Origin of the sequence: Micromonospora sp. HK10, from assembly GCF_000982955.1 — a bacterium.
In the GTDB taxonomy this organism is placed as follows: domain Bacteria; phylum Actinomycetota; class Actinomycetes; order Mycobacteriales; family Micromonosporaceae; genus Micromonospora.
The window spans coordinates 1-57,671 of record NZ_KQ058809.1 but is presented as its reverse complement, the minus strand read 5'-3'; the positions used below and the strand labels follow the sequence as shown (position 1 = coordinate 57,671).

The 57,671-nt window shown below is 68.6% G+C and carries 52 protein-coding genes (1 of these 52 running past the window's edge); 27 read left to right on the top strand and 25 right to left on the bottom strand.

The window, feature by feature from the left end; all coding sequences use genetic code 11:
* From LQ51_RS12680 to LQ51_RS12620, 13 genes are all read left to right on the top strand, one after another.
* Window positions 1-330 carry the end of a hypothetical protein gene (locus tag LQ51_RS12680; RefSeq protein ID WP_156313063.1) on the top strand. 1,656 nt of this gene lie to the left of the window's left edge, so only the last 330 of its 1,986 coding nucleotides appear in the window; its start codon lies off the left edge, out of view; the stop codon is at window positions 328-330.
* Between the two features lie 19 nt (window positions 331-349).
* Window positions 350-1,819, top strand: a complete 1,470-nt coding sequence (locus LQ51_RS12675) for an SCO6880 family protein (protein ID WP_046565398.1) — start codon at window positions 350-352, stop codon at window positions 1,817-1,819.
* A 215-nt stretch (window positions 1,820-2,034) separates the two neighbouring features.
* Window positions 2,035-3,396, top strand: a complete 1,362-nt coding sequence (locus tag LQ51_RS12670; protein ID WP_231605725.1) for a hypothetical protein — start codon at window positions 2,035-2,037, stop codon at window positions 3,394-3,396.
* Window positions 3,396-5,246 (top strand): type IV secretory system conjugative DNA transfer family protein, encoded by a 1,851-nt coding sequence (locus LQ51_RS12665; RefSeq protein WP_231605724.1) that lies wholly within the window; start codon window positions 3,396-3,398, stop codon window positions 5,244-5,246. Before LQ51_RS12670 ends, LQ51_RS12665 begins: the two co-directional genes overlap by 1 nt.
* The gene (locus LQ51_RS31235; protein WP_052744855.1) at window positions 5,246-5,848 is read left to right on the top strand and encodes a hypothetical protein; all 603 of its coding nucleotides are present in this window, start codon (window positions 5,246-5,248) and stop codon (window positions 5,846-5,848) included. Before LQ51_RS12665 ends, LQ51_RS31235 begins: the two co-directional genes overlap by 1 nt.
* Window positions 5,845-6,105: a C2 domain-containing protein gene (locus LQ51_RS12655; RefSeq protein ID WP_046565393.1), complete on the top strand. Its 261-nt coding sequence runs from the start codon at window positions 5,845-5,847 to the stop codon at window positions 6,103-6,105. Before LQ51_RS31235 ends, LQ51_RS12655 begins: the two co-directional genes overlap by 4 nt.
* Entirely contained in the window at window positions 6,102-6,341 is a 240-nt protein-coding gene (locus LQ51_RS12650) for a hypothetical protein (protein ID WP_046565391.1), read from the top strand. The genes LQ51_RS12655 and LQ51_RS12650 overlap by 4 nt, the downstream gene beginning before the upstream one ends.
* A gap of 128 nt (window positions 6,342-6,469) precedes the next feature.
* Window positions 6,470-6,829 (top strand): hypothetical protein, encoded by a 360-nt coding sequence (locus LQ51_RS12645; RefSeq protein ID WP_156313062.1) that lies wholly within the window; start codon window positions 6,470-6,472, stop codon window positions 6,827-6,829.
* On the top strand, window positions 6,826-7,905 hold the full coding sequence (locus LQ51_RS12640) for a M23 family metallopeptidase (protein ID WP_046565387.1): 1,080 nt from the start codon (window positions 6,826-6,828) through the stop codon (window positions 7,903-7,905). The genes LQ51_RS12645 and LQ51_RS12640 overlap by 4 nt, the downstream gene beginning before the upstream one ends.
* A gap of 187 nt (window positions 7,906-8,092) precedes the next feature.
* Window positions 8,093-8,617 (top strand): MarR family winged helix-turn-helix transcriptional regulator, encoded by a 525-nt coding sequence (locus tag LQ51_RS12635; protein WP_046565386.1) that lies wholly within the window; start codon window positions 8,093-8,095, stop codon window positions 8,615-8,617.
* The gene (locus tag LQ51_RS12630) at window positions 8,614-9,942 is read left to right on the top strand and encodes an APC family permease (RefSeq protein WP_082159394.1); all 1,329 of its coding nucleotides are present in this window, start codon (window positions 8,614-8,616) and stop codon (window positions 9,940-9,942) included. The genes LQ51_RS12635 and LQ51_RS12630 overlap by 4 nt, the downstream gene beginning before the upstream one ends.
* Window positions 9,939-11,276: an MFS transporter gene (locus LQ51_RS12625; protein ID WP_231605723.1), complete on the top strand. Its 1,338-nt coding sequence runs from the start codon at window positions 9,939-9,941 to the stop codon at window positions 11,274-11,276. Before LQ51_RS12630 ends, LQ51_RS12625 begins: the two co-directional genes overlap by 4 nt.
* Before the next feature lie 262 nt (window positions 11,277-11,538).
* Window positions 11,539-12,450 (top strand): glycosyltransferase family 2 protein, encoded by a 912-nt coding sequence (locus tag LQ51_RS12620; protein ID WP_156313061.1) that lies wholly within the window; start codon window positions 11,539-11,541, stop codon window positions 12,448-12,450.
* Here the strand turns inward: LQ51_RS12620 and LQ51_RS12615 are convergent.
* Entirely contained in the window at window positions 12,421-13,392 is a 972-nt protein-coding gene (locus LQ51_RS12615; protein WP_046565380.1) for a phosphotransferase enzyme family protein, read from the bottom strand. The two genes, LQ51_RS12620 and LQ51_RS12615, sit on opposite strands and share 30 nt — an antisense overlap.
* Before the next feature lie 92 nt (window positions 13,393-13,484).
* Between LQ51_RS12615 and LQ51_RS31230 the strand changes: the two genes are divergently transcribed.
* Complete coding sequence (locus tag LQ51_RS31230) at window positions 13,485-14,105, top strand: SIS domain-containing protein (protein WP_197087679.1); 621 nt, start codon at window positions 13,485-13,487, stop codon at window positions 14,103-14,105.
* Between the two features lie 16 nt (window positions 14,106-14,121).
* The gene (locus LQ51_RS12605; RefSeq protein ID WP_197087677.1) at window positions 14,122-14,847 is read left to right on the top strand and encodes an SDR family oxidoreductase; all 726 of its coding nucleotides are present in this window, start codon (window positions 14,122-14,124) and stop codon (window positions 14,845-14,847) included.
* Here LQ51_RS12605 and LQ51_RS12600 read toward each other — a convergent pair.
* The 4 genes from LQ51_RS12600 to LQ51_RS33900 all read right to left on the bottom strand — a co-directional run bounded on the left by LQ51_RS12600 (window position 14,819) and on the right by LQ51_RS33900 (window position 18,732).
* Window positions 14,819-15,883 (bottom strand): alcohol dehydrogenase catalytic domain-containing protein, encoded by a 1,065-nt coding sequence (locus LQ51_RS12600; protein ID WP_046565378.1) that lies wholly within the window; start codon window positions 15,881-15,883, stop codon window positions 14,819-14,821. The genes LQ51_RS12605 and LQ51_RS12600 overlap by 29 nt on opposite strands.
* Window positions 15,880-17,166 carry an aspartate aminotransferase family protein gene (locus tag LQ51_RS12595; RefSeq protein ID WP_046565426.1) on the bottom strand — a complete coding sequence of 429 codons (1,287 nt, stop codon included), beginning with the start codon at window positions 17,164-17,166 and terminating at the stop codon, window positions 15,880-15,882. The genes LQ51_RS12600 and LQ51_RS12595 overlap by 4 nt, the downstream gene beginning before the upstream one ends.
* 28 nt (window positions 17,167-17,194) lie before the next feature.
* A complete protein-coding gene (locus LQ51_RS12590; RefSeq protein ID WP_197087675.1) occupies window positions 17,195-18,265 on the bottom strand; it encodes a 3-dehydroquinate synthase family protein in 1,071 nt (356 codons plus the stop codon).
* Window positions 18,266-18,390: 125 nt separating this feature from the next.
* On the bottom strand, window positions 18,391-18,732 hold the full coding sequence (locus tag LQ51_RS33900) for a hypothetical protein (protein WP_231605722.1): 342 nt from the start codon (window positions 18,730-18,732) through the stop codon (window positions 18,391-18,393).
* Window positions 18,733-18,754: 22 nt separating this feature from the next.
* Here LQ51_RS33900 and LQ51_RS33895 point away from each other — a divergent pair, with 22 nt between their 5' ends.
* From LQ51_RS33895 to LQ51_RS12575, 3 genes are all read left to right on the top strand, one after another.
* Entirely contained in the window at window positions 18,755-19,090 is a 336-nt protein-coding gene (locus tag LQ51_RS33895; protein ID WP_046565376.1) for a hypothetical protein, read from the top strand.
* Window positions 19,091-19,343: 253 nt separating this feature from the next.
* Window positions 19,344-20,309, top strand: coding sequence for a hypothetical protein (locus LQ51_RS12580; RefSeq protein WP_046565374.1), 966 nt, complete (start codon window positions 19,344-19,346; stop codon window positions 20,307-20,309).
* Window positions 20,310-20,348: 39 nt separating this feature from the next.
* Complete coding sequence (locus LQ51_RS12575; protein WP_082159390.1) at window positions 20,349-21,248, top strand: HNH endonuclease; 900 nt, start codon at window positions 20,349-20,351, stop codon at window positions 21,246-21,248.
* 190 nt (window positions 21,249-21,438) lie between these two features.
* Here LQ51_RS12575 and mobF read toward each other — a convergent pair whose 3' ends face one another.
* A complete protein-coding gene (gene mobF, locus LQ51_RS12570; RefSeq protein WP_082159389.1) occupies window positions 21,439-25,713 on the bottom strand; it encodes a MobF family relaxase in 4,275 nt (1,424 codons plus the stop codon).
* A 216-nt stretch (window positions 25,714-25,929) separates the two neighbouring features.
* On the opposite strand from mobF, the gene LQ51_RS12565 reads away from it, so the two are divergent.
* On the top strand, window positions 25,930-26,355 hold the full coding sequence (locus LQ51_RS12565) for a hypothetical protein (protein ID WP_046565369.1): 426 nt from the start codon (window positions 25,930-25,932) through the stop codon (window positions 26,353-26,355).
* A gap of 128 nt (window positions 26,356-26,483) precedes the next feature.
* Here LQ51_RS12565 and LQ51_RS12560 read toward each other — a convergent pair whose 3' ends face one another.
* From LQ51_RS12560 to LQ51_RS12495, 15 genes are all read right to left on the bottom strand, one after another.
* The gene (locus tag LQ51_RS12560) at window positions 26,484-26,852 is read right to left on the bottom strand and encodes a hypothetical protein (RefSeq protein ID WP_156313060.1); all 369 of its coding nucleotides are present in this window, start codon (window positions 26,850-26,852) and stop codon (window positions 26,484-26,486) included.
* Window positions 26,853-27,047: 195 nt separating this feature from the next.
* Complete coding sequence (locus LQ51_RS12555; RefSeq protein ID WP_052744849.1) at window positions 27,048-27,689, bottom strand: GGDEF domain-containing protein; 642 nt, start codon at window positions 27,687-27,689, stop codon at window positions 27,048-27,050.
* A 238-nt stretch (window positions 27,690-27,927) separates the two neighbouring features.
* Window positions 27,928-29,454 (bottom strand): hypothetical protein, encoded by a 1,527-nt coding sequence (locus LQ51_RS12550; protein ID WP_046565364.1) that lies wholly within the window; start codon window positions 29,452-29,454, stop codon window positions 27,928-27,930.
* A 507-nt stretch (window positions 29,455-29,961) separates the two neighbouring features.
* Window positions 29,962-30,738, bottom strand: coding sequence for a hypothetical protein (locus LQ51_RS31225; protein WP_156313059.1), 777 nt, complete (start codon window positions 30,736-30,738; stop codon window positions 29,962-29,964).
* A gap of 161 nt (window positions 30,739-30,899) precedes the next feature.
* Window positions 30,900-31,319 (bottom strand): hypothetical protein, encoded by a 420-nt coding sequence (locus tag LQ51_RS32720; RefSeq protein ID WP_156313058.1) that lies wholly within the window; start codon window positions 31,317-31,319, stop codon window positions 30,900-30,902.
* 258 nt (window positions 31,320-31,577) lie between these two features.
* Window positions 31,578-33,263, bottom strand: a complete 1,686-nt coding sequence (locus tag LQ51_RS12540; protein ID WP_052744847.1) for a ParB/RepB/Spo0J family partition protein — start codon at window positions 33,261-33,263, stop codon at window positions 31,578-31,580.
* Window positions 33,264-33,427: 164 nt separating this feature from the next.
* Window positions 33,428-33,964, bottom strand: a complete 537-nt coding sequence (locus LQ51_RS12535) for a hypothetical protein (protein ID WP_046565362.1) — start codon at window positions 33,962-33,964, stop codon at window positions 33,428-33,430.
* Window positions 33,965-34,163: 199 nt separating this feature from the next.
* Entirely contained in the window at window positions 34,164-35,303 is a 1,140-nt protein-coding gene (locus LQ51_RS12530; protein ID WP_052744846.1) for a DUF932 domain-containing protein, read from the bottom strand.
* A 590-nt stretch (window positions 35,304-35,893) separates the two neighbouring features.
* Window positions 35,894-36,418, bottom strand: coding sequence for a hypothetical protein (locus LQ51_RS12525; RefSeq protein WP_046565412.1), 525 nt, complete (start codon window positions 36,416-36,418; stop codon window positions 35,894-35,896).
* Between the two features lie 385 nt (window positions 36,419-36,803).
* Entirely contained in the window at window positions 36,804-37,451 is a 648-nt protein-coding gene (locus LQ51_RS12520; RefSeq protein ID WP_231605721.1) for a response regulator transcription factor, read from the bottom strand.
* 182 nt (window positions 37,452-37,633) lie between these two features.
* On the bottom strand, window positions 37,634-38,755 hold the full coding sequence (locus LQ51_RS12515; protein ID WP_046565359.1) for a tetratricopeptide repeat protein: 1,122 nt from the start codon (window positions 38,753-38,755) through the stop codon (window positions 37,634-37,636).
* Window positions 38,756-38,838: 83 nt separating this feature from the next.
* Window positions 38,839-39,477, bottom strand: a complete 639-nt coding sequence (locus LQ51_RS12510) for an N-acetyltransferase (RefSeq protein WP_231605720.1) — start codon at window positions 39,475-39,477, stop codon at window positions 38,839-38,841.
* A gap of 39 nt (window positions 39,478-39,516) precedes the next feature.
* Entirely contained in the window at window positions 39,517-40,191 is a 675-nt protein-coding gene (locus LQ51_RS12505) for a GOLPH3/VPS74 family protein (protein WP_046565356.1), read from the bottom strand.
* A gap of 11 nt (window positions 40,192-40,202) precedes the next feature.
* Entirely contained in the window at window positions 40,203-41,216 is a 1,014-nt protein-coding gene (locus tag LQ51_RS12500; protein ID WP_046565354.1) for an acetamidase/formamidase family protein, read from the bottom strand.
* Window positions 41,213-42,619, bottom strand: coding sequence for an APC family permease (locus LQ51_RS12495; RefSeq protein WP_046565352.1), 1,407 nt, complete (start codon window positions 42,617-42,619; stop codon window positions 41,213-41,215). The genes LQ51_RS12500 and LQ51_RS12495 overlap by 4 nt, the downstream gene beginning before the upstream one ends.
* A 310-nt stretch (window positions 42,620-42,929) precedes the next feature.
* On the opposite strand from LQ51_RS12495, the gene LQ51_RS12490 reads away from it, so the two are divergent.
* The 6 genes from LQ51_RS12490 to LQ51_RS31220 are packed head-to-tail and all read left to right on the top strand — an operon-like array spanning window position 42,930 to window position 48,527.
* Window positions 42,930-43,829: a radical SAM protein gene (locus tag LQ51_RS12490; protein ID WP_046565350.1), complete on the top strand. Its 900-nt coding sequence runs from the start codon at window positions 42,930-42,932 to the stop codon at window positions 43,827-43,829.
* A 20-nt stretch (window positions 43,830-43,849) separates the two neighbouring features.
* Window positions 43,850-45,079: a methionine adenosyltransferase gene (locus tag LQ51_RS12485; RefSeq protein ID WP_046565347.1), complete on the top strand. Its 1,230-nt coding sequence runs from the start codon at window positions 43,850-43,852 to the stop codon at window positions 45,077-45,079.
* Window positions 45,079-45,732, top strand: a complete 654-nt coding sequence (locus tag LQ51_RS12480) for a class I SAM-dependent methyltransferase (protein WP_046565345.1) — start codon at window positions 45,079-45,081, stop codon at window positions 45,730-45,732. Before LQ51_RS12485 ends, LQ51_RS12480 begins: the two co-directional genes overlap by 1 nt.
* Window positions 45,732-46,463 (top strand): phytanoyl-CoA dioxygenase family protein, encoded by a 732-nt coding sequence (locus LQ51_RS12475; RefSeq protein ID WP_046565343.1) that lies wholly within the window; start codon window positions 45,732-45,734, stop codon window positions 46,461-46,463. Before LQ51_RS12480 ends, LQ51_RS12475 begins: the two co-directional genes overlap by 1 nt.
* A complete protein-coding gene (locus tag LQ51_RS12470; protein WP_082159396.1) occupies window positions 46,463-47,164 on the top strand; it encodes an FkbM family methyltransferase in 702 nt (233 codons plus the stop codon). The genes LQ51_RS12475 and LQ51_RS12470 overlap by 1 nt, the downstream gene beginning before the upstream one ends.
* Window positions 47,154-48,527 (top strand): hypothetical protein, encoded by a 1,374-nt coding sequence (locus tag LQ51_RS31220; RefSeq protein ID WP_156313057.1) that lies wholly within the window; start codon window positions 47,154-47,156, stop codon window positions 48,525-48,527. The genes LQ51_RS12470 and LQ51_RS31220 overlap by 11 nt, the downstream gene beginning before the upstream one ends.
* A 9-nt stretch (window positions 48,528-48,536) precedes the next feature.
* Here the strand turns inward: LQ51_RS31220 and gltX are convergent, their stop codons facing one another.
* From gltX to LQ51_RS12450, 3 genes are all read right to left on the bottom strand, one after another.
* Window positions 48,537-49,946, bottom strand: coding sequence for a glutamate--tRNA ligase (gene gltX, locus LQ51_RS12460; protein WP_082159395.1), 1,410 nt, complete (start codon window positions 49,944-49,946; stop codon window positions 48,537-48,539).
* Window positions 49,947-50,054: 108 nt separating this feature from the next.
* On the bottom strand, window positions 50,055-50,936 hold the full coding sequence (locus LQ51_RS12455) for a phosphotransferase (protein WP_046565338.1): 882 nt from the start codon (window positions 50,934-50,936) through the stop codon (window positions 50,055-50,057).
* A 7-nt stretch (window positions 50,937-50,943) separates the two neighbouring features.
* Window positions 50,944-52,317: a hypothetical protein gene (locus LQ51_RS12450; protein WP_046565407.1), complete on the bottom strand. Its 1,374-nt coding sequence runs from the start codon at window positions 52,315-52,317 to the stop codon at window positions 50,944-50,946.
* A gap of 440 nt (window positions 52,318-52,757) precedes the next feature.
* Between LQ51_RS12450 and LQ51_RS12445 the strand changes: the two genes are divergently transcribed.
* Window positions 52,758-53,342, top strand: coding sequence for an AAA family ATPase (locus tag LQ51_RS12445; RefSeq protein ID WP_046565406.1), 585 nt, complete (start codon window positions 52,758-52,760; stop codon window positions 53,340-53,342).
* A gap of 1,081 nt (window positions 53,343-54,423) precedes the next feature.
* Window positions 54,424-56,544 carry an EAL domain-containing protein gene (locus tag LQ51_RS12440; RefSeq protein WP_052744844.1) on the top strand — a complete coding sequence of 707 codons (2,121 nt, stop codon included), beginning with the start codon at window positions 54,424-54,426 and terminating at the stop codon, window positions 56,542-56,544.
* Here the strand turns inward: LQ51_RS12440 and LQ51_RS34520 are convergent.
* Complete coding sequence (locus tag LQ51_RS34520) at window positions 56,482-57,507, bottom strand: DUF6545 domain-containing protein (RefSeq protein ID WP_369799847.1); 1,026 nt, start codon at window positions 57,505-57,507, stop codon at window positions 56,482-56,484. The two genes, LQ51_RS12440 and LQ51_RS34520, sit on opposite strands and share 63 nt — an antisense overlap.
* Window positions 57,508-57,671 lie beyond the last annotated feature (164 nt).

Sequence of the window (57,671 nt, the reverse complement as noted above, 5' to 3'; positions counted from 1 at the left end):
CAGGGCGATGTGGCCCACGGCCAGCTCACGCTGCCCGGCGACGCCACCGGCGAGCAGGGTGCGCTGCCGGTTACCCCGCAGGGGGCGCGCGAGCAGGCAACCGCGTTCACCGGAACTGATGCCCCGGTCGCAGGCAGCCCACCGTCTGTTGGCAGCGGCGCGCCGGGTCTTGGCGGCAGCCCTGAGCTGCCGGTTGACGAGGCCGGTAGCGGAGGCGCGACACCGACGAGCAGTAGCCCGGCTGCCGGCCAGGCGGGCGGGGCGGCGGGCGGGCAGGGCGGTGCCGCCGCTGCCGGTGCAGCCGCCGAGATTCCGATCGTGCCCGTCTAGGCGAGCAGAGGAGTAGGGCGTGACTCAGTTCCACTTTCCTCCGCGGTCCACCCGCGGGTCGATCCTGGGCTTCTCCTGGGGGCAGATCGGCACGGCGGTGGCTGGGGTGATCTGCCTGGTCATCGCCGCGAACATGCTGGCGGTCGGCCGGCAGGGTGCCGCCGGTGGTCTGCTGCTGGCGGCGGTGCTGCTGCTCACGGTGGGGCTGTTGCGGATTCGGGGTCGCCGAGTCACCGAGTGGACGCCGATCGTCGCGGGGGCGTTGGCGCAGCGGGTAGCCCGGCAGGACCGCTACCGCGGCACGGTGTGGGCGGCGAATCCAGGCACCAAGCATCTGCACCTGCCCGGCCCGGCGGCCGGCTACCAGTGGCTACCGGCGGTGGCTGCGGACGGGCTGACCGAGGTGGGGTTGCTGCACCACCGGCGGGAAGGCACCGTGACCGCGACGCTGGCGTGCGCGGGCAGCAATCTCGTCCTGGCGGACACGTCGGTGCAGCATCAGCGGCTCACCGCGTGGGCGGACGTGGCGAACCTGCTCGGCACCGAGTACGCCGACAGCGGCCTTGCGCGGTGGTCGCTGACGGCGCGAGCGGTGCCGGACGTCAGCAACCGGGCACAGCGGTACCTCGCGAAGCAGGCGGTCGACACCGGCACGGCGGCGTACCGGTCGCTGGCCGAGCTCACTGCGGCGGCAGGGCCTGGCACGCAGCGCCACGACGTGTTCCTGACCGTGGTGTTCGACGTGCGGAAGCTGTCCGGAGAGGTCGCCGACGCGGGCGGCACGGACGCGGCTATCGCCACGGTGGTGCTGGACAAGCTGACCGGTGTTCGGGCGGCAGTGCGAGAAGCCGGCATCGAGACCGGCGGCTGGTTGACGCCCCGGCAGTACGCGGCGGTGCTGCGTGGCCAGTTCGACCCGGAGGACACCGATCTCGAGGTGGCGCCGCACACGGCGGGGCCGGTAGCGGCAGAGACGGTGGGCTGGTCGTCGTATCGGCATGACTCCGGGTTCTCGCAGACGCTGTGGGTGTACGAGATGCCCCGCCAGCCGGTGCCGATGACGTGGATGACGCCGCTGTTCACCCGCACCGTCGGCCGGCGCACCGTCGCCGTGGTTGCTGAGCCGGTGCCGGCGCAGCTGGCGCAACTGGCGACGCGACGAGACAAGGTCGCCCGCGCCGGTGACGAGGTGACCAAGCGGCGGATGCGCCTGGTCCGCACCGCCCGGGAGGACGAGGAAGCCCGCGCGGTCGAGCAGGTCGACCGGGAGCAAGCCGCCGGGCACGTCCGCTACCGGTACGCCGTGCTGGTCACCGTGACGGCCGACAGCCCGGAGCAGCTGCGCCACGACGTGCGCGCCGTCAGGCGGGTGCTGGCACGGTGCGGCTGCCAGGCGGTGGTGCTCTACGGCGAGCAGGACCAAGCATTCGTGGCCGGGGCGCTGCCCCTGGCGCGCGGCCTAAAGCCGATGCGGGGGTGGTTCGCATGACCCGCACACGCAGGGACACGCCCCGGGTACGCCGAGAAGGGTCGTGGTCGCAACGCCTTGCGGACTCCGCCGCCCGGCGCGACCTCGCGGCGGCCCAGGCGGACCTGGCACGGGAGCAGCGGGCACTGCGGCGGCTGACCGAGCAGCTGCTGGGCCCGCCCTCGGTAGACGGGCGGGGGGCCTTTGGACGGGCCGCGGGACGGGTGTTCTGGCGGTTGCGGCTGCCGCCGCTGGTCACCACCAGCGCGCAACTGTGCAGTGTCTACCCGTTCGTCGCCGACCCGGGCCTGGGTGTGGACGGGCCCCTGATCGGACAGGAGGTGTACTCCCGTGCCGGGTTCGTGTTCTCCGTGCACGAGCTGTATCGGGCGGGCGTGCTCAGCGCCCCCAACATGGTGGTCACCGGAGAGATCGGATCGGCGAAGTCGTCGCTGCTCAAGACCATCGCGTTCCGCGGGATCCCGTTCGGGGTGCGGTTCTACATCGTCGACGTCAAGGGCGAGTACGACACCCTTGCCGACGCAGCCGGCATCCAACCGGTGCGGGTCGGCCCCGGCTCCGGGGTGGTGATGAACCCTCTGGCGGGCATCCGCCGACTGCCCGATCAGGGTGAGGCGGAGTGGTTGCAGATCCAGCGGGCACGCAGGTTGCTGCTGCTGGAAGGCTTGTTGGAGATCCAGCTCGGCGGCCCGCTGAGCGAGGCGGAACGATCGTTGGTCGAATACGCCCTCGACGCGGTCACCCGCGCCGACGACGGCACCAGCCCGGACCGGATGGCCACCCCGGCCCTGTCCCGGGTCCTGACTGCAATGGGCGACCCGGCCCGGTGGGCGCATCGGCTGGCCGGGGTGCATTACGACGTCGACCAGTTCACTGCCGACAGCCGCCGCGTCCGCCTGGCCCTGGAACGGCTGATCACCGGCGCGCTCGGCGGGATCTTCGACGCACCGGCCGCGTCGACGCTGGCGATCGACTTCGACCAGCCGGGCGCGATCTTGGACCTGCGGGCAGTCCGCGCATCGGACCAGATGACCGCGATGGCGATGACCTGCGCGCAGTCGTGGCTGGAGGCCGAGCTGACTCGCCCGAACGCCCCGGCCCGCGTCTGCCTGTACGACGAGTTCGCGCTGGTCAGCCGCCACCTCGGGCTGATGAGGCGTATGCGCGAGCAGCTGAAGCTCGCCCGAGCGCTCGGCACGGCGAACATCCTGGCCTTCCACCGTTTCACGGATCTGTCGGCCAGCGGCAGCGCCGATTCCGAGCAGGTCCGCATCGCCCGAGGGCTGATCGAGGACACCGGCGTGCGGGTGTCCTACCGGCAGGCGCCCGGCTCCTTGGAATCGGCACGCGAGTTCCTGGGCACCACGGACGTGGAGACCAACCTCCTGCTGCACCTGCGCCGCGGCGTCGGGCTGTGGAAGGTCGGGCTGCGCTCTTACGTCGTCAAGCACCAGCTTTCCTCGATTGAACGGCGCATGGTCGACACCGACAGCCGGATGCGGCAAACCCCCGAGCCTGAGCCGGAGGGGGCGCCGTCGCCGGGGGAGCCGGCCGTCGTGGTGGGGCAGGTGCGGTGATGGCCGGCTCACTCATGTCTCCGGGACACCGGCTGCCCCGCCGGGGGGTGGCCCGCGCCGACATCCTGGCCCGACTGGCGCTTGCGGGCATCGTGGCGCTGCTGGTGCTGTCGGGCACCGTCACGCTGTGGCTCGCGGGGCAGGCCGGCGGGCTGCTCACCCATGCGGCCTGGCCGGACAGCTCACCAGCGGACGCCCCAGGCATCGCCGTGCGGCTCATCACCAACCCGGGCGACCCGGCGCGGGCGTGGCCGCCCGCCGCCCGTGACACGCTGCCGCCAGCGCCCCTGCTGTACGGGCTGTGGGTCGTTCTGCTCAGCGCCACTGTCGTCGGCATCGCAGCGGTGACGATGCGGGTGGCGCGGCGGTGGGTACGCCGGCATGGCTTCGCCGGCCGTAAGGACCTCGACCGGGTGGTGACGGCCGAGGCGGTGCTGCGCCGCGTCGACGTGCTGCGGCCGGGCCTGACCATCCGCGACACCGACCCACCCGAAACCGTCACGGTGAAGCAGCGGCGCCGCGCGGACCCGCTGGAGGTGGCCCGGCTGCTCGGCCACCATGCGCTGACGGGTGAGCCGCTGTACCTGGCCAACGAGTACACCGAACTGCTCGCCGGCGCGGCCAGGTTCGCCAACAAGACCTCCCGCTACATCATCCCGAGGGTCGCCGACGCCCGCGGCGCGGTCATCTCTACCTCCACCCGCCTCGACGTCGCATCGGTCACCTACGACCTGCGCGCGCAGGTCGGCCCGACGTGGATCTTCGAGCCGCAGGGCCAGGTGCCGGGGGTGCCGCGACTGCGCTGGTCACCCATCGATGGCGCAGAGGATCCGGACATCGCGGCGCTGCGCGCCAAGGGCTTCGCCGCCGGCGCCGGCCTCAAGGGAAGCGTCGACAACGGCCAATATTTTCAGGATCAGGCCGCGTCGATCATCCGCGGTCTGCTGCACGCCGCCGCCCTGGACGAGCGCGCCACGATGACCGACGTGGCGAGCTGGGCGGCCAACCCCTCCGACCCGCGCGCCGAGCGGATTCTGCGCCACCACGGGCAGACGGTGTGGGCCGACCGTCTCGCGTTCCACCGGGAGACCACGGGTCGCAGCCGCGACGCCATCCAGTCGGTGGTGTTCGGCGCGCTCGACGCGTTCAGCAACCCCCGCATCCTGCACGCGTGCTCACCGCCGCGCGGGCAGCAGTTCCACCCCGAGCAGTGGCTCGACGAATCCGGCACCCTCTACCTGGTCGGCACCCGCGCCGGGCAGGCATTGATCGCGCCGCTGTTCGCCGCCATCGCCGAGGACATCATCTACCGCACCCTGCAACGGTCGTTCCTCGCACCGGGCGGGCGGGTCGAGCCCTGCCTGTACCTGATCGGTGACGAGATCACCAACATCGCGCCGCTGCCGTCGCTGCCCGCGCTGGCATCCGAGGGTGGCGGTGCCGGCATCGCCCTGTCGATCGCCTGCCAGAACACCCACCAACTGGAAGAACGGTGGGGCCGCGACGGCGGCCAAGCGCTACGCGACGGCGCGAACGCCCGCTTCGTGATGGGCGGCACCCAGGACGTCAACGCGCTCAAGGACGCACAGTCGCTGCTCGGGCAGGTTCAGGAGTTGTCGTCGGCGGCGTCCTGGGGCGGCGGCCGGGCCAGCGTGCAGGAGAACACCCGCCGGGAGCACCTGGTCGACCTGGCGGAGCTGCGCACGCTGCCGGCCGGGCATGCCCTGGTGCTGTTGGGCAACATGCCACCGGTCGAGGTGGTGCAACCCGCCTGGTGGGAACGCCCGGACGCCGACCGCTTCCAGAGGGCACAGGCCGCTTTCACCGCGCGACTCCGGGGAGCACTCTGATGCCAGATCGGACCTTCCTGTTCGACATCCCAGAGCAGGCGTCGCCGCAGGAGCGCGCGACCGCCGAGCTGGCCGGGCTGATCGACACGCTGCGCGGCGCGGTGGAACAGCTCGCCGAGGCCCACGCGGCGCTGTCCGAGCGCGTCGAGGCGCTCGACAGCCCGACCGGGTTCGTGCCGGCGCGGCACTGCTGGCGGGACCTTCACCGCGATGACGCCCGCGAGCTGTGGGCGTGGCTGATCGCCTGGACCCGGTGGCTGTCCGACCGGTACGGGCTGGCGCAGGACCTCGGCGCGTGCTGGCCGGCGCATCCGGCCCTGGTGGAGGAGCTGACCGCTCTGGCCGTGTCGTGGCATCACGCCTACTCGGCCAAGGCGGACCCCGACGCGCCGCTGCGGTGGCACGAGGCGCTGCACCGCGCACGGACCAGATGGCAGCAGTGGGACACCACCCGCTGCCGGCACGGCCAGCACACCCCCCGCAGCCTGGACACCGTCTGGGCCCAGCCCTGGCCGGACATCGCCGATGACGCCGTCAGCGAGGACATCCGCGCACGGCCGGCGCCTGCGGCGGCGGCCCAGGAGACAGGGGGCAGCAGATGACACACCCAGCCGAGATCACCAGCGTCTGGGACTGGCAACGGTTCGAGGCCGCGCTGGCGGGCCTGCGCGTCGGGCTCGACACCCTCGACGACTTCATCGCCGGCATCCACGAGGCACGCGACACCTGGCGCGACGACCAGCAGGAAGAGAGGCAGCAGTGGACGGACATCGACGAGCAGACACGACGGGACACGGAGCTGGACTGGGCCAGCGACGGGTACCTCGACGGCGACTACACCCGCGACGTCGACGAGTGACTACCAGCACCTCGTTCGACGCTCCCCTCGCGGCGATCAGCGGCAGCCTTACCCAGTTGCGCGACGACATTGGTGCCCTCGTTGGCGCCGCCAGCCGGCATCCCACCGCGCAGCGACGTGCGGCGCTGATCGACGTCCACCACCGGTTGCGTCTGCTCGGGCAGCGCGTCAACGCCGCGCTCGGCGCCCCGCCAGCGCGGGACCCGGCGCCCCACGAGCCCCCGGAGCAGGCATGACCCGCACTCGCAGCCGAGGCACACTCCTGGTGGCTGCGATGCTGCTGGCGGCTGGCTGTACCAGCCGTACGACCGGAGCTGCCGCCCCGCAGGCGAGCAGCCCTCCGGCGGTGACACCGCCGGCCGACATGCTTCCGGACCCTGACGGTGTCCTGCCCACTCGATCCACCGCCGCGGACCCCGCAGCCGCGGCCGCGGCGACACGGTTCGTCGCCCAGTGGGCACGCCCGGACCTGCCGGCCGGCCAGTGGCGCGCCGACGTGCGCCCGTACGCCGTGCGCGGCTATGCGGACCTGCTCGACACCGTCGACCCGGCCAACGTGCCCGCCACCCGGATCACCGCACCCGGCCGCGTCGTCACCACCACCCCAGGGCGGGCGGAGGTCGACGTCGGCACGGACGCGGGCGTGCTGCGCGTGGTGTGCGTACGCGACGGCCAACGCTGGCTGGTGGCCACTCTCGGCATGCCGAAGGACACCCGGCGATGAACGGGCAGCGGGCCGGCGTCGGCGTCGCCGTGGTGGCTGCGCTGCTGCTGGTGTGCGGTCTGCCGCTGGCGTCGGTGATCACCGAGGCGCCAGCCGCAGCCTGCGCCCCCGCCGCTGGACAAAGCCCGAGCAGCGCGGGCACGCGCGGCGGGGTCGGCCGGTGGAACAGCGAGCAGGTCACCAACGCGGCCACGATCGTCACAGTCGGCCAGCAGCGGGGGATACCGGCCCGAGGCTGGGTCATCGCGGTGGCCACAGCCATGGTCGAGTCCAGCCTGCGGAACCTGCGCGGCGGCGACCGCGACTCCGTTGGCCTGTTCCAGCAACGGCCCAGCCAGGGATGGGGCACCCCGGCCCAGATCCTCGACCCCGTCTACGCCGCCGGGAAGTTCTACGACAAGCTGCTGCGCATCCCCGACTGGCAGCAGCTGCCACTGACCGTCGCCGCGCAACGGGTCCAGGTCTCGGCTTTCCCCGACAAGTACGGCGAATACGAGCAGGACGCCGAGCAAATCGTCGCGGCCGTGACCGGCGTCGCCGCGATCAGCGACCTGCCCGGTGCCAGCCTCGCCGTCTGCGGCAGCGCCCCGAACGTAGCGGCGTCGGGATGGACACTGCCCGTGCAGGCCGCCGTGGGTAGCGGCTACGGGCCACGGGCTGGACGGCTGCACGCTGGCGTGGACCTGATCGGCGCCCGCAACACCGTCATCCGCGCGGCCAGCGCCGGCGAGGTGGTGTGGTCCGGCTGCGACCCCGGCACCGGCAACTGCGACATCGACGGCAGTCCGAGCACCCGCGGATGCGGCTGGTACGTGGACCTGGTGCACGCCGGCGGCTACGGCACGCGGTATTGCCACATGGTCCGCCGCCCCGACGTACGCGTCGGCGACACCGTGCAAGCGGGCCAGCCGATCGGACTGGTCGGCACCAGCGGCCATTCCTCCGGCCCGCACCTGCACTTCGAAACCCACCAGGCGGTCTGCGACGGATCGCGCTGCGACCTCAGCAACGCCAACTCCACCGACCCGGTGCCGTTCATGCGCGAACGCGGCGCCCCGCTCGACGAGAGCAGGTGAGGCCCGACCTCGCACCACGACATCCGACCGCGCACACATCACGGGGGTGAAACATGCGCATCGACCAGAACCAGCATCCATGCCTGCCCACACCTGAACCGCCGCCACCGGCCGACCGCGCCGGCAGCAAGGGCCAACATCGCAACCGGCACACCCTGCGCCGACCGCGACACCTGCGGAGGCCACGATGAGCGCCTCCACCCGGCGGCAGATCGCGGGGGTCTACCGCCCACCCGTCAACTCTCGACCGGCACCGCCGCCGCGCCCGGACGCAGTGGCGCAGCTATGCCGCACCGCGAACACCGTCCGCGCGCATCTCGAACGCACGGTGTTGCGGGAGGCGGGCATGACCTGGACCAGCTACGACGTGCTGGTGCTCATCTGCGCCCGCAGAGTGGTCGAGCCCCGCGCCATCGCCGTGGAGGTGGGCATCGCCAAGGCCACCCTCACCAACACGCTCAGCATGCTCGTCGACCGGGACCTCGTGCGCCGCCAGCTACACGAGCGTGACCGCCGGCGCGTCGTCGTCAGACCCACGCAGGCCGGCCTGGACCTTGCCCGGGAACTGCAACGCCTCGTGCACGCCCGGCAGGCGGAGCTGTTCGCCGGCCCAGGGATGCCGCCAAGAGACAACATCGCCCACGTGCTGCGCGTGGTGGCCACGCGCTCCCGCCCAGACGACGCCAGCCGAGGCGGGGAGGACGCCCGGTGACCGGCAACATCGGTGTGGCACGAGGAACCGCCCTATGTATCGGCGCGGTCCTCGGCCCCGGAGTCCTCGTCCTGCCCGCACTGGCCGTCCGCGCCGCAGGACCGGCGTCGCTGCTGGCCTGGGCAGCGCTAATGGCCGTCTCGGTGCTCATCGCCACCTCGTTCGCGACCCTCGGCGCCCGTTACCCAGACGACGGAGGAGTAGCGACGTTCGCTAGCCGGGCCTTTGGCACCCCCGCCGCCGCCGTCGTCGGCTGCTGGCTGTATGCGGCGGTGCCGGTAGGGGTAGTCGCGGGCGCGATCGCCGGTGCTCGCTACACCGCAGCCGTGCTCGACGCCTCACCCACCACGGTCGCCGGCATCTCCGCACTGCTCCTCGCCGCGGTGTACGGGGCGAATCTCATGGGGCTACGCCTGTCCGGCCGGCTGCACCTAGCGCTGACCGCAGCCCTGGTGGCGTTGCTCGTCGCGGTCATCGCCGTGGCCGGACCCCGCGTCGACACCGAACGACTCACGCCGTTCGCGCCCCACGGAGCCGCCGGCGTCGGCAGCGCCGCCGCCGTGCTGTTCGCCGCCATCTGCGGCTGGGAGGCCACCGCCAACCTGTCAGCGGAGTTCACTCACCCCCGGCAGGTGCGACGGGCCGCAGTCGCGAGCCTGAGCGTCGTCATCGTGCTCTACACCGGGTTGGCGATCTGCACCGTCGGGGTTCTCGGCGACACCGCCGGTGACACACCGGTGCCGTTGATACACCTGCTCGGCGCAACCGGAAAGCCGTGGGCGACCGGAACGGTCGCCGTGTTGGCGGTACTGCTCACCTTCGGCGCCAGCTTCACGTTCGTCGCCGCTGGCGCACGGGCCGGTGTGTCCCTGGCCCGTCACCACGTCCTACCTTCTCGCATCGCGGTGGCTCGCCAGGGTGTCCCTTGGCGCAGCGTCGCCGTGCAGGCCGCCGCCGGAGCCGTCGTCGCGGTGATCGCCGCAGTCGCTCCTGGCATCGTCACCGTGGATCTGCTGGTGCGCATGTTCGCCGCCTTGCTCGCCTGCGTCACGGTGGTCGGCCTCGCTGCGGCAGTGCGGCTGCTGCCGGTAGCGCGTTGGCGCGTCAGCGCGGCGGTGGCCGCTCTGGCGGTCGCGGTCATCGTCGCGCTGAGCGGACCCTTCCTGTTGGCTCCTGCCGCCATCGCCGTCGTCGTGCTGGCACGGCTGCATCGATCTCCCAGCCCTGCGGCCGCCATGCGGGCCGCCGCCCGGGGGATTGATCGCCGAGCCCCTGTCGGCGATGTCCGTGCCCCTGGGACAGCGGCGAAGGTGGGGATCCGATGACACGGCGGACCACCATGCTGGCCGAGGAGGCCGTTCCCCGTAACAAAGTGCCCATCGCACCCGGACCCGGGTGGCGGTTGGGCGTCCTCTACGGGCCCGCTGTCTACGGCGTCAGCGCCGCCGCCGTCGCGCTCCCGGCCGCCGCCCAGCATCTCCACGCCAGCGGTCCAGCGCTCGCGTGGATCCTCACCGCGTACGCCATGGGCATCGGCGTCGGTGCGGTCACTGCCGGACGCATCACCGATCTGTGGGGCAGCCGCCCGGTCATGCTGATCGCCGTCACACTGCTTACCGCCGGAGCGCTGGCGTGCGCGGTCGCCCCCAACCTGGCCGCCGTCGTGACCGGTCGAATCCTGCTGGCGGTGGGCTCCGGCGCGGCCCAAGCCACCGCACTCGCGACGGCCGCCCACCTGCCGGCGTCGCAACGCCCGGCGGCATTGGCCCGGTTCGGCGCCTGCCTAGCCGTATTCAGTGCCACCGCGCCGTTGGCCGGGGCAGTGGCAGTGGCCTGGTCGTGGCGGGTGGCACTCGCCCTGCCCGTGCTGTCCATCGCCGCAATCCCGCTGTGCTGGCCCCTTACCACCCCACGACGACACCGAGAACCGCTGGATTGGCTCGGAGCGGGACTGCTCGCGGTCGTCGCCGCCGGACTCCTCCTGACCGCCCAAACCGCGGCCCAACACACCAGCGCGGTCACCATTACGGCGACGGCTGCCGCCACCGCAGCCACCGGGCTCATCCTCGCCATCCGTAGCCGACGCCACCCCGGCGGGTTCGTCCTCGACGGCGTCTTGTCGGCCGCATGGTTTCGGCGCGCGGCGCTCGCCGGCGCGGGCGTCTACGCCGGCCTGTTCGCCATCCTTTACGCGGCGCCCCACCTACTGACGAAGCTCGGCTATGGCACCACGCACATCGGGCTGCTCCTGCTGCCCGGCGCCGCCGTTGGTGCCGCGCTGGCCCGAGGCGCCTCAGCCGCCGCCCGCCGCCTGCCTGCCCGATACGTCCTGTCGGCGGTGAGCCTGCTGTTCGCGGGCACGCTGTGCTACGCGGCCGTCGACACCGGTCCGATCGGCGTCGCGGCCGCCGCCACGGCCGCGTTCGCCGCCTCGGCGATCGCGCAGATGCTGCTCACGGCAGAAGCCACCAAACACGCCCCGCCACCTTGCCGCGGCGGCGCAATCGGGCTGCTCACCCTGGCCACCTTCGTGGGCGGTGGTGGCGGCACCGCGCTCTGCGCCGCCCTGTGGCAGCCAAACGGACCAGCCGCCGCGTTGGCCATCACCGCACTGCTGCCTGCTGCAGCCGCCGCAGCGGCCTGGCGACTGCACTCCTGACAGTGAGGATGTACGAGAGAGCCCTCTCGGCCCGGACTGGCCCTACGCCTGACTGGCTCCGGGCTTCAACGCGACTTGTCTACCGGGCCGGGAGGACTGCTCGTGCACTCGCCAGACGACGCCTGCCAGTGCACGGATCCGATGAGAGCACACCTGATCATTGATCAACGTGGCCAGCGACAGGCCTCGCTCGTCGGCAAGGGCGCCTTGGTTCAGCCGCCGACGGCGGCTAATCTGATCGTCCGGCCTGCCGGAGGTGGAGATGATCGACGATCTGCCAGTCAGCCTTCTGATCAGCTCGCGTAATCGCCCGCAGCTTCTTCTCGACGCCGTTCGATCCGTTCTGGAGGGTACGCGGGCGCCGGACGAGATCATTGTCGTCGACCAGAGCGATGTCCCCAATGAGGAGATGGCCGCGCTGCAGGTGCCGAAATCAGTCACCCTTCGGTACATAAAGTCGGACACGGCCGGTCTCAGCCGCAGCCGGAACATTGCCTTCGGGCACGCGACCCATCCGGTCATCGTTGTCATCGACGATGACTGCATCGTCGACAAGGACTGGTTCGAGGCGATCGTGCGGGCGCTCGTCGCCGCCGGCCCAAAAGCGGTCATCACCGGTCGGGTGATCGCCGGGGAGGCGGAGGAACAGGGCGCCTTCGCGCCGTCGCTCCACACCAGCGAGAAGCCTGCGACGTTCAGCGGTCGTACCACCACCGACCCGCTCGCCACCTTCAACTTCGCCCTTCGCGCGGCGACCCATGCGGAGATCGGGCCCTTCGACACCCGTATCGGTCCGGGCACGCGTTTTCCCTCTGCGGAGGACAACGATTATGGCTACCGGCTGCTTCGCGCGGACTACACGATAGTCTTCGAGCCTGGTGCGCTGGTACGCCATCGTAGTTGGCGCACCGAGGCCGACTACGTCGCCCTACGTTACGCGTACGGCCGGGGTCAGGGCGCCTACTACGGCAAGTACCTCGCCCAGCGCGACTGGTACATGCTCTGGAAACTCGTCCATGCGCTCAAGCGACGCGGTAGGACGATGCTCGGTGGCGGGCGGTTCAGAGTCAGGGGAGAACTCGCCTGGATAGCCGGCTGGGCCGCCGGTATGACGGACTGGTTCCTGCATCCGGGTTCGCGGCCCTCACGCCGCCGCGAGGATCAACGGGAGTAACCGATCGGTGACCGGCCGCTTCTCCTTCTCCGTGAGCAGGGCGTGGTTCAGCAGCATCGCGGCCCGGGCGGCGGTGAGCAGATCCATCTGACGGGAATCACGCACCGGCCATGCACGGACGCTGCGGTAGCCGGCTTCGTAGGCGCGGCACAGCAAGGGGTGATCCGAGCGTTCGCGGCCGTAGTAGAACGTGATCGCGATGTCGAGTACCGGATGCCCGAACATCACGTCCTCGAAGTCGAGCAGCCGCAGCTCGCCCGGACTCGTCGTCAGAACGTTCCACATCTCGATGTTGCCGTGGAGGAAGATCCGGTCCGGACACTCGGCGAGTCGGCCCAGCTCGGCATCGGCTTCCTCGGCAACCGCTGCAACCGTCTGGGCATCGTGCCGGGAAACGTACTCACGGTGGCGAGGATCCGTGATCACCAGCGAGGTTCCCGCATAGTACATCGTCCGGTCCCACACGAGCGGCTTGAGGCCGGGCGGCGCGACCCATTTGGACGCGAATTCGTGCAGCGAGGCGCTCATCCAGCCCAGCTTGTGGTAGTTCGTCTCGCTCAGGTCGGCCGCGAGCGGCCGGCCGGCGGCCCAGTGGAAGAGGGCACACTCGACGGGAATGCCGTCGGCGTCAACGACGACCCGGGTGTTGCGGTGGAAGTCGTCGGCGAACGGTTCGACGACACGAACATCGGTGCCGCGCCGTACCGCGCTCAACCACTCGAACTCGGTCCGGCCGTCGACGGTCGGTCCGCTCCTCAGCCGCAGCGCGAGCGGTGGGCCGTCCTCGGAAACCAGCCGTGCCGTCACGTTCGAGTGCCTCGTCAGGGACGCAACGGTATAGCCGTCGAGGCCGAAAGCCTCCAGGGCGGCCTCCACCAGAACGCCCGCGCGGGCCGCGTCGTCGGCGGTGAGCGTCTTGATGCCAATTCGCTGCGGCGGCACGTAAATATTATTATGGGGCAATGGCGCACACCCTCCTTCCGCTGGCAAGTCGTGTCGCCGCAGGCCACAATCGTCCATGCAAGGTGCATAGCATGCGGGTCACGACGGATGGGCGGCAAAGCGTGAGTTTTGCGACAACTTACATTGACAGCTGGCGACGAGCAACCGCAGTCGTGAACGGGGCCGCAATCGACCAGGCGGTCAGGGTGCTCGCCGAAGCTCGACGCCGAGATGCGATGGTGTGGACCGCCGGCAACGGCGGCAGCGGTACCCTGGCGTCGCACCTTGCGATCGGGTTGACGCTGAATACCAGACGCTCCGGGGGCAGGCCCTTCCGGGCATCCTGTCTCGGCGCGGATGCCGCCATGCTCAGCGCCGCTGCCAATGATTTCGGTGCCGAGAACGCGCTTCGAGTGATCTTCGAGTGCAATGCCCGCAGCGGCGACGTCCTGTGTGTCTTTTCGGTTTCCGGCGAGAGCGTGAATGTTAACAATGCGATCGTCGCTGCCACCGAAATCGGTGTTCCTGTGATTGCCTTGGTGGGCTCTCACGAAAGTACGGCGGCGCGGTTGGCTGACCACCCGATTGTTCTCGGTTCTCTGGAGCCTGGAATCGCCGAGGACTTAGCGTCGGCGATCATGCATGCCATGTACTGCACGTTCATGTACGAGGACCAGACGAATCCACCCGCCGAGTTCGCCAATGCCAGCTAATTCGAAAGTCTTGGTGGTGACCGGCGGGAGCCGGGGTATTGGGGCCGAAGTCGTTCGCGGTGCTGCCGCACAGGGGTGGAGCGTCTGTTTCACCTACCTCGAGGCCGGGAACCGGGCCGACGCGCTCGTCGAAGAAGTCCGTGAGCGGGGCGGTCGGGCCCGGGCCGTGCGGGCCGACATCTCCCGCGAGGCCGACGTCACCTCACTCTTCCAGGTCGCTAGGGATCTCGGACCGATTCGAGGTCTCGTGGCGAACGCCGCCATCGTCGCTCCACCACTGCCGCTGAGAGATTTCACGCTGGACCGGATCCGTCGGGTCCTCGATGTGAATGTTCTCGGCACGATCCTCTGCTGCCGTGCAGCCGTCCGGGAAATGTCGCTGTCGGACGGACACGATGGCGGCGCGATAGTGCTCGTCTCCTCAGCGGCGAGTCGCATCGGATCAGCTGGCGAATATGTCGACTACGCAGCCAGCAAAGGCGCCGTCGACAGCCTGGGTATCGGCTTGTCCCGCGAGGTCGCCGGCGAGGGCATCAGGGTGAACGTGGTGCGACCCGGCACGACCCTGACGGAGATCCACGAGAGGAACGGGCAGCTCAGCCGGGTACGCGATATGGAGACCAGGATCCCATTGGGCCGCGCTGCCGAGCCTTCGGAGGTTGCGGAGGCGGTGTTGTGGCTGCTTAGCGATGCAGCTTCGTACTGCGTCGGCACTATCCTGGACGTTGCCGGCGGTCGTTGAGCGCGTGCGGCCGGAGCATCGCCTTGATCACGGAACCGTCTGACTGGAGCGCGAAGCCGGTCGCCCACTCGTCTAGTGGCCCTTCCCAGCCGACGATCTGCTCGACGACCCGGCTGGTTTCGCGCGCTAGCAGCGCTAGGACCCGTTCCCACACGGCCCAGGTGTGCGAGAAGCTTCCCCGCAGCGTGAGTTGTTTCGCCACGATCGGGTCGAGGGAGTACGCGTACGGTTCCAGCCCCCAGCCGACTTTCGTCACCTGCCCGTTCGGTCGCGTCAGATCCAGGGCGGTTCGCAGAGCCGCGCTGGCTCCGGCGGCATCGATCGCAACGTCGACGCCATCGCGACCATGGCTTTGGAGGATTTCGCGGGCATCCTCGGTGGACGTCGCGAAGCCGGTGACGCCCAGGGCCTTCATCGTGTCGATCCTCGCGGCGTCACGGGCCAGTCCGATCACTATCACCGGCCCGGCCCCCGAGCGAGTCGCCAGCCACGCGCTGAGCAAGCCGATCGTCCCCGCGCCGACAACCGCCACAGCGTCTCCCGGGCGGATCCGGGTCTGCACGCACGTTGCCTGGTAGGCGACGCACATCGGCTCCGTCAAGGCGCCCAGCTTGAAGGAGACCTCGTCGGGAAGCCGATGCAGGCACCGCTCAGGCACCGCTACGCGCTCGGCCATGGCGCCGTCGGCGCGGGCTCCGAAGCCTCGTCGGTGCGGATCGAGGTTGTAGAACCCGGTTCGGCTCCACTCGGAGCTCGTGTCTATCTCTGCGGCCGTCTCCGCCACGACGCGGTCGCCGACAGCGAAGCCAGTCACTTCTTCTCCGACCTCGACGACCACGCCGGAGAACTCGTGGCCGAGCGTTACCGGGTAGGCCATGTCCCACGAGATGGTGCCGTGCTGGATGTGGACCTCGCTGCCGCAGACTCCCACGGCCTCGACCCGCACGATGACCTGCTCGTGTCCACACACAGGCTCGCGGGCATCGAGCAGCTCCACCCGGTCCCTGCCGGCGGCCGTTGCGACCACGGCCTTCACGAGAGGGCTCCGGCCTCGTCAGCCAACTCGCGGCTGGCGTCTAGGACGGCTTCCGCGGCGAGCGTCAGATCCTGGTCGGAATGCTCGGTGGAGACGTACCACAGGCCGCGTGTCGGGATCAGCACACCCTTGTCGAGCATGCGAGCTGCGAATAGTGCGTAGACATCCGAATCTGACCGGAGGCGGTCCTCGTGGGTCCGCACGGGCTGGTCGGCCACGAAGCCGAATCCGGCGCCAACTGTGTGGTTGAACTGCAGCGGCAGGCCGTGGTCGACGTTGGCGCGGTCGAACGCGTCGGCGACGATCCTCATCGAGGACTCGAGCCTCGGATAGATCTGTTCGCTGTTGTCTCGGAGGTGCCTGAGCGCCGCGTGACCAGCGGCCGCTGCGAGCGGGTTGCCGTTGAAGTTCCCCATGTGCGAGACCTTGCCGGTCGCGACCACGGACATGATCTCTCGTCTCCCGCAGACGGCGCTGATCGGGAAACCGCAACCGAATGCTTTGCCAAGAACCGTCAGGTCCGGCGTGACCTCGAGTAGCTCCTGCGCACCCCCGAGCGCGACCCGGAATCCGGTGATCACCTCGTCGAAGACGAGCAGGGCGCCGGCTTCGCGAGTCAGACGCCGCACCTCATGTAGATAGCCCGGGCTGGGCATGAAGCAGCCACCGTTGATGTTGATCGGTTCCATGATCACTGCGGCGACGTCGTCGGCCAACGCGGCGGTGAGGGATCCGATGTCGTTCCATTCGCAGATCGTCGTCCGATGGGCACCCCACGGATCCTGGCCCTCGGTTCCTGGGCCGTCGCCCGGCAGACCGGGAATGGCGACGTGAACCGAGTCGAGCCAGCCATGGTAATGGCCGCGGAACTTGATGATCCGGGTGCGCCCCGTTGCCGCCCGTGCCACCCGCAGGGCGGCCTGCACGGCCTCCGTGCCCGTATTGCTGAAGATCACGAGCTCGGCCGAAGGGACGATCTCGCAGACGAGTTCGGCGAGCGGTGCTTCGTGGCGGTTCCCTGCGCCGAATCCGACGCCGAGGTCGAGTTGGGTGCGGACCGCCTCCAGAACGACCGCGGGAGACTGGCCGAGAAGCATCGGGCCGAAGGAGAGGGCGAAGTCGACGTACTCGTTGCCGTCGACGTCCCAGACCCGGCTGCCGGCTCCGCGGCCGGCACAGATCGGGACGGGAGCCTGGGCAGCCTTCATCGCCGACGACACACCACGCGCCAGCGAGCGTTTCGCCCGGTCGTAGTACTGATGAGATCCGCTGTACCGATCCACGCACACACTCCACGCTCAGCGCCGCTGTTCACCATTTGTCGAGATAGTTGTCGAGGAAGAGTCCGAGGTGCTGGTCGAGTGGCACCTTGACGCGGACCGCTTTTTTGAGATCCTCGATCAGGACAAGCTCCACTTCGCCACCGGAGCGTTTCTTGTCCTTCGCAATGCCGTCGAGAATCTGCGAGCCGGTCAGCGGCCGGAGCTCGCTTCCGTCCACGAGTTGCAGCACGGCCTTCCCGATCCGGTCGCGCTTCGCGGCACTCAGCAGACCCCTCTCGTACGCGTACGAGGTCGCGAGGTCGACGCCGTACGCGACCGCGACGCCGTGCGGGACAGCACCGCAAGAAGCGAATTCGATGCCGTGGCCGAAGGTGTGCCCAAGATTCAGGTTCTTGCGGACGTCGACATCGAACTCGTCGGCCTCGATGAATTCCCGTTTGACCGCGATTGCCTCCATCGCCAGAGCCGTCAGCTCGTCGGTGTCGAGCCGCTCCCAGCCGCGCGCCAGAGCCGCCTCGTATCGCGTGAACACGGCGTCACCGCCGAGGACTGCGTAGTGCAGCATCTCGCCGATGCCGGAGCGGATCTCCTGCGGTGCCAGAGTGGCGAGGAAGGCGCTGTCGATGACGACTCCGGCCGGCGGGTGGAAGGTTCCGAGCTGATTCTTGTAACCGCCAACATTGATCGATGACTTGCCACCGATGCAGCTGTCGCCCTGTGCTAGGAGTGTGGTGGGTACGAACACCCAGCGGGCACCCCGATGCAAGATGGACGCGACGAACGACGCTGCATCTTGAACCGTCCCACCGCCGACGACGTAAAGGGTGCCACCGCGGTTGAAGTCGGTATCAAGCAGCCACGACAGGATCGACAGCGCCCCCTCGAGCGATTTCAGCTTCTCGTCGGCGACTACCGACATGGTCGGCGTCGCACCGAAGAGCCCGCTCACCGAAGGGTGCAGCCTCTGCACCTGCGCGTCTACGACGAGTCGATCGGCAGCCCCCGGAGTGGCCGGCAGCGCAAGCGAGGTCGCCATTCGTCGCACGCCGTACTCGCCGCGATGCGATCGCACGACGAATCCTTGCGTCTCGTTCCGCACCGGCTGCCCTCCCCGCACGCACGGCTTCGGCGTAGCGTAGCGAGGTGGAACGTGGTCGGGTACAGGCTCGTGACCAAGTTCCCCACATATTGCGGAAACCGTCACATTCGGGGACAGCAAGGTTGTCATTCCGGCTTGGTTCTGCCCCGCCGGAGGCGGTCCGGTGAGGCGATGTCCGCGAACGGATCACCGGCACAAGCATCGCGGATGAACGGTGATGCGGCGCTCATCATCGCGATGATCCGGCAGGGTATTCCATAGGTCAGACGACGAGCTGCTTCTTCGCCCGGCGAGCCTTCGTTGCTGTGGCATTGCGTACCGATCTTGCCGAGGATCCGATCGGTCGTTTCCCGCACGTACTGCGGGAAGTGGTCATCAAGGAGGACCTGCTGCGCGGCGGACTCGCCTTTGACGACTCGACGCTGACCGACAACGAGGGCGGCGACGTCAAACCGACCGTACTTCAATCTCTCGCTCGACCACCGGGCGTTGCTCGAGCTGGGCACCGCCACGCTGCGGCAACCCCCGAAGGGGATCGTTCTCACCGTCGTGCCGTACGACCTTCGCCGCACCGTCGTCTCGGTACGCATCAACCCGAGCTCGCCGTACCGAGTGGAGAACGGCCGCCTGCGGCTGTTTCTGGCCGACCGGCCGATCGCCGAGGTCGGATTGCTCCCGATGCCGGACTGCTACCGGCACACCCTCGCCAACGGCAAGTCGGTGATGGCGGTGGCGCGGACGAGGATCGAAGTGTCCTGGCGCCATACACCCTCAAATGCCGATGCGGGTGCAGGTCGCAGCCGACCGGCCGGGTGGCGAGCCTGAGGTAATCCCGACAAGCGTGTGTTGGCCGGATGGGCACTCGGGTGCGCCATTGCCCGCTGCCGGACGCCGCCATCATGTGAGCGAATGGCCTGGCCGTCTCCGCGCCCACTCGGTCGAGCCTCGCGCACGTCGCCATGGCCCGAGTGCGTCAATCCGAAGATGCGTACACCCGTACGAGCGATCTGCGCCGGTTTTGTCGGTGGTGGGCCGTACCATTTCCCGCGGCCCTCATCGAACGTAAGGAAGATCAGCTATGGCCGAGACTGTCGCATTCCGGGACCAGCTCATGGATTGGGTCTACGACAAGGCAAACGGCGCCTCCACCGAGAGCGTACCCATCATGGAGTTCGCCGAGAGCGTCGGCCTGGACTTTGACGGAGCGTTCACGCTGCTCTGGTACTGCCGTGACGAAGGGCTCCTGAGTGATCAGGGCACGGGCATGGGTAACCCGTGCGCCGTCCTCACCGCGTACGGCATCGCCGATGTCCGGGAGCGCCGCCGCCGGCGGGCGGACCCGGCATTGCGGGCACGTGCGTGCCGGTCGGCCTTGCTGAGCTGGTTCTACCGGCAACAAATTGCACAGGTACACATGCCGATCACCGGCAAGTTCGGGCAAGACGACGACTCGCTGTGGGAGGGCACCCGGTTCTCCGACGTGGAGATCCAGCACGCGGCCGAGTACCTGTCCGACAAGCGGCTGATCAAAGGCGTCAGAGTCGCTCAGCTCCGCGGACCGGTGCGGGCCGAGATCACCACAGACGGGATCGACTGCGTAACGGACTGGGAGAGCAACGTGGCGGAGTACCTGCGCGACCAACGCGGATACGGTCCGACGATCAACCACGGGCCCGTTTTCCACGGGAACACCCAGGGCGGGCAGTGGGCGTGGGGCAACCGTGACGTGGCGCAGCACCAGGACATCACCCAGCAGGTGGCACCGGAGTTCCAGCCGCTCGCGGAAGCGGTCGCCACCATCCTCAAGCAACTCCCCGCGTACGGGCTTAACCCACAGGAGCAGCAGGACATCGAGGACGCCGCGAATGAGGTGCTCGCCGAGGTCCAGCAGGACCAGCCCGATCCGGGGAAGCTGCGCCGGCTGGCGACGACCGTCAAGGGCTTCCTGTTCCCGATTGCGGCCGAGGCGGCGACCGAGGAGGTGCGCGAGCTGGCGCAGCAGGGCCTCGACCAGATCACCGCGGCGATCACCTCGGCTCTGTGATGCCCACGCGCGCTGCCTGGTGGAAGAAGGGGTGCCCTGATGGGTAAGCGGCCACCAGAGGCGATGTCCGTGGACCGGACGGGTGACGTCCCTCTCGACTTCGGAATTGAACCGCCAGGGCCGACGAAGACGGCGCCGCTCAGGCCGATCGAGGTGTTGCGCCCGCGCTTTTTCGACCGCTGCCCGATCTGCGGTGACCCGGCGACGACGGAGGAGCACGTGCCGCCGCAACGGCTCGGCGGCACGAAGATGACCCGGACTTGCGACCGGTGCAACCACGGGTTCGGAAGCCTCGTGGAAGCGGACCTGGTCGATTGGTTCGACGGAGCCCTGACGATGCCGTCGTTCCAGTCGGACGCGGTCCGAGGCAAGCGGCAGACAAGCCGGCTACTGATGCGATGGACACCGAATGGGGAGTTCGTTCTCTTTCCCGAGGGGCGCAGCGATCCCGCCGTCAGCGAGATCCTGGCGGCCGGGGACGTCACCTTGGAGGTTTCACCACCGGACGAGAATCGGTTGCGTCTCGCACTTCTCAAGTCGATGTATCTTGCCGTATGCATCAAGGCCGGCATACCCGAAGGCGAACCAGCGGACCGCGTTCGGGCCGAGCTCTTGGCGGTGCGCAACGCCAAGCGCAGAGCCGATGTGCCGGTGAGCGCGATTGCGCGCGGGTTGACCGTGCTGCGGCATTGGGGAGATCCGATCATCGAGGAGTCCGTTGTGCTGGCCGAGGTTCAGCAGGAAACCGCGCCGATTCTGGGGGTCCTCCTCGCGGGCCGCGTGTTCGTCTCTCTGTCGTCAACAGGCGGCGAGGCGATGCCGGCGCCGGCCGGACGCCTAGCCCATCGGCTCCAGGTCGGAGCTCCGGTGAAAGGCACAGTGGCCTCCGTCCGTCCCGAACCGCCGCCGCTACAGAGTCGACGGAACCGGCCGGGTTAGTTCGACCGCGGCCGGTTCGGTCGGCCGGCCGGCCGCGGCACCAAAGCAGAGACGGGTGGAATGGCTGGCCACACGCTGGGAGAGCCGGTGCTAGCTCGTCCTGGTCGATGATGACGGCGGGCATGAGGTATGCGTCAGGCCGGGTGGCGCAGTTGCCGCCGTGATTTGTCGTCGAAGGTGGTGGGGTGCATCAGTCGATATCCGTCTCGCTGATGTCGGCAGGCGTGGTGATGCGGTGGTGCGCGTCGTGGGCGTGTTGGCGCAGGTGCTCGGGGACCGGTGTGGTGTGCGGCGCCGGGCGGGTGTCGTTGACGGCGTTAACGCGAGCGGTGGTGGCGGCGACGGCCTCGGCGAGTGCCGCGTTGCGGTTGGCCGCGCGGCGGGCATGTTCGGCGGCGGCGGCGAGACCGGCGTAGCGCGCCGGTAGGGCGCTGTCGTACCAGCGTTTCCATGCCGCGTGCTGGGCGTCGAGGACGGTGGCGCGTTGGCTGTGCTCGGCGATCTGTTGGTCGAGGCTGGCCAGCTTCTGCTGAAGGCTGCTGACCTGGTCAGCCGCTGCGGCGGCGTGGGTGTGCAGGTCGCGTTGTGCGGTGAGGCGTCGGGCACGTGAGGGGCCGCGGTGCCACCAGCGGGGTTGCAACCGTTGCGCGCGCAGCACGGTGTGGCGGTGGGTGGCGTCGGCGGTGGCGAGCAACTGGGTGAGGTCGTGGCGGTGGTGTTCGGCCTCGGTGAGGGCGCAGTAGGAGGTACGCAGCTCGTCGGCGACGTAGGCGGGTGCGGTGCCGTCGATGTCGCGTTGCGTGGCGATGAGGCGGCTGAGTTCGGCGTCGGGTGCGGCGGTGAGCTTGCCGGCGAGGGTGGCGGCGCCGAGGACGAGCCGGGCCCGATGCCAGGCGTTCCAGCGGGTGATGTCGCTGGTGCGGGGTTCGGGCCCGATGGGGTGGTCGCCGGTGAGCTGGTAGGTGTCGCGGTAGGCGGCGACGACCTCGGCGCGGGTGAGCCATTGTTGGCGGCCGACGTCGTCCGCGGGGATGTTGCCAAGGGCGAGGCTCCAGGCGGGCCGGGTCTGTGCGGCGAGGTGCGCGAGTGCTTCGGCGCGGCGGTCGCAGATGGCGGCGACTTGGCGTAGCGCGTCACCGATGTCTCCGGTGAGGTCAGCCGGGAGGCGGTCCGTGTGGGTGCGCCAGTGCTCTGGACGTTCGGCGACGGCGGGGTCGGCGGTGGCCCGTTGCATGAGGCGGTCGACGCGCCAGCTGAGGACGGCGGCGATGTCGTCTGCGGTGTCGAGTTCGCGGACGCGGATGACGCGGCGGAGGACATCGCGGGGTTCGTGCCCGGCGGCGGCGTAAGTGGTGAGTCGGCTGATGAGCGCCGGTAGGGCGAGGTCGTGGGCGAGCCGGTCGGCAAGGGCGGGGCCGCTGAGTTGGCGGGCGATGGCGACGTATTCGGGGATGCGGGCGCGGGCGGCGAGGTCGTCGTAGATGGGCGCCCAGGTGTGCAGAGCGTCGGCGTCGGCCCAGAGCTGTTGTTCGGTTTCGGTGGCGGAGCGCTCGGGTGCGCCGCGGCGCATGATCTCGGCGAGCACGGCGACGCGGGCGGTGGGAGGCGCCGGTGGGGTGCCTTCGCGGGGGTCGTCGTCGATGACGACGTACGCCTCGTTGAGCGTTCGGCCGCGGGTGAGCATGACGTAGACGCGGGCGAGTGAGGTGTTGTCGTCGATGAGCGCGCGGGCGGTGTGGACGGTCTGTCCTTGGACCGAGTCGACGGTTTGGGCGTACGCGAGGTGGGTGTGCTTGGCGGTGTAGGCGGCGGGCAGGACGGCGGCTGTGCCGGTGGTGATGTTGGTGACGTGGAGTTGCCCGTCGCTGGTGATGGCGTTGATGCGCCACTGGTCGCGGTTGGTGACGTAGTCGGGGCCGGCGGCGATGCGCCGGTCGTTGCGGCGGGTGACGATGATGTCGCCCACGCCGGCCAGGTTGCCGTCCCGTAGACGGACGGCTCGGCCGGGCTGCACGTGGCCTGCGGTGATGAGCAGGTTGCGCGCGTGATGGGCGATGTCGCTGGCCTCTTCGATGGTGTCGACGAGCATCATGCTGCGGCGGCCGGCGGTGATGTCGGCGAGCCACCGGGTGAGCATCTGGTCGACGAGGTGGCGGCGGTGCCCGCCGACGAGGCGCCCACGCCGGTCGTACTCGTCTAGGACGGTGGGGTCACCGTGGCGGAGCCGTAGCGAAGCGGGGCCTTCCCAGGCGTGGGTGAAGCGGTGCACGTGCGACAGGTGGGTGGTGATGCCGAGGGTGGCGAGGTAGCGGAGCAGCCCACCGGGGCCGACGGCGGATGTCTGATTGGGATCGCCGACGAGGATGAGCTTGCCGCCTACCTGGTCAAGCTGGGCGGTGATGCGGGCCAGATCGTGGCTGGAGACCTGGGATGCCTCGTCGACGATGACCCATTGCCCGGGAGCGAACATCCAGTGGCGCGCTCGGGTACCGGGCGGGGGCCGGTGCTGGCCGTGCAGCCACCGCGCGACGTTCTCGGTGCGGAGGGTGGTCCCGTCGGGTTGGCGGGTGGCGTCAGCGAGCAGGTTGGCGGCGGCCTGACCGACGGTGAGACCCAGCACCGGTATGCCTGCGGCGTGGGCTGCGGCGACGACGGCCCGCTGAAGGTGCGTTTTGCCGGTACCGGCGGGACCGATGACGCCGGTGATGCGCCGGTCGTCGCCGATGAGGAACCGCAGTACCTCGGCTTTCTCTCCGGACAGGTCCATCCGCTCGATGGCGGCGTTGACGGCCGCGGCGGGTGCGGGCTGCGCGCCGCGTTGGCGGGCGTAGGCGATGACTTGGTGCTCGGCGGCGAGGACGGCGTGGGTGGTCAGGTGCAGGTCCCGGTGGCGGGTGTATTCGCTGTGCAGGTCGCTGGCGCGCTGCAGGCTCGGTCCCCACTGCACGAGCGCTGGGGGAGTCAGGACGCGCAGGCCCGCAGCCCCTTCGGCGACGGCGCGCGCGGCGAGGCGCTGCACGCGTTGCCAGTCCGCGGCGGGCGAGTGCCCGGGTGTGATGTCGAGGACCTGACCGATGGCGAGTTCGAGGTGGTCGCGGCCGAAGACCGCGCGCTGACGGCTGAGCGTGTGCACGGCATGGGCAACCGCCAATCGGTCGTCGGCGCGAATGGCGGCGTCGATGACGCGCGGTCGGTGCGTGCGGGCGACGTGAAGCTGGGCGGCGGCGTCCCGTAGCGTGGCCTCGTCCAGGGCGGCGGGGTCGGCTGCGAGACGGCGGGCCCGGCGCAGCACCCGTAGCGCGATGGCGGCGGTGTCATCGTGCGCGTGACCGGCGAGAAGACGTTGGATCTGCCCGCTGGTGTCGAGGCCCATCTTGCGGTCTTCGGCGAGCCAGCGGCGTACGGCTTCGTGGGTCGACTCGGCGCCTTTGTGAGGGCGGCGGGTGCGCAGGGTGGCGTCCTGGGCGCGAGTGCGCCACCGTCGCGGTGCCATGCGCTGAAGCGGGGACGCGCCGCGGCGGATCTCTTCGGTGATGGCGGCGCGTCGTTTGGCGTAGTGGCGCAGGGAGTCGTCGCTGATGCCGACGATTTCACGGATGCCGGTATCGGGCCGTGGGGCGAAGGTGATGCCGCGGCGCTGGCGTAGCTCGGCTTCGATCGCGCGTTCGTAGGCGACGCGGGCGCCGATCGCGGCGCGGTAGAGGGCCCGGCCGTCGAGGGCGAGCCACTGGGGTTTCGTGTCGTGGCTGTGGGCCTGAACTTTGGCGGAGACCACGATGTGCGCGTGGAGTTGGGGGTCACGTTCGCGGCTGAGGCGGTGGTCGAAGACCATGGCCGCCAGGCCTGCGGTGTCGAGTTGGCGGACGCCTCCGGCGCCGGCGCGGGCGTAGGCGCCGTGCCGTTGCAGGTGGTCAAGCGCGACCCGTACCCCGGCGTGGTGGGCGGCCATGACGTCGCGTTTGATGTCGTCGTCGCCGAAGGCCCACAGCAGCGACACGGACTTGACCGGAGACACGGTGACGTCGAACGCGGACACAGCCCGTCGCTCTGGGGCGGTCATCGCGTCGTACCACGCCTTGTCCCGCTGTTCGACCGTGGCGTCGTCGGGCAGGAGTGACAGCGCTCGCTGTGCGGCTGCGGCACGGTACGCGTCGGTCTGCGGCGCGTACGTGCGCCATCGCTGTCCGAGCTGATAGCCGGCGCGAGGATGGCGTCCCTGGCCGACGAGGAAGCGCATCTGGCTCTCGGTGACCCAGCCGCTCATTCCGAGGACCGTGGCGCCGTCGCCAGCCCACCAGCCGGGGCTCTCACCTCGCGCCGTCGGGTCCATGTAGTACGGGGCCGGGCCCCCGGCGGTCGGGGCGCGCATGTCATGTCGGCCGGCCGCGACCTGCTCCATCAGATAGCGATATCCGCTGCCGGGCGAGATTCGCGTGATGGACAACATGGGAAAACCGTAGAACATCAACTAGAAGGTGGGTGGCGGAGAATGCAAGAGGGTGTGTCGCCTTTAAGGGAGCGAGAATCGTCAGGGCGGATGTTCTTGCAGGTAGAAGGCCATGTGGTCGGTCGGAGTGAAGGTCTGAGGTGATTCCTGAAATTGCGGCCAGGATCGAACGAATAGACAAACGGGCGGGCTCGGGATGTGTTGGTGGGATCGGGAAGCCGCTACGGTCGGGATATGGCGAGTCGAACGGGGAATGATGCGGTCCGTGCGCTTCGGGCGCGGCAGGAGGTCGAGCGGCGTGCGGTGCGGGCTGTCGAGCAGTCTGCCTCGGCGCTTGCGGATGCTGCCGAGCGGCGGCGCGAGTTGCTGGCAAAGGTAGACGGGGAGATGCGGGACGCTACGGCGGCACACGAACTGTCGGTGGTGGTCCTGGCGACGATTCTCCGTGACGACGGGTTGGCCGCAGAGTTGGCCGGTGTGGACGTGAGCAGGGTCCGGGCGCTGCGACGGACGGTGGACGGTAAGGCGGTGCGTGAGCGCATCGCGCAATTGGGGTCGGTGGTGCCGCGTCGTGGCCGGCCGCCTGCGCCGGAGGTCGTGTCGCGCGGGGGCGTGATGGGTGATGTCGGGTCAGCCGCCGGCCTGGCGGACGGCGGCTGACCCGCGGATGCGCTGTGGGACGTGGGGTGAGAGTCGGGAGCGGCAGCCGGCGGCGGCGTGCTCGATGCGCGCCGACGACGTCCCGAGTGTGCCGCCCGGCCGCTGCGTGCGGCCGGGTGGGCGCGGGGTCAGGGGTGCTGGCCGAGCAGGCGTCCGGGGTCGCCGGTGGTGGTCCATCCGGCGCAGTCGCTGAACAGTCGGTGCGCGCTGTGGGCGAGCGTGACCGGGTACAGGTTGGGGCGCTGCACGTAGTGCTTGCCGTGCTGCCAGAGGTCGAGCAGCATCGCGGCCAGTCGCAGGGTGGCGCGCATTCGTCCGGGGTTGCAGTCCTCGCAGTGGTGCCGGCGGGCGTACTTGATGAGTGCGACGGTTGCGGCGCGCAGTTGTACAGCGGTGGTCAGGTCGTGGACCGGCTCGGTGGGCCACGCGGGGCGGTGGTCGCACAAGTCGAGGTGGCTGATGACGTGCGCCATGCGGCGGCGGGCGTCGTCAAGCATGGCCAGGATTTGACCGGCGCGGCGGACGGCGGGCGTTGCCGCCGGGATCAATGTCGTGGGTGCCGTGAGGGCAGACATAGGGGCTCCTCGTGTTGGCGTTCGTGTGGGGCGGTGTTCGCCGTTCCGCCCGGATGGCGCGCGTGGTGCGAGGGGGAGGGGCGGCCCGGGTGGGGTGACCCGGGCCGCGCCGGGGCGTTAGCGGTAGCGGCGGCGTGAGGTGGCTGCCTTGGTGGCGGTGGTTGCGGTGGTGTGGTGCCACACCTGGACGGCTGCGCCGTGGCGCTTGGCGTCGTACATAGCAGCGTCAGCCCGAGTGAGCAGGTCGGAGGCCGTACGGGTGCCGTGGTCGGCTATCGCAAGGCCAACGCTTGCGCGACAGTTGACGGGCTCACCGAAGATCGCGAGCGTGCTGCGGTCGAGGGCATCGGCTGCGGCGGTGGCGTTCTCGCGGCTGGTGCGTTCGCCGCCGTCGGTGACGATCAAGAACTCGTCGCCGCTCATTCGGCCGATGTAGGCGGCGGGTAGGTCGAGTGCGGTGAGGGTGTCCGCGACGTGGATGAGCAGGCTGTCGCCTGCGGCGTGCCCGTGCTGGTCGTTGATCGCTTTGAAGTCGTTGAGGTCGAGCAGGGCGACGCTGACGGGCCGGGCGCGGTCGGCCAGGAGCGCGTTCAGGTGGCGCAGCAACGCGCGGCGGTTGGGCAGGCCGGTCAGCGGGTCGTGGTCGGCCTCGTGGCGGGCGGTGGCGAGGGCGGTGCGAAGTCGTCGGTTTTGTAGCAGGAGTGCGACGAGGTTGGCGGTGGTAATTGCGAGCAGGATCGTTTGCCACGCCGTGTGCATTCGGGTGCTCCCTGGGGTTGGGGTTTGTGTGGTGCGCGGTGGGGGTTCGCCGTCCCCTCCGAACAATCATTACTATACCTAATCTGATGGTGTCGGTCTATCCAATTCGCCCCGCACCGTCGAGAAACCTCAATGATTTGATGTGCCCGCGGCTGCGCCGATCACGTTTTCATTTGTCGAGGAGTTGCCATCGACGGGTAACAGGGGAGCCGGCGCGGCCGGCTCCCCTGTTACGTCTCTACGGCTCGTGTCGCCTGCGGGCGTCGCCAAGCACGTGAACCTGATCGGTCAGGATGAGCGGGGCGTCGGCCGGTCCCTTGATGTGAGGACGGACGTAGGTTCGGCGGCGCAGTGCGCGGCCGGGGCCGTAGGGCTGCTGCCGGAAGAATCCGGCGACCCACCATCGGCGCGTGTAGACGCGCGTGGTCGTGCCATCGGGGCTGTCCTGGCGGGCCTGCTGCTTGCGTCGCAGCCGCACCAGCCGCACCGTTGGCGCAGGTCGGTTGGCGCGCTGGTATGCCTTGCGCGTCGCCTTGTCGGCTGGTTCCTCGGTGACCTCGGCGTCGGGCTGCGTCGACAGGATCCACGTGGCGATCAGCGAGCACAGCATCACGCGCGTCTGTTCGCTGCTCGGTGCGTACGGCTGGCCGAAGCGCAGTCCAGCGCCGCTACTGACCGGGGCGAGCCAGCCGATGCGCTCGCGCAGCCCCTGCAACTCCAACTCGTTGGGCTGGCGGCCCTGCATGAGGGTTTCGGCGGGGGTGTAGAAGGTGATCCAAACGCCACCGGGGATCGGTCCCCACTGTGCCGCGACGATTGGCACGGTCAAGCCGGTCTGCGGCTCTACCGGCTGATAGATCGGCGTGTGCCAGACGAGCAGGCCGTCGGATGCAGGCATCTCGACTTGCTCGACGCGCACGTCAGGAAGATCGCGCGCCGCGTGTGCGGCGAGGGCGGTGAAGTCGGGGTCGATCCAGAACACGCGTCCGTTTTCCGCGTGGTTTGCCATCAGAGCGGTGTACTGGCGCAGTGCTTCGGGGTTGTGGGCGTCAACGATCGCGGCGGGGGCGTCGACTGGTGCGCCGGGGAACAGGTGTCCGGGGATCTTGTACGTCTCGCCGCTGTCGAGCAGGCGCAGGAGATACGAGCCGCCGGACGTGCGCCAGAAACGCACGAGCCGATCCCGCACCTTCGGCAGCATCTGCGGGCGCAGCGACCGTACCTCGGGGGCGGGAGCGGCGTCCGGCGCGGGAGGGCGACTGCGGTTGTTCGCCCTGTAGGGGAGCGGTTGTCGTGCCGGTGTGCTGGGAGTGGCGGCGAAGAGGGCTTGGTGCAGGGGTCGGAAGAAGCTCTGCGCGTCGTCCGACAGGCCACGGCGGCGGGCGCGTTTGACGGCGCGAGCGGTCAGCCCTTCGGGGTCGCGTTGCTCGACCAGGCGCGCGCATCCCTCGCACGCTGCCCAACTGCCGCCGAGGTTGTGCATCGCCATGCCGCTGACGTCGGCTGCGGTCGTCATGGCGATTTCGAGTTTTGCGAAGGTGAACGACGCCACCGGGCGAGGCGCGGAGCAAAAGTCGCAGGTCATTTCGACGTGCGCGAGCTGTGCGAGCGGCACCGGGTTGGGCTCGTGGTCGTCGTTGCCGTTGCGGGAATGAAGGAACGCTCGTCCGCCGGCCGGGGTGGTGATCACGGTGAGGGGTACGCCGCACGTCGTGCAGCCGTACCCCTCGACGATCGGCGGAGTGCCGACGTCGTGGGAGTCCATGTGTCTCCTTTGGGTTGGGGTTTGTGTGGTGTGCGGTGGGGGTTCGCCGTCCCCTCCAAGCAATCATTACTATACCTCATTTGATGGTATGGATCTATCCGATTCGGACTGGAGGGTCGAGAAAGTTCGATGATCTTGACGGTGGTTGCCGGCGGCTACGCCGATCACGCGCCGTGTACGGACACGGCGCGTCCCCCACTTCCTTTGGCGGTGGGGGGCGAGTTCACTCGACCCGCGGCGCGCGCAGTGGAGGTCAAGTCCGGGCGCGGTGTTTCGAGGAAAGATCATGCGGGGTGTGCATGATGTTTCCGAGCCGCGCCCGGACTTGACCGGAGCGAGCACGTCGCTAGCCTGTTGCGGCCCCCACCGGTGAAGGGGGTTTGGGCAGTGCGGCCGGAGGCCGCTTCCGGTTTACCCGGCCCGCCAGGGCCGGACGCCTCGGTGAGCGGAAGTGCGGTGATTGGTCGGAGTCGACGGCAGCCCTACGCCGAGGGCCAGCTGAGCAGATCAGTGGTGGGGTGGTGTGCTGCCCTGCTCGTCCAGGATGGCCCACAGCGTTTCGCGCCTCCACTTGCGGCGGTAGCGCCCCTTTGGGCCTGCTGTCTGCTCATCGGCGCGCTCCAGCACGCGATTGGGTAGGGCGTTGGCGGTGCTGTAGCCGAGCACTCTGGCGGCTTCGGCTTTGCCCACCAGTTCGTCTGGGTTGCCGGAGCGGTCGGGGTGGCCGTGGGGAGTGCCGGCTGGCCGTCCGGTGCGCGTCGCGCCTCCCTTGCCGATGCGGTTTTCCGCGATCGCCCACACGGTGCGGCGCTTCCACCGTCTGCGTTTGCGGCCGGATGGGGTCAACGATTCGTCATCCACCTGCTGCTGCAGCCGCAGCCACACGGGGTTGTTTCCGGCGAGGGCGCTTCGGTCGCGGTAGCCGAGGATGCGGGCCGCCGTCGCGGTGTCGACCAACTCGTCCGGGTCCCCGGAGCGGTCGACGCTGTCGCGCGCGCTGCGCGTGGCCTGTTCGCGTGGCAGTTCGTAGTCGGCGATGTCCTGGCGGTGCCATGTGCGGCCATCGGCGGCGCGCTCGGGGAAGCCGTTGCTGTCGCGCTCGCGGTAGAGCCGGTCGAGGTGGCTTACGGAGATGCCGAGCATCGCCGCTGCTTCGATCCGGTTCACGACATCGCGGCCGTGTGGGGAGCGCGTGGACATGGAGTGATGATGCCGTACGCACTGGTTGGCGAGCCGAATGGTCGGCGGATGGCGGTTGAGGACGCTTCTCATGGTCTGCTTCACGGTCGCTGGCTGGGGGCTGCCGTACGATGGGCGGCACGCTCCGGCGTAAGGGTTCGTTGGGGCCCGTGTGGCGTCGGATGCCAGGCGGCCGGGGGGAGTTCGCCAAACTAACCCCCCGGCCTCCGCCGAGCAGTCGCGCCAAGGGCGCTGGGGCGCTGTGGTCACTGGCCCTGCGGTGGGTGGTGCCGGGCATTGGGAAGGCACCGTCGCGCGGCGCGCGCCAGGACCCCGTATTGCGTATCGCCCCTGGCGATCACCTGCCCGGTCGGCAGCCTGCGCGCCACGTATTCGCAGCGCTCGGCGTCCCATCCTCCGACGCAGACGGGCGATGGTTCGGTGATCATGTCCCATCGTTCACCGTCGGTGCCGTTGATGTGGACGTGGAACTCGCGGGTGAGAGTCCACCTGTCGCTGTAGGTGTCGAGCCGGAGGCCGTGGGGATTGTTGTCCCGGAAGAGGCGCCAGCGGCCATCGCCTCCGAGCAGCCGCGCGATATCCCGCTGTCCGTCGAGCGGGGCTTGGCCAGGTGGGTGCCGTACTGGTGTGGTGGTCGCGTTCCGGCTGAGCGGCCGGTTTGGCATGGTCGAACCCCGTGGATGGTGTGGTGGGCCCCCGGAGGTTCGCCGTCTCCGGAGAGAGTCATTTGTGTGGGTTGAGCGCGGATTGTGGCGCACGCGGAGCTGGCAGGGCGGGCCGGCAGCGGACCTGATGGGACGCGGACGTGTTCCGGCCCGCCCGGTGGCCGCGGGAGCAACGGCCTGGAGCACGACGGGCTCGGGACAAAATTGGTCTCGGGTGGTGCCGGTCGGGAGCCGGTTGTGGCCCCCGACCGGCAGCGGCTAGGCGGCGAGGTTGCACCCGGTGTCGGGGTCCGCCTCCGTGTCGGCAACTGCGGTGTCAGCAGCAGCGGCGGTTGCCGCGTCAACGCCGTGGCCCTCGCTCTCTGCCTGCTCGGGTTCGTCCTCGGTGCGGGCAGGCTGAGGGTCGTCTGGCTCCGTGTTCGTGGCTACGGCGAGGGCCGTTCGCCGGTTCGTGGTGCGGTTGGCGACGCCGTCGATGATGAGCTGTTCGACCTTGCCGACCTGGAAACCGTTGATGACGCACCACTGCAACCACTTCGCGACGGCCGGGTCGGGGGCACGCCAGGAGCTGCGGGTGATGGCGCTTTCGTTCGCGGCGGCGATGGCGGCCAGTGAGATGACCGTGTAGCGGGCGTCGCTGACGCGAGCGGGGACGCGGCTGGTGCCAGCCCGCTTGGTCTTGCCCGGCGAGAGCAGGTCGTCCAGCATCTTCCGGCCGCCGTTGACCCAGGTGGACAGGAGGTAGCCGGAGTCGGCCAGCATCTCCGCGATTAGCTTGTTGGTGCCCTTGGGTGGGGTCTTGCCAGCGAGCAGGTTGGTCAGCCACTCACGGCGGACGGTGTTCGCGGCTTCCATCAGCTTGTTGTTCTCGATGACGCGCCGCCGCTCGGCCTTTTCTCCCTCGGTCATGGGGCCACTGCGAGTGGTGGTGCTGTAGCTGTACTGGGTGTGTCCGTGCTTGCGCCAGTCGGTGCAGTAGGTGCGCTCGGTGAGGCGGTGGTCGTAGGCCAGGTACAGCAGGACGGCGTGGCCGGGGCAGGCGCTGTGGTCCTCGGCGGTGATGCGCTGGCCTTCGGCGTCGCGGAGGTCGCTGATCTCCTTGACCTTCGCGTCGTGGTAGCTGGGGTGTTCGGTCAGCAGGGCCACCCCGGCGGTGGTCAGCTCGGCGCGGCGTGCGGCTTCGGCTTCGCGGGCGTTACGGGCGGAGCGGGCCTGTTCGACTGCTCGGGCGAACGCGAACGGTCCGGCGTCCTCGGCTTCCTGCAACAGCGTTTCGATGGTGTCGGGTTCGTCGGTGAACTCGGCGAGGGCGGCGGCCTGGGTGAAATCCAGTCCGAGTGCGTGAGTGCGCTCGGCGGTGTGCTTGTCCAGGGCGGCGACGCAGCGGCCGGCCTTGACCTGTTCGGGGTGGTAGCCGGTGCTGCGGGCGATCTCCTCGTCGCTCATGCCCTCAAGTGCGAGCTGCTGGATGCCTCGGGACACCTGTGCGGCGGTGGGGTCCTTGCGGTGGACCTGCCGCAACATGCTGATGATCTGCTCGCGGTTGCCGGCCAGGTCGTCCCGGACGATGGCCGGGATGTACTCCTGCTCGGCTTCGACGGCGGACCAGTATCGCTGCTCGCCGTCGATGATCAGGTACGTGTCGTCGTCCAGCGGTGTGACGATGACCGGGGCGAGCAGCCCGCGAACACCGTCCTCTTGCAGGTTTTCCACGATGCCGGGCAGGGCTTGGGCGTCGTCGCGGACGTTGTCGGGGTTGGGCTTGATCTGCTTGATGGGCAGCAGGTCGTAGTCGCCGGGCAGGGCGGGCTTGGCGACGGTGTGCTCGGTGTCGGCTGCCTCCGCCGGGTCGGTGGGGGTGGTCGACAGGTCGGGCAGTCCGTCCGGGCTGGGCTGGTCGGTCTCCGCGCTGGGCTGCGCTTCGGTTGCGGTGATCGTGAGCACCGGTGTGCTCCCTTCGGTTGTGGGTTTGTTGGTTGGCCGGTCAGGCCCGGGTTGCCGTCCGGGCCTGACCGGTGGTTTCGGGGCCGCTGCGTTCAGCGGCACTGGCGTATCCGTGTCGGGTCGCTGCGGAGTTGCCAATGAATGGAGGAACGTCGCGCGGCGGGTTAGGCGGCTGTGGCGACGGCGGTGAGGCGGGGGCGGGCGGCTGGTGCGGGCATGGCGCATTCGGTGCAGGTGGTGCTGTTCCACCGGTGTGGGCTTGCGCCGTCGCCGGCTGGGCAGGGGCGAGTTTGCAGGTCGCGGATGTCGGCGGCGTTGAGGCAGGTGGGGCAGAGCCCCCAATTGGCGGTCGAGGGACCGGTGATGGGGGAGTCACATTGGGCGCAGTACAGGCCGGCCTGGCGTAGTGCCTGGCCGATCACGTCGGCGGTGGTGACGGCGCGGCGGGCTGTTGCCGCGAGGTTCTTCCATGCGGCGGTGTCCTGGACGCGGCGCCAGTCCTCGGTGTTCAGGGCTGGGTCGTGGAGGCTGCCGGGGTCGTCGGCTTGGGCGCGTAGGTACGCCTCGACTTCCGCGCGGCCGAACAGCGGCCCGGTCCATTGGTAGGCGCGGGCGAGCACGGAGACGAGGTGTCGGGCGTCGGGCTCGGCAAGGTTGCGGGGCAGGGACACGCCGTGGGGCAACCCGATGAACAGGGGCATTGCTTCTCCCAAGGTGCGCAGCGGTGGGTTTGCAGCGCACGGCTGCGGGCGGGTTGAAGCCCGATTGCTGTGGCCGTGCGGTGCGGGGGCGGTAGCCCGCGTCGGCGTGCTCGATGCGCGCCGACGCGGTCAGCCGTGCGGCCGGACGCTGGGTCCGGGTGCCGCTGGCCGGTTACGCCAGCGGCACCCGGAGATCGGGTCAGAGCGTGGCCGCGATTTCCATCGCCCGGATGCCGACGCCCTCCATCTCGTACGCGGCGTCGGGATCGGTGAGGGTCTTCGCAGCGCTGGTGACGGCGTGCATGATGCCTCCAGCCGTGCGGTCACCGCCGTCGATGAAGTGGTTCAAGATGAGCCGCTGCTCGTCCTCGGTGAACCGCAGCCGCTGCGCGACGACCCGGATGGTGTGGTCGGGGTCGGGGATCCGCCGGCCGGCCTTCTCCTCGATCTCTTCGATCTTGCGCTGCACGTACCGGACGTCGAGGAAGCGGCGCACGGCATCGCGGGTCTGCTTACCGATCAGGTTGAGGTTTGCCTGGTGGGTGTCGTTGCTCCACCGGATGGTGCCCTCGTCCATCTTCGCGCCGAGGTGCACCGCTCGCAGGGCGTCTTTGGTGATGGTGAGGCCGTTGTCGCAGACCTGCACGACGATGCGGGGAGTGACGGTGAACGCGCCAGAGCCTGTCTCGCTGTTCGTGAAGACGAGACCGGCGAAGACGGTCGGGTTGTCCGCGCCGGTGGCTCCGGTGAAGGGGCTGCGGTAGTTGCGCAGCAGGTTGCGGGCGAGGGTCTTGATGGCCTCGGAATGCACGCGGACGACCATCCGGCGCTCGCTCAGGTCGCAATCCAATTTGACGTTCATGCCCGACTCGCGGATGCCGGACAGGACGGCCATCAGAACGTCGAGGTTGTCGATGATCTTGTAGCCGTCGCTGAGGAAGGCGCGCAGGATGCCGCTGCCGTTGCCGTCGGAGAGGCACCGGGCGAGGTAGCGCTTGCCCTGGCTGAGTTCGAGCCAGCCGTTGATGTTGGCGTCGTAGAGGTGCAGTGCCTGGGCGCGGGTCTTGCGCAGGTAGCTGGTGGGGATGCCGAGCTTTTCGCCGAGGCCCGCGTCGCCCAGCTCGGTGGGTCGGTAGAGCCCGTCGGAGGGGGTGACACCCGATTCGCTGAGGATGGGTTCCGCGCCGGTGATGCGCAGGTGTCCGGCCTCGGCTCGCAGCATCGCCGTGCCGGCGACGATGTCGAGCTTGTGCGCCTGCTGAAGGTCGAGGATGCGGTGCAGGTCCGGCAGCGTCGCGTGCCGGGCGGTCAGGGGGATGGTGTCGAGCGCGTTGCTCACCGTTGATCCTTTTCGGTGTTGGGGTGTTGGCTGCGAGGGCGGGGGTTGCCGTCCCCTCCCTCATGTATTTAATGATACATGACGAGCGCGGCAGAGTCCACTTGGGATTGTCGAATGCGTGAAGTTCCCCGCGTGGCCAGTGAGTGACCGTCGGTATTAATGACACCTGATTTACTGATGTTTTCTGCGGTGTTGAATGATGAATTAGGCGGCGCAGCCGGTTATGTAATTCTCGTCAGAGAGCCTTCCCGGTGGCCTGATCTTTGATCGACCATGTGTGGCTGTGGGCGTCAAGCCTGGGGTGTGGCTTGACGCCCACAGCCACACATGGTTGGCCCTGTGGGGTCAGGTCGCCGGGAAGGATCGGCGTCGCCTTCCCCTTCCCGGAGCCTGCCTCGCCGGCGAGGCGCCGCGGTTCAGCGGCGGGACGCTGACCCGGCTGGAGGCCATCGACCGAAGGTCGATTCAGCCCAAGCGGCGAGACGGCTGCCGGACCAGGCGGGCTAGCGGGCGTCGAGTGGTGAGAATGGGTCTACATCCGGAAGCAGTCGTCTTGCCTTACGGCAAATTCGCTTCAGGTAGCGGCTGCATTAGGAGTCACTGGTTGGCAAATCGGGCGGGGTGGCGCTGAGCACCTTTCCGCTCCGGGTGTTGATCCATTCCTGCACGCGTCTGCGCTTCCAGTAACGAGTAGATCCTTGTACTGGTGCGGGTTCTTCGCGGTCGGGCAGGGGAAGGTAGCCGTCCTCGCCGCGGTCCCATGCGGCCTTGCTCATTCCGACGTACTTGTCCCACCCGCCCTGCGTGATGGTGAGAATTTCCCGGAACTCGGTGGCGGAGATCAGCTCCTCGGGGTCGCCGTCGAGGTCGACGTGATGGACCCGCGCTCGGGAGGATTCCACGATCTGCGGTAGGAGGACATCCCGGACGTGCTCCAGCTCGTCGATGGGAAGCCACGCCTTCTTGTCCTGCTTGACCGACGCGGGCCAGCCTGACCCTTGGGCCCGCTGCTTCGGTGACGTCTTGAGCCGCACCGTCTGTTCGGACCGTCCGGTCAGCTCGGCTGCGCCGGCTATGTCCGTGTGCGGCCGGCCACCAATGTTCCGGATTTCCATGCCCACCCCTGCCTGCATCGGTGGCCAGCGGTTGGAACGGCCGGGGGAACATCGCCCGCGAACGAACGAAGCGGCAACCCCCCGGCCGCGTGATCCAACCAACAACCCCACCCACAAGCCCACCGCTAAGCGGCGGACGTGTGGCCGAAGCGGTGCAGATGGTAGCAGTCTGACTCTCGGTCGCCGGGGAGATCGACGGGCTGGTGCCGTAGGCACAGAGCAGGATTTCGCTAGTTCCCGCACCGTCCACTGCCGCCTCTGATGGCAGAGCAGGACGTGGTAGACGTGGCGGCGGGTGGCGGTAGGGACACCAACGATCGAGCAGCTCAGCGGCGGGCGAGCGGTACCGCCAGATGTGCCCGGGAATTCCGCCCGCGTCATCGCGTCACTCGATGAAGCCGTTGCGGAGCGCGTAGGCGACGGCGTGGCAGCGGTTGCGCAGGTGGTACCGGCTGGTCACATCGTGCAGGACGCTCTTGATCGTCCGCTCAGAGTAGGAAAGCTTCGCGGCGATCTCGGCGGTGTCGAAGCCGTCCGCGAGCAGGCGCAACACCTCGATCTCGCGGTCACGTAGCCCGGTGAAGCCCAGCCCGCGCGGTGCGAGCACGTCTCGTTGCAGCGCCCCGACCTGTTTGAGGAGCCGGCCGAGCAGATCTGGTGGGACGCTGCCTTCCCCGGCTGCGGCGGCACGGATCACCGAAACGAGACGGTCCGGGCTGGCCTCGGACCGGCGAACGATCCCTGCGACGCCGTGTTCGACGGCAGCGACGAGCCCGGCGTCGTCAATGTCGGTCACCACCAGCACCATCGCTGGGGCTTGCTGGATGCGCAGCGCGCGCAAGGTCCGCAGGGCCGGCTCGTCAACGCCGTCGGCGACGAGGAGCGCCACCTCGGCTTGGTCGGCTGCGGCGTCGTCGAGCAGCAGCACCTCCGGGCGGGGTCGCAGTTGGCTGATCACTCCGGCGCGGCAGATGACGTCGGCGGAGACCAGACCGACAAGGATGCGGGGTGCCGGAGGGTTCACCGTACGCACGGAATGTTCCCCTTAGTCGGACGGACGTACCGGGGGCGGGCAGAGATCAGCACCCAGGTGTCACCGCTGTTTCGGTAGGGCAGGGCCATCCGCTCATCTCCGGCTGGGCTGCGTCAGTGGGTGCATCGGTCTTGCTGGGTGTGGTCACGGTGCGGATCCCCTGTCGAGAACGAGGCGACTAGTCACGTGTCCTGGTGCTGGTGGCCTGCGGCGGCGCAGTCGCGCCAGATGCGGGCTAGGTGCCGGGTCATGCGGGCGGTGGCGGGATGGCCGGGGTGTTCGCGCCGGTGGATGGTGATCGTGTCGGCGAGCAGGGTGCGGGCAGCTTGGCAGTGGCCGAGGGAGTGGAGGACGAGGGCGGTGGTGGCGTGGGTGGCGAGGGTCCGGTGGGCGTGAGGGCCAGCAGTGGTGGCGAGATGTTCAGCGAGCTCTCGGTAGAGGTGGTAGGCGCGCTGGTGATGTCCGGCGCGCAGGTGGGCGGCGGCGTGGAGGTAGAGGGCGCGGATGCTGCGCGGGTGGGTGGGCCCGTGGAGGCGGACGGTGCTGTGCTGGGCATAGACGGCCCAGGTGATGGCATCTGCGGGGTGGCCGAGGCGGAGTTGCAGTTCGGCTAGGAGGATGGCGGCCTCGGCGTGCAGCGGGTGAGCGGGCGCGGTGACGGGGTCCACGCCGGCGAGGCTGTCGTGCAGAAGTTGCCGGGCGCGCAGTGGGTCGCTCAGGGTCAGGTTTCTGGCGGCGGCGACACGCTGTACGCGCTCGGTGTCGAGCCGATTGGACTCGAGCATCGGGGTGGCGCGCCAGGTGAGGGTGATGCTGGTGGGGGTGGCGCCGACGGTGACGCGGGCGAGAACGCGGTGGGCGTGGATCGCGGCGAGGTGTGGTGGTGTCGGCGCGCCGGTCGATTGGATGATGCGGGGCGCGTATCGCAGGATCGCCCGGCCAACCGTTACGGCGATGGCCGCGGCGTCGATTGGCCGCGGTCGGCAGGTCCGCTGGCACTGGTAGCCCTGCATGGAATCGTGTGGCTCGGTCTGGGTCATGGGTTGGTGGCAGAACCGGCAGTGCAACAGCTCTGCCGGCAAGTACGTCTCCCATGGGTCGGCGGCGTTGGCTGCGAGGCTGCCCGCCCGGTGTGGGGTTGGGGTGGTGGCTTTGGTGACCCATTTCTGGACGAGGCGCGGGTCGAGGTTCATCTGCCGGGCGACGGTGGTGACCGCGCCGTAGGCCCTTACGGCGCGGGCGTCCGCGACGCGCTGGACGACGGCGTCGATGACGTCTGGCGGGTATCTGCTGGGAAAGGCCATGGCTGCGCGATTTCGTTTGGGGTGGTGGTCAGCTGGCGGTGGTTGTTGTCGGCCGGATCGGTTCGATGGCGAGGGGCGTCGGGCTACAGATGTGAGTCCTGCCAGCGGTTGTCGACCGGATGGCTGGCGTTGACCGGCATGCCGCTGCTGCGGCGCGCGTCGCGGCGCATCGGGTGCAGGGTCGGGCCGTCGGGCAGGCTGATTTCCGGTCGGGGTGTGTAGCCGCAGCGGGCGAGCAGGTGCTCCCCGCCTGCCAGCGCGGTGGTCCAGGACGGCAGGTCGATGCGGCTGATGCGGCTGCGGTGGTGGGCCAGCAGCGCGGCGCCTAGGCCGGTTCGTTGACGGGCCGGGGTGACGGCGAGAAAGGCGAGGTGGTAGTGCGGCTCGGTGGGCTGCCTGCCGGCGATGAGTGCGTCGAGGACGGCGAACCGGTCGGTGTGGGTGCCGGCGGCGTCCGCGAGCCGGGTCGCGTAGCTGGTCGGTGGTGGGATCGGACGGTAGCGGTGGAAGCCAACGGCGGCGGCGGTCAGGTCGTCGGTGACGTGGATGTCGCCGTAGAACATCGCGTGCTCCACCCAGATTCCGACGACATCGACCAGCACCTGGCGCCGCTTCGCGGGATCGGGTGCCAGCCACGCCGCGAGGGGGCTGGGGTGCACGGCGTCGGCGATCAGCGCGGCGACCCGGTCCTTGTCCGCCCAGCGGGCAGTGCGGATATGCACAGCGGTTTCCATCGGATTTGATGTCCTTGTGGTCTCGGTTCAGCGGTATGTGGCGGTGGCGAGGTCACCGACCGCCGCGTCGAGGGCGGTGGTGATGTCGCGCACCGATCGGTGGTGCTGGCCGGCAATGGCTTTCAGGTGCTCCGTCACGGCAGCGCTGTCGTCGTTGAGGTAGAGGTGGGTCGTCAGCCCGAGGGTGGCGACGAGGCCGGCGAGCGCGGCGGTGTGGTTGTCGGGCTGCTCCCGGCCGAGCGCGACATATCGCAGCCGGGCGCGGGCAACGACCGCCCATTTACTGTCCGTCGCAAGGTAGGTGTCTGTGCGGGCGAGGCCGCCGAGGCGCCGACGGGCGGTCTGCCGGAGAATCCCGGCGGCGACGAGACCGGCCCGGGTGCGCTCGTATAGGTCGTCGGCGAAGCCGCGCAGGAATACCTTCACCGGCGGTGCGCTGCGCCCGTAGCGGATGGCGGCGATGGCGGTGTCGGCGATCAGGTCCCCGACTGGCTGGTCGGTGTGCAAGCGAAGCCAGCGTTCGCCAGCCGGCCGGTCGTCGTTCGGGTCGAGGGTGATCCGTCCGGCGAGGAACAGGTCGATCAGGACCGCGCCGGCCAGCCCGAGCGCCAACGCATGCCGGTGGATGTGCAGGCTGCCAGTGTCGTCGTCGTGGCCGAGCAGGAACAGCTCATCGCGCAGCGGCAAACGGGGGATAGTCATTAGCCCGCCCCCTACCGGAGCCTGGCGGCGAGCTGCCGCAGCCGGGCGTGCACGCCGCCGTAGGCTGGTTCGGGCGTGGGGAGCAGGGGCTTGTCGACTGCGGCGAGGACGGTGTAGTTGGGGTCGCACACGTTGCCGATCGGCGCCCGCCCGACCTGAGAGACGAGCTGGTAGGCGTCCAGCGTCTCCAGGCCGGTGAGGGATCCCGCCCACCCGACCATGTCATGGTGGGCGATCCGGTAGGCGTCCTCCAGCGGGCGGGCGCAGCCGATCGACAAGATCGCCTGGTCGGTTTCCAGGCGTGGCCACGCCGTCGGCACGCCTTTGATGACCTCGACGGTGAGGGTTGTGGTGGTGGCGATCTCGATGCCGACGCCGCAGGCCTCGCCTTCGCCCTGGCGGGCGTGGCCGTCGCCAAGGGCGAGCATCGCCCCATGCACGTTCACCCCGAGGTAGAGGGTGGTCCCGGCCCGGAGTTGCGGGGTGTCGAGGTTTCCGCCGTGAGTGTCGGGGACGATCGTGGAGCGGGCTTCGAACCCGCCGGGGGCGACCCCGATCGTGCCGATCATCGGGTCGAGGGGCAGCTCCACGGTGTGGTCGGTTTCGGTGGCCTGGAATCGCATCCTGCCCGCCTGCTGGTCGATGTCGTACACCCACACCCGCTCCTCCAACGGCGGCTGCAGCGTGGCCGTGTGGGAGGTCGATGTGAGGGCGCCGAAGTGCGGGAACGTCGACGACACACCCCAGTCGCGGGCGGGTGTGATGGAGGCGAGGTGGATGGCGAGGGTGTCGCCGGGCTCGGCGTCCTCGACGAAGAACGGCCCCGACACTGGGTTGAGGTAGGGCATCCGGCACACCTGCGACGGCAGATCCGCCGGCCCCCGCACAAGCCCGCCGAAGCAATCCTCGGTGGAGACTTCCAGCACGTCGCCGGAGCGCAGGTGCGCGACCGGCATGCGTCCGCCGAAGGTGTAGGCGAGCTCGTCTCTCGCCGGACGGTAGGTGATCTTCTCCATGGCGGTCACACCCGCTCCACGTCACGCTGCTGCAGCTGCGCGGGTGCCAGGCCGGAGAGCACCGGCCGGCGACCCGACAGGTACAGGCCGGCGAGGACGATCACGCCGAGGGCGAGCCAGGCCAGGCCGAGGCGCTGGGCGGCGATGTTGGCGTTGACCACCACGTAGGCGAGGATCGTGAACCCGATCGCGGGCATGACCAGGTGCGCCCACCAGTTGCGGCTGCGGCGGCGGATGAGGTGGTGCACGACCACGGAGACGTGCAGGACGAGGAAGGCGACCATCGCCCCGAAGTTGATCAGCGACGACAGCAGCGTGATTCCGTCGGACCGGGTGGCCATGTACAGGCCGAGGGCGAGGGACACGGCGCCGGTGAGCAGGGTGGCGTTGATCGGCACGTTCCGGCGGATCGACACCTTCGCCAGAAACGCGGGGAGCTGCCGGTCCCGGGCCATCGCGTACAGCAGCCGGGAGGTGGCAACCTGGGCGACCATCGAGTTCGGCAGGCCCCACGCGATCGCGGTGGCCACCGCGCACAACGTCGCCAGCCAGCTCCCGCCGGCGACCTGGGCGGCGTCGTAGAACGCTGTGCCGTTCGGATCCCCGTCGGCCAGCAGCCCCGACGGGTTGGGGACGAGCATCGCGGCCAGCCATGTCTGCGCGATGAACAACACTCCCGCCAGCACGAGCACCGCTGCCATGGCCCGGCCGATCTGCCGCGACCCGCCCTTGGCCTCCTCGGCGAGCATGCTGATGCCGTCGAATCCGAGGAAGGACAGCACGGCGATCGACACCGCCCCCGCCACCACCGACGACGTGAAGGTGCCCGCGTTATAGAACGCCTCCCAACTGATCCGTCCCTTCCCCGAGGCGATCGCCCAGCCAGCGACGACGAGGAAGATCGCCAGGACGATCAACTCGCCGACCAACATCACCCGAGTAACGACTGCGGTCATGCGGATACCAACCGAGTTGACGATCGTGTTGACGGCGACGAAGCCCAGCAGCCACGCCCACACCGGCACGGCAGGCACTGTGGCGTGCATAGCCACCGACGCCACCAGATACAGCAGCCCGGGCACGAGGACGTAGTCGAGGAGGATCACCCAGCCGGCGAGGAAGCCGACCGGTGGGCTGATGCCCCGGCCTGCGTAGTTGTAGACGCTGCCCGACATGGGGAACGCCCGGACCATCTGGGCGTACGAGAACGCGGTGAACACCAATGCCACCACACCGATCGCGTACGCCAGAGCGACCATCCCGCCCGAGCCGGCGTACACGCTGCCGAAGATCGCCATCGGGGCGATCGGCACCATGTACACGAGCCCATAGGCCACCAGGTCCCGGAACCGCAGCTGCCGGCTCAGCTCCTGCTGATATCCGTATTGGGCTAATTCATACTGCTCGTACATCCACAAGCCTCCTGTTCAAGGCGAGCCCGGAGCGAACTGGCGATACCGGGAACGCGTCTCGGAACTCCATGCCGCCTACGTAGGGACTGCCTTCGGCCGACTTGGCCGCCCGGCCTGCCCCCGGAGCAGGCCGGCTGGGCATAGACGATTGCGTGATCAGGACGGTCAGCACAGCCCATGGTGGGGGCTCACCGTGGCACCCCACGGTGAGCTGTCCAAGCCGTATCGCCGGCGTGAAGGTGGATATCGGTCACCGTCGAAATAGTTTCGTCGGTTTGCCTTGGGGAGGTGGACCTTGCGCGTCTCAGCGATGACGTCTGATCCAGCGCCGTGGGAGTGGGAGTTCGACTGGCACCTGACGAACCGCTGCAACTTCTTCTGCGAGTACTGCCATCCGCAGATTCGCTATGTGCTGAACAAGAAGCACCTGAACGAACCGGATCCTGCGCTGGTCGTCGAGCGGTTCGAGGACCTCAACCGCACATGTCTCGTGCACATGTCGGGCGGGGAACCGTTCCTTTTCCCCGGTTTCGTGGAGCTCTGCGCCGGGCTGACCCGCCGTAACTGGATCAGCATCAACACCAACCTGGCATCGCCTGAGCTGGTCGCCCGATTCGCCGCCGAGGTGGACCCCTCGCGCGTGGCGAAGATCGTCGCGGCCCTGCACGTACCAGAACGTGAGCGGCTAGGGTTGCCGCTGGCTGAGTACGCCGAGTCGTTCCGGATCCTGCGCGGTGGCGGGTTCGATGTGGTGGCGCTGTATGTGCTGTTCCCGCCGCTGCTGCCCAGACTTCGTGAGGACCTCGCCGCGCTGGCCGCGTTGGGCGTGGAGCCGTTGCGCGCCAAGGTGTTCAAGGGCGTCTACGAAGGCCGCCGGTACCCAGAGTCGTACACCGACGCGGAACGGCAGCTGATCCTGGCGAACTCCGGCGAGTACCACTTCAACCGGCCGTACCTCGACGGGATGCTTGCCTTCCGCGGCCAGCCCTGCACCGCAGGCACGACCTCCTTCAAGGTGACGGTGACCGGCGAGGTACGGCGATGTGCGTCGGTGCCGACGAGCTACGGAAACCTCTACGACGGCACCTTCCAACCGGCCGCCGTACCGGAGCCCTGTCCCGCGAGACGTGTCCTCGTTCTGTCGCAGTGCATGGCGTACCTCGTCGACCCGCCGCAGCCTGCGGCCTCCGTCACCGCCGCGCGTCCATGAACAGGAGAGGAGGAAGCGCAATGCGAATCATCACCAGTCTCGGAGCGGACCATCCCGACCGCGCGCCATTCGATGCAGCGGAGCGCAAGGGCATCGGGCACCCCGACAGCCTCGCGGACCTCGTGGCCGACAGCTTCTCCCGTCGCTACTCCACGACCTGCCGTAAGCGGTTCGGCGCGGTGCCGAACCATTGGGTAGACAAGGTGACGCTGGTGGGAGCGGCTGCTGATGTCCGCTTTGGCGGCTACGACATTCGCAAGCCGGTCGACTGCTACCTGTTCGGCAAGCTCACGGATCGGATCGACGGCACCGAGGTGCCTATTGCCGAGCTGTTCGAGGACACGGTTCGAGCCGTGCTCGCGGACGTGCTGGACGACCGGGCAGTCCTTGATCACCTGCGGTTGCACGTCAACAACACCGCCGGCACGGCTATGGACCACGACACGCAGTTCTATCAGCCTCGTACGGCCGCTGCCATCAGGCAGGTCCTCGTGAGTGAGTCGGTCGCCAACGACACCGTTCTGTGCGCCGGCACGAGCGTCCAGGGCCTCGCGGCAAAGGCCGCGGTATGGCTGGAAACGCTGTTGACCAGCGCCGCTTTCCGCAGTCGATACATGACCGGCACCGACGTCAAGGTCATGGTGGTCAGGAACGGCAGCGAGGTCGAGGTGACGGCCGCCGTGCCATTTCACCCGGGGAGCACCGAGAGTTGGTCGGCGTACCGGACGGCGCTCGACGCGATCCACGATGAGATCGCGGGGGAACTCAAACGGTTCCTCGACGAGGCACCAGCCGCGTTGTCCCTGGGACGGCTATCGCTGAACACCAAGGACGTGCCGGGCCGCGGCTATCTCGCTCCTTTCGGCACGTCCCTGGGCAAGGGCGACTGCGGCGCAGTCGGCCGGGGCAACCGGTACAACGGGGCGATCGAGCCGCTCCGACCGTGCAGCGGTGAAGCACCCGCGGGCAAGAATCCCCTTCACCATGTCGGCAAGATCTACACGGCGGTGGCCGACGACCTCGCCCGACGCATTCTGACCGAACTCGGCATCTACGCGGAAGTCGTCATCGCCGCACGCAACGGCGATCAGCTCGACGAACCGGCGTACGTTCTCATCCGATCCGAGGCACCGGTTGGCACCGCTGGCGACGCACTGGCTCGGGAAGCGGTCAAGACTGCCACGAGCTACTACGAGCGGTTCTTGACGACCGATCCGGTAAGCCGCTTCCGCGAGGCGAGGCAGTCCTGATGGCGCCCCTGCTGGATGAGATCCACCTTCATCACCTCCACCAGTTGCGCTGCCGCCCAGCCGCTATCGACCAGGACGGGCTCCGGCTTGGGGATACGTACGTGATGTTCTTCGCCGAGTCCGAGTTGATGGCCGAGCACGCCTACAGGCTGATCGGAGACCGACCCGGGGCCGACGTGTTGGAGGTCGGTCTCGGCCTCGGCGTGTTCGCCCAACAGCTCGCGCCGTTGCGACCGGCGAGCTACACAGCCGTCGAACCGCATCCGGCGGTCGTCGACCTCGTCGCGCCGAGGATCACCGCGCAACTGCCATGTCCCGTCAGCGTTGTCGTCGACCCCTGGCAGGTGCTCGACCTTGCCCCTGGCAGCGTCGACGCGATCATGTACGACACATGGCCCCCCGACGGCCACGCTGACGCCGACTTCGCCGCCTTTGTCGAGCACGTCGCGTTACCGGCGTTGCGGCCCAGCGGTCGGTTCAGCTTCTTCCACAGCGGTATTGAGTTGTCTGAGGCACGCGTGCGTGTGCTGGACGAGCACTTCCCCGGCTGGACCACCACCAGGTTCACCGTGCCCCCGGGCCAACTACCCGCCGGCTGGACCAAGCCGACGGGGGACTTCCTCGTTCCGCTCGCGCAGAAGGGACATCGTTGATGCAGTCGCTCTCGATCAGCAGCTTCACGCGATCTCGTTTCCAGCGAGACGGCTACCTTGTGATTGACGAATTTGTCGATCATGACATGCTGGCGCGCCTCCGCGCCTCCGCCGATCTGGCGTTTCAGCAGGTAGTAGATGGCACCCTCGCCGCGCGAGCCACGCATCCCCGCCTCACCTGGTGGCGCCTGCCGGACGGACGGCCGTACGTCTTCAAGATCAAGCCGGTGCTGGATCTCGCGGCCGCTTTCACGGAGGCGACATTGAGTGACGCCCTCCGCAGTCTCGCCTCGGCGATTCTCGGCGTCGACGCCGTGCTGATGGAGGACAAGGTCACCTACAAGACAGCGCTAACCGATGAGGCCAGGTGGGCCGACCTGCCGGTTCTCGGCGAGGACGTCCGCAAGCACTCCGACGCCGCGTACTTCACCGCGCGAGGGTTCGGACGTGTGGTCACGGTAGCCCTGTGCCTCGACGACTGCCCGGCAGCCGCCGGTGCCCTGCGGGTGTGGCCGGGCAGCCATGAGCGCCCCATACGACACGAGCCGACGAGGAACCAGGGACCGGTCGTCGTGGACGAGGATGCGCCCGAGAAACAGACGGTGACTCTCGAGGCAGCTGCGGGAACGCTGCTGGCATGGGATGCCGCGCTCGTTCACGCCAGCGGCCCGAACAGCACCGGCAAACCACGCCGGCTGCTCGTTCTCGGCTACACGGCCAGCAGCGCGTGATGGCCGGGTCGGAACCGCAGGATCGGGCGGTCCTCGGGAGAAGACAGCTATCCGGCGAGGTGGTCGGTCAGCCCTACACGCAGCCGTACCCGTACTTCGGGCAGTGGGGTGAGGATCGCTGGCTTGTCGAACACCTCGTCATTCCCGCGGACGGAGTCTTCGTCGATGTCGGGGCGGGCGACGGGATCCGCGGAAGTAACAGCCTCTACTTCGAGACGCTGGGATGGACGGGGCTCTGCGTCGACCCTGATCCGCGGAATCAGGCGCCTCTGGGCAATCGCGAATGCGCCATCCGCTACTGCGCCGTCTCAAGCGCGTCCGGTGAGCAGACCTTCAGCATGTACGACCCAAAGCCCTCGTGGTCTGGCCTCGGTGACCGAGGCCACGGCTACACCATCACCACGGTCGACTGCCGTCGCCTCGAAGACCTGCTCGCCGAGGTCGGGATCGACCGGATCGACCTGCTGAGCATTGATGTCGAAGGTACGGAACTGGATGTCTGGTCGTCCTTCGATCCCGACCGTCACCGCCCAGGGATCGTCATCATCGAGTACGACAACAACCACCTAACCCGCAGCGAAGACCACATCCTTCGGGCCCTCGGGCCGCACCGCTTTGAGGCCCTACACCGAACTCCAGCCAATCTGATCCTTCGCGGGTTGGATGCCGAGAGCCAGCGACGGTGGCGCCATGCGGGATGAAGATCTCCTCGATGCGATCGGCCGCGCGATGCGACCCAAGGTGGCCGGCGAGAAGACGGTCGTGTTCTGCTCCCACGGCGCCGACGCGCCCCATTGGCGCCACCTTCTTGCTGCCGCGCAGACGGACGACGTCCTGGTCCTGGCCTTCGACGACAGCCTCGCCGCTTTGCTGAGCCCCTCGGGCAACCGGACCGCTGCTCAGCTACTCGCAGACCGGCACGCACTGCTCGCTACCCTGGCGACCGACTCGCCCCTGAGTACTCTCGTTGACCAATTCGATCCCGACCGGCAAGCAGTCCTCCTCATCACTGACCCGCTCAACCCGCCGGTAACCGGTGGCCGGCCGCGCCTCGGCGGTAAGCACCCGAGCTGGAGCTTCTTCGAGCACAAGAGCGTGGTGGACGTGCTGTGGGACTCCATCGGTCTAGCACGCGCCGAGTCGGCGGTGTACGACGAACCGACAGCGCTCTGGCGAGAGCTTTCCCCCCGCGGGTCCGATCTCGTCTACGCCGCCCAGCAGCACGGTGAGGAACCCTCCGCGGGCGGCGAAAACATCCGTTGGTCGAGCGCCGACTCCCCCAGGCGGGAAGACGACACGGTACGGCGACGGCGAGTGCGGGTCATGCCCATGCTCGCAGGCGCCCCCTGCCGCCTACACGGCGTGGTCCTCGTGGGGTCGACCATGGCCTTCACCCCGTTGGAGATCCTCGTGCCACGTCGGCCTGCCGACGGTGCCTTTCTCTGCGCCGGCACAGCGCCGATGCCCGAACTCGAACAGCCCCCGCTGCTCAAGTTGACCCGGTCAATCGGCGAGGCGCTGCGCGACCGCCTGGACTACCGTGGGGGGTTCTCCGTCGACGGGATCCTCACCCGAGGCGGCTTCCGGCCCACCGACCTCAACACAAGGGTGACATCAGCCTTCGAGTCCGCTCCGCCGCCGCTGCGAGTCGCCGTGCACGCGAGCGCGCTTCTCGCCCAAGCAGGTCTCCCGGGAGCCGATGCCGTAGGGCTGGAGAAGCAGTCCCATTACGTCCTGAACAACCCGGCCGATCTCACCTTGCTCGCCGTCGTCGATAGATACGCAACGGCCGCGATGCGGCGAGTCCGCTGGAACGGCTCCACCCTCGTGCCGTGCGCCGTCGAAGAGGCGCACGGCACGATCGGCATCATTGCTGCACCGCGGGGAACCGTGCTGCGCATTCGGCTGCGAAGACAGCACCTGCCGGCGGACATTTCACCGCAAGAGGCAGCAGTGCTGGCGTTCCGCGTGGCCGACGAACTGCTCGGCGCGGGACTCGGTGATCTGCAACCACCACCGAGTGCCCGCAGTGCCGCTCCCACTCAGCGGAGCGGCACGAGGTGAGCACTCGCTCTACGAGAGCCGATCGATGGCGGCCCGGATCCTGCCGACAGTGCGGTCCCGGCCGAGCACCTCCAACGACTCGAAGAGGGGCAGCCCCACCGTGCGGCCGGTAACCGCGACCCGAATCGGCGCCTGCGCCTTGCCCAGCTTCAACCCCCGCGCCGCTCCCAACTCCTCGACCGTGCGCTTGAGCGACTCGGCGTGCCATTCCACCGTCTGAAAGGCGACTGCCGCCTCGCCGAGCAGCGACAAGGCATCACCGGTCATAGCCTTGGCCCAGGCCGCGTCGTCAATGGCCGGATCTGACAAGAACAGGAAGTCGACCATCGCGACGATCTCGCTGAGCACCGCCACCCGGGTCTGCGCCAGCGGCGCGACGTTCGCAAACACCACCTCGTCGTAGTCCTCCGCCCGCCACGGGGCGTACTCGCCGCGCAGCCATGGCTGACAGGCCGAGATGAACTGCTCCGTGCTCAGGGCCCTGATGTAGTCGCCGTTGAAGGCCCGCAGCTTCTTCACGTCGAAGAAGGCCGGGGAGGGGTTGACATCTGCCATCCGGAACTCGGCCACGATGTCGTCCCAGGGGACGATCTCCCGGTCACCGGAGGGTGCCCAACCGAGCAGCATCAGGTAGTTGCGCATCGCCTCGGCCAGGTATCCCTCGGCCCGGAAGTCCTCCAACGCGACCCGGTCCCGGCGCTTGGACAGCTTCTGCCGCTTCTCGTTGACCAGGATCGGCGCGTGCGCCCACACCGGCGGCTCCTGCCCGAGCGACTCCCACAGCAACTGCTGCTTCGGGGTGTTGGGCAGGTGCTCTTCTGCCCGGATCACATGAGTGATCCCCATGACCATGTCATCGACGACGTTCGCCAGCAGGAACACTGGCGAGCCGTCGCCACGTGCGATGACGAAGTCCTCGATCGTCGCGTTGTCGAACGTGGGCTCGCCGCGCACCATGTCCCGCACGACCGTCTGGCCCTCGTCCGGCGTCCGGAATCGCACCGCGCTGCCCGGGGCGGCGACCAGGCCGCGGTCCCGGCAGTAGCCGTCGTAGCCCTTGTGCTCGCTGCCGGTGCGCTCCACCACCTGGGCTCTCACACAGTCGCAGTAGTAGGCCTGGCCTGCCGCGAGGAGCTTGGCGATGGCATCGCGATGGTGCTGAACATAGGCGGACTGAAACAGCGGCCCCTCATACTCGTCTGGGCCGACGCCGAGCCACGCCATCGCGTCGATGATGCCCTGCACCCACTCCGGCCGGCTGCGTTCGGCGTCCGTGTCCTCGATCCGCAGCACCATCACGCCACCGGACTGCTTCGCCAGCACCCAGTTGTAAAGCAGCGAGCGCGCGTTGCCGACGTGGAACATCCCGGTCGGCGACGGGGCGAATCGAACGCGAACTACCGAGTTTGCCGATGCCATGCACGCAGCGTACCGATACATGCCAGTAGCTTGATCGCATATCCCCGCTCAGGTTCACCTGCAGCCGCGCAGTAATGGCTGGACGAACGTGAGCGACCGCCGCAGCGGCTACAGGATGCGCCACCGGCGCAACTCGGTGCCTTCGCTGCGGAGACCGTCGAGTCGCCGATGCACCTCAGCCGCGGCCTCTGTGCCTGGCCGGGACTTGCGCGCATTGGTGGCAATCATCTGGAGTTCGCGCAGCTGGCACAGCTGTTCGAAGCCCTGCCAAGAGGTGGCATTCCAGCCGTAGTTGCGCGTGAAGTCAGCAAAGGCCGTCCGGCCACCACCGAACCGGCGGCAGTGCACGGCGACGGTGGCGACGTCCCACTCCCTCGGTCCGAGTGCGACGCCGTCCCAGTCAGCCAGTACTGGTGTGCCGTTGAACCGCCGAAGGGCATTACGGGTTTGCGGGTCGGACTGGATCAGGCTGGCGCCCAACGGGAAGGCCATCGACGACCATGCCTTGCTCAGATCCTCAAGCCGGTCCAACAGCAGGTCGCGGTCTCGGGCGTCAATCATCTCGGCGCTCTCCACAGATCGCCGTACGCTCTCGATCGGCCGAAGCGCCGGCAACTCCATTGGCGGTGCCGGAAGGCCATGCAGCTCCCGCAGCAGCAGCCCGAGTTCGGCGGTGGTGATTGGGTTACTGAGCGCCGGATCCAACCGCTGCCATACCGTCACGGCGTGTCCGTCGACGAAGAGCGGTTGCGGCACCTGGTCGCACAGTCCGACGGTTGGGAACCCCTTCGCCGACAGCCACTCGACGACCGCGACGACAGCCCGCGTACGGTCGAAGCCATACTCTGTCGGCGCGATCTTGACCACCACGTCACCAACGGCATACACAGCGTTAGTGTGGTGTCGGAGCAGCAGCGCGTCAGCGTCGGAATGGCCCAGCATCCGACACACCTCGGTGAGTACTGGACGTGTTCGCGCCTCGACGAACATATGGCCCCTAGGTTTCGAGCGCAGCAGTTCCGGCAGCAAGGGTACGGCTCCGCTCTCGGCACGACCGCACGTACTCCGTCAGCTCGGTCACTTCCCTGGTGTGAGCATGCCGCGGAATGGTCGAGATGACCTGAACGGCCTTCGTCAAGATGATCTCCGTGCGCTGCAGGTCGGGCAGGTTCGCGATGGCTTCGCGGGCCGCTGCGGCCGCGTCGGCGAATCGAAGGTCGTGGACCAAGCACAGGGCGCGGTCCAACATGATCAGAGCAGGATCGATTGGCACTGTCGGAGCGGGACCGTACAGCCGGAGGGCCTCGTCTTGGACCCGGTATGCCTCCTTCGTGTCACCGAGCCACGTCATCGCCCCGGACAGGTAGAACATCAGCCGCTTTGCGGGGAAGCGAAACGCTGCATCGCTGTCGTCGTCACCTGCTTGGTCGAACATTCGGTGCGCCTGCTCGATTGCCGCTCGCGCCTGCTCAGCAGCACCGAGACGGGCCAATGCCCGCGCACGTCCAGCCGCAGCCAACGCTCCAGACGGTGATGCGGCCGTGGTGATAGCCAGGGCCGCGTCCGCCATCGCCACCGTCTGCTGCGGGTCGCCGAAGTAGTACGGAAGCATCGCTGCTTGAGCACGCACCAACACCCGAAGTCTCGTATCCGCGCTGTCATCCGCTGCATGGATCGCAGTCCGGTACCACAGTCGCGCCTCGCCGGCGTCGCCCAGCCGCATCAAGGCGTCGGCACACATTGTCGCCAGCAAGGCCGCAGCGCCCGACAGACGAGCTTGGACCGCTGCCGGCTGCCGACGACGCGACAGAACCTGAATCTCGGAACACTCGGTAGCAAGTCTCGACAGCATCACGCTCGGCGGCGCCGAGGGATAGATCCGCATGTGCTCGCTGGCCGATTCCTCGACCAACTCTAGGTGCCGCGGTGACACGCTCGAAGACGACAGTGCCTCATCCAGCTCGGCACGCAGGCGGGCGAGAGCAGGGACTGCCCGGGCGGCTGCTTCTTCTTCGGCTTGCAGCGATGCCGGCTGGTCACTCGCCATCTCGTGTCTGGTGGCAAGCGAACCGCCCGTACCGGCTGCGAGATCTTTCTCGCGGCCGAGTCCCATCGCGGCCCTCGGGATACCGAGGCCGAGCGCAATTCTCTCCAGCACCTCATAGGCCGTAACCTGCCGCGTCCCCTTGGCGATCTCGGCGGCGCGGTTGGCAGAGACGCCTACGAGAGCAGCGATCGTCCCATAGGAGACGCCGCGTGCATGCAGGAACCGGAAGACCGCTGCAACGTCGCGCTGCTCCAGAAACTCCCGGATCGGCCGCCCTTCCCACTTGCCCGACGTCCACCATGACGGATCGATCCGGGCGGCCATGATCACCTCCAGGAGCCGATAGGGAGCGGGAACCCAGCGCGGCCAGCATCTGCCACGGACACATCAATAGACCGACCAAGCTACCGCCTGCTGCCTAAAGACTCCATAGAGTCAGCTCGTTAGCTGTCGCATGTACGGCTTCTTTCGATACCCAACCGGAAATTTGTCTAGGTCCGAGCGCTCTCCCGCCCTCGCCGAGTGGCCAGCAGGACCGGATGGCCGGTGCCCGCGCGGCGCGGAAGGCTCAGGCGTAGGGTCGGCGTGCTCAAGGCGCAGCGCGTCGGACCGGCAAAGGAAACTCCCATCGGCCACGCCTGACGACGCATCCTCTATCAGGCAGTGTCCTGCCCGATCCGCGCCGTTAGGCCCGGCGGTAGCAGCCGTTGGACGAGACGGGAGATGCCCAGAACGTGGCGGAAGACGAAACCGAGCTGTCTTGCATCGGGAGCAGCTCCTCGGGGTCGCCGACCCTGGTGATCGTCCGCGGCAACTCGGGCAGCGGCAAGACGACCGCGGCCCGTGAGGTCCGTCGCCGCTACGGCCGCGGGTGCGCTCTGATTGAGCAGGACTACCTGCGCCGGGTCATGCTGCGCGAGCACGACAGCAGCCGCACCAATCCGGTCGCTCCCACGTTCATCACCGCCACCGCCAAGACAGCGCTCGATCTGGGCTACCACGTGGTCCTGGAGGGCATCCTGCACACCGGCCGCTACGGGGGCGTCCTGCGGCAACTCATCGCCGAGCACACCGGCCCGACGCACGTCTACTACCTCGACGTGTGCTTCGAGGAGACCATCCGCCGCCACCAGACACGCGCCGAACCGATCAACGTCACACCCGAGCAGATGCGCGAGTGGTACAGCGCTCGGGACTTGCTCGACGTGGCTGGCGAGCGCGTCATCCCCGAGACCTCCACGTTCGTGCAGACCGTTGCCACGATCCTTGCGACCAGTGGCCTGGCAGGCAGCCCACCCTTGACGCCATGCCCGAACCGGTGCCCCCACTGCGCTGCGAAAGCCCAATGAGCGCCAGTGCGGCGCCGGAGTTCTGAGGCGTGGGGCTACCACCGCGCCGTCCTTCGAACACCGGCCCTTCGACCTCACCGTGGCCGACGGCGACCCCTGGTCTCGGTAGGCAGCTCGACGAACGGATCTCCGCCCTCGCCGCTAGCCGAGCCGCCCTACCGGGCAGCCAAGCCGCCGACTCGTTGTGCTTGCGCACCATCTCGGGCAGCTCAGCTAGCGAGTCGAGCCGGAACAGCCAACGCTCGCTGACGGCCTTGTCCGCCGGCGCCGCGTGTCGACCGGTTCGGCCATGTCACCGTCCGCACGAACCGCTACGCCGGTTCCGGTGCACCTGGTTAGCCGCCAGGTCAGGGCCCAGCGCTCGCGACCGTAACTGTCGGGAAAGTGGTTGCAGGTGGCGGTCATTGCATCGCACTCCGTTGCTCGAGCTTTGGGCGTAATGGAGTTGACCGAAGCCTTCGGCACTCACGGCTAATCCCTTATTGCGACTCACCTACGTTCTGTCACGCTGCAGCGTCTCAGTGCGCAATGGATGACCAAAACGACTCTTTGGTGTTGAAAGGCACCCTTGCGCGGTCATACGTTCCGACTGGTGTCGATACAGCGGAGAAAGGGGGGTGCTGCAATGCGTAAGGGCGTCGAATGGGGCTGAGCACCCGTCGCATACCTGCTACTGTGGACGATCTGCTTGGAAGGGCTGGGGCTGATGATCGCGGGGGATTGATTGATGCCGATCCAGCGTGGAAAATGGGCGCTGGGCCTGTTGACATCCATCGTTTCCGTTTCGGCGCTGGCGTGCCTTGTGTGGGCTGTTAAACACGCGGGGCGGCCGGCGCCTTACTATTCCGTCTACCTCTTGATGGGCGCAGCGCTCATGGCGGTCGGCGCGATTTGCTCAGCGCCGCTTCCACAACGGGTTCCGATCCGGATCACCTTGACGCCTACGGCGTGTCTGGTCTGTGCCTCGGCTCTGCCGGTTCCGTGGGTCGTCCTGTGCACGGCGGTCGGGGTTACTGTGGCGCGACTCGTAATGAGCCGTTCCCGGTCGTCCGGCCTACACAAAGTGCTCCACAACAGCAGTATGGATGTCGTCACCGCGGCAGCGGCGGGGTCGGTGATGTATGCCTTCGGCGCCCAGCCCGGCTTCACTGAGCATGCTCTCGGCAGCCCGGACCTGCTCCGGCAGGTGGTCGCTTTCCCTCTCGCGGCGGTGGCGGTGCTGGCTCTGGAAGAGCTGGTCACGATGACCACGGTCACATTGGCGACCAGAAGGCCCTTTCTGGCGGTCCTGCGCCACCTATGGCGGACCCGCCTGATCGTTGCCGTCGGAGAAACCGTCACTGCAGGCATCGTTGCGGTCGTTACTGGGCTTGACCTGCGAGCGCTGATAGCGCTGCCGGCGGTGATGCTTATCGTGCACCTCGCGTTGACTTATCGACTTCGGATCCGCGAGGAGCGGCGTGCTTGGGAGGACTTGGCGGTGCTGAGCGACGCATTGTCCGCCCGGGATCTCGAGTTCGTTCTTCGCACCGCCGCCGCCGGAGCGGTAAGGCTGTTCGGTGCTCGGGCCGCAGACATCGAGGTCGATGGCGGCAAACGGCTGGTGCGTGCTGGTGGCGACGCTGGCGACGCTCGGGTGGTGTTTGACGGGCCGGCCTCCGATGCTCCCGACGTCGTCGAGTCGCGGCCAACGGTGCGGTCCGAGTTCGGGGACTACGCGACCGGGCTGCACGGTGTGGTGCGGTTGTATTTCGGCGGGGCCGGCGACGAACTGTCAGCGCGAGAGCGTGTCACCCTACGAACATTCACTGCCACCCTGGCAACGAGTCTGGACAACGCGCACGCGTACGACCTGCTGGCGCAGGAAGCGCGCCGGCATGAGGTGGCAGCCACCCAGGATCCGGACACCGGCCTCTTTAATCGCAGAACGCTGCTGTCCCGCGTCGCCGAGATCGCCACTGGGACGTGCCATGTGGTCGCGGTTCGCCTAGAGAACTACGACTTTCTCGCGGACCAGATCGGCAGGGATGCGGCACTGACGCTGCTGAACGAACTCGCCGGAAGGCTGTGCCATGCCCCGGGGGATTCGGGCTCCGTCGTTGGACGTATCGGCGATGCCGAGTTCGCCCTCATCATGTGGGACGTGCCGCAGGACGCCGCGTACCAGCGGGCGTACTGGACCGTCGCGGCACTACGCCGCCCGGTCACCACCGACCAGGGCATGCTCAACGTCCGGGCGAGCGCAGGAATGACATCTGGCGCCGCCGCCGATGTCGCGGAGCTGCTCGACGCCGCAGAACAGGTGATGTGGCGCGCCATCCGCCGGGAGCAAGATCGGCTGGTGTCATATCAGACTGGTCCCGCACACGACCGTGCCCTGGATCGGGACCTGGTCGACGCACGGATGTCGATCGCGTACGAGCCGATTGTCGACCTCACCACCGGCAGGATTGTGATGATGCAGTCCGTGCCGCGAATCCTCTACTCACGGCACGACGTGCTCGTCGCCGACGAGTACATCTACCAGCTCGTGATGAATCAGGATGGCCTGGAAGCCCTCGCACGAAAGGTGATCACGCGATCCCTGTCCGCCGCGGTGACCTGGCGGGAAGCGCTGCCGCAAGCTGCGCTGGTAGTGCCAGTGCCCGCACGCGCCCTCACGCCCAGATTCGTCGACGGGCTCCGTGAGCTCCTGCGCAACCACGCTGTGGCGGGATCATCTCTGGTGCTAGAGCTGGCGCAACCTAGTGGCCTGCCCAGCCGCGACGTGACCGACCTGCTCCGGCAGTACGGGGTGCGGCTGTTGCTGGGCAACTACGGCAGCATTCAGGGCAGCATTCAGGCGCTCAACGCCGCCACTTGGAGCTTCCTCCGGCTCGACCCGGCCTACGCGCTCGACGCCGGTTGGCGGCCGGCGCAGGCTGTCATCCGCGCGGCAGCTGACCTCGCCATCGACCTGGACCTCGCGGTCATCGCGCCCGGCATAACCGTCGAAGAGGAGCGGCACGAGTTGGCGAGGCTCGGCTGTGCACTCGGCGGTGGGCCATTGTTCGGGGGCGAGATGTTCCCGAGTCAAGTTCGGAATCACGCCTTGCTGTGGCAGCCGACGGCCTTGCACGACGGGGCGCAGATCGTGCGCTTACATCGCACGCGCTGGACGACCAGGCCGCGTCGCGCTGTCCGGCAGCGGCATGACGGGTAGACCACGCGCCAACGTCCCAGGGGGAGACGCCTCGCTGGTATCGACGGACGCGATCACCGGCACCCAGCAGTCCACCTCGGCGGCGACGAGAGACGAGTCATGCAGAGCGCGAGACATCCTGGCCAGGCGGCGGGCCTCAGCGCGCACGTCAGTCACGTCCAAGGGCGCGGCGACGAAGGGCGAATCGTCAGCGAGCGGCAGCGCGGCCTGGCGTCGACGCAGCGCGACCGCTACCGTCGCTGCTTCGGCGACCGCAGCTACAGCAGCAGAATCGAGCCGGTATCGCAGGGCCCGCCGCTCCGCGCTGTCGTGAACCTGTCCACTGCACCACGGCCTCAGCAGCCGCAACGCATCGTGGACCTCGATTACCCGGCGATGGCGGTGGTGTCTACCACCTACCTCTACTGGGACCTGTTCACCAGTACTGGTGCTGATGATCTTTGCGTCACGCATACCCGCCCGCAGCGTCATCCACAACTGGGTGACATGCCAGTCCGCACGAAGGTCCGTCCATCTCCGCGATGACCAGAGCCTCAACGGCACCCTCGAGAGAGCTGCTACCTGCCGCGTACAAGGTTCGGCGGTGCTGCCGGCGGCGTGGGCCATCTGCTGGTACAGCAGGTCAGCGGCCAACTCGGCTTCAGCCTCGAGCGCAGCATCGACGTCTGCGTGTAGGGCATCGCCGTCGTGATCGAGGACCAGATGTGCGACCTCGTGTAGAACCGTCTGCGCCCGTGCGAGCGTGGGCAGCGCCGCGTCGATGATGATGTAGTCGGCTCCGTCGAGCCGAACGAGTAGACCGGGCGGATGCTCGGCTCCCAGTCGTTCACCGCGTATGTGTAGGGGGCGGCCCCGAACCCGCCCGATGGCCTCGCACCAGGCGTCCACCGTGTACGGAGGGGGCGGCGGCGGCACGCCCGCCTTGCGCAGACGCCGTGCGAGACGCGCCCGAGCCCAGAGCATCCACACCTCCTGACACTACGATCAGTGCCGGGCCAAAGGTCAGAGTGTAACGTCCGAACGGGTTACCTGCAGGCCCCCTGATCATGGGGGCCCCACCGAGATGAGCCTGTTCGGCTAGGCTCCGCCTCCACAGCGGACGGCGCTAGCCCGTGTTTCATAAGGCT

Excerpts from the sequence above, each read along its gene's own strand:
- LQ51_RS12550 (WP_046565364.1), bottom strand. The coding sequence starts at position 29,454 with ATGGACTCCCACGACGTCGGCACTCCGCCGATCGTCGAGGGGTACGGC.
- LQ51_RS12575 (WP_082159390.1), top strand. The coding sequence starts at position 20,349 with ATGGGTAAGCGGCCACCAGAGGCGATGTCCGTGGACCGGACGGGTGAC.
- LQ51_RS12440 (WP_052744844.1), top strand. The coding sequence starts at position 54,424 with ATGGATGTCGTCACCGCGGCAGCGGCGGGGTCGGTGATGTATGCCTTC.
- gltX (WP_082159395.1), bottom strand. The coding sequence starts at position 49,946 with ATGGCATCGGCAAACTCGGTAGTTCGCGTTCGATTCGCCCCGTCGCCG.
- LQ51_RS12645 (WP_156313062.1), top strand. The coding sequence starts at position 6,470 with ATGCTTCCGGACCCTGACGGTGTCCTGCCCACTCGATCCACCGCCGCG.
- LQ51_RS12625 (WP_231605723.1), top strand. The coding sequence starts at position 9,939 with ATGACACGGCGGACCACCATGCTGGCCGAGGAGGCCGTTCCCCGTAAC.
- LQ51_RS12525 (WP_046565412.1), bottom strand. The coding sequence starts at position 36,418 with ATGGAAATCCGGAACATTGGTGGCCGGCCGCACACGGACATAGCCGGC.
- LQ51_RS12555 (WP_052744849.1), bottom strand. The coding sequence starts at position 27,689 with ATGCACACGGCGTGGCAAACGATCCTGCTCGCAATTACCACCGCCAAC.
- LQ51_RS12640 (WP_046565387.1), top strand. The coding sequence starts at position 6,826 with ATGAACGGGCAGCGGGCCGGCGTCGGCGTCGCCGTGGTGGCTGCGCTG.
- LQ51_RS12655 (WP_046565393.1), top strand. The coding sequence starts at position 5,845 with ATGACACACCCAGCCGAGATCACCAGCGTCTGGGACTGGCAACGGTTC.
- LQ51_RS12490 (WP_046565350.1), top strand. The coding sequence starts at position 42,930 with ATGACGTCTGATCCAGCGCCGTGGGAGTGGGAGTTCGACTGGCACCTG.
- LQ51_RS12535 (WP_046565362.1), bottom strand. The coding sequence starts at position 33,964 with ATGCCCCTGTTCATCGGGTTGCCCCACGGCGTGTCCCTGCCCCGCAAC.
- LQ51_RS12495 (WP_046565352.1), bottom strand. The coding sequence starts at position 42,619 with ATGTACGAGCAGTATGAATTAGCCCAATACGGATATCAGCAGGAGCTG.
- LQ51_RS12515 (WP_046565359.1), bottom strand. The coding sequence starts at position 38,755 with ATGGCCTTTCCCAGCAGATACCCGCCAGACGTCATCGACGCCGTCGTC.
- LQ51_RS31235 (WP_052744855.1), top strand. The coding sequence starts at position 5,246 with ATGCCAGATCGGACCTTCCTGTTCGACATCCCAGAGCAGGCGTCGCCG.
- LQ51_RS32720 (WP_156313058.1), bottom strand. The coding sequence starts at position 31,319 with ATGCCAAACCGGCCGCTCAGCCGGAACGCGACCACCACACCAGTACGG.
- LQ51_RS12620 (WP_156313061.1), top strand. The coding sequence starts at position 11,539 with ATGATCGACGATCTGCCAGTCAGCCTTCTGATCAGCTCGCGTAATCGC.
- LQ51_RS31220 (WP_156313057.1), top strand. The coding sequence starts at position 47,154 with ATGCGGGATGAAGATCTCCTCGATGCGATCGGCCGCGCGATGCGACCC.
- LQ51_RS12505 (WP_046565356.1), bottom strand. The coding sequence starts at position 40,191 with ATGACTATCCCCCGTTTGCCGCTGCGCGATGAGCTGTTCCTGCTCGGC.
- LQ51_RS12455 (WP_046565338.1), bottom strand. The coding sequence starts at position 50,936 with ATGTTCGTCGAGGCGCGAACACGTCCAGTACTCACCGAGGTGTGTCGG.
- LQ51_RS12635 (WP_046565386.1), top strand. The coding sequence starts at position 8,093 with ATGAGCGCCTCCACCCGGCGGCAGATCGCGGGGGTCTACCGCCCACCC.
- LQ51_RS12485 (WP_046565347.1), top strand. The coding sequence starts at position 43,850 with ATGCGAATCATCACCAGTCTCGGAGCGGACCATCCCGACCGCGCGCCA.
- LQ51_RS12475 (WP_046565343.1), top strand. The coding sequence starts at position 45,732 with ATGCAGTCGCTCTCGATCAGCAGCTTCACGCGATCTCGTTTCCAGCGA.
- LQ51_RS34520 (WP_369799847.1), bottom strand. The coding sequence starts at position 57,507 with ATGCTCTGGGCTCGGGCGCGTCTCGCACGGCGTCTGCGCAAGGCGGGC.
- LQ51_RS12480 (WP_046565345.1), top strand. The coding sequence starts at position 45,079 with ATGGCGCCCCTGCTGGATGAGATCCACCTTCATCACCTCCACCAGTTG.
- LQ51_RS12580 (WP_046565374.1), top strand. The coding sequence starts at position 19,344 with ATGGCCGAGACTGTCGCATTCCGGGACCAGCTCATGGATTGGGTCTAC.
- LQ51_RS12560 (WP_156313060.1), bottom strand. The coding sequence starts at position 26,852 with ATGCTTGACGACGCCCGCCGCCGCATGGCGCACGTCATCAGCCACCTC.
- LQ51_RS12565 (WP_046565369.1), top strand. The coding sequence starts at position 25,930 with ATGGCGAGTCGAACGGGGAATGATGCGGTCCGTGCGCTTCGGGCGCGG.
- LQ51_RS31230 (WP_197087679.1), top strand. The coding sequence starts at position 13,485 with ATGCGGGTCACGACGGATGGGCGGCAAAGCGTGAGTTTTGCGACAACT.
- LQ51_RS12470 (WP_082159396.1), top strand. The coding sequence starts at position 46,463 with ATGGCCGGGTCGGAACCGCAGGATCGGGCGGTCCTCGGGAGAAGACAG.
- LQ51_RS12665 (WP_231605724.1), top strand. The coding sequence starts at position 3,396 with ATGGCCGGCTCACTCATGTCTCCGGGACACCGGCTGCCCCGCCGGGGG.
- mobF (WP_082159389.1), bottom strand. The coding sequence starts at position 25,713 with ATGTTCTACGGTTTTCCCATGTTGTCCATCACGCGAATCTCGCCCGGC.
- LQ51_RS12450 (WP_046565407.1), bottom strand. The coding sequence starts at position 52,317 with ATGGCCGCCCGGATCGATCCGTCATGGTGGACGTCGGGCAAGTGGGAA.